Consider the following 57,671-nt stretch of genomic DNA (forward strand, 5'->3'; position numbering starts at 1 on the left):
GAATATTGAAAAAGAGTCGCCACTGCTTTCGGCCTATTTTATAAAAAAATTGAATGACGAATTAGGAACCGACTTAAAGATTCCTAATGAGGATCAGCAAATAAAATTATTGTAAATATTATGTTTTGTCAGTTTGAGTGATTTTCTGATTAGAAAATTGTATCAAGAAATCGATTTTTTAAAAGAGTTCGTGATACCTCATACTTTGGAGTTATACTCGAATTGACATTTTCATAATAACAAATCATTAAAATGAGATTCCATACACGTAAATGGGTAAAACCCGAAGATTTAAATCCTAATGGTACATTATTTGGTGGTGAGCTATTGGCCTGGATTGACGAGGAGGTGGCGCTTTATACCATTATTCAGCTCGAAAACTCAAAAATCGTAACCAAGTTTATATCCGAAATCAATTTTATGGCATCAGCCAAACAAGGCGATATCGTTGAAATTGGGATAGAAGTTATCAAATTTGGAAAAACCTCCATTACCATGAAGTGCGAGGCCAGAAATAAGATGACCAGAGAAACTATTCTTACTGTTGATAATATCACTATGGTAAATTTGGGATCAGACGGTAAACCCAAACCCCATGGCAAAACCAAGGTAGAATTTGTAAGAAATAGATTAAATGAAAAATAAATTTGTAAATTTAAATAACTAAAAATCATCAATATGAAAAAAATTACGTTTTTATTTACAAATTTACTATTTGTTTACAGCATTAATGCTCAGGTCGTTTTTCAAGACGACTTCAGTAGTTTAACAATCAATCAGCCCTTAAATGGGCAAAACGGTTGGTCAAATGATACTTCAATGGGAGGAACAGGATCATCGATTGGTGGAGGCCCTTTATCGCCAATTGTAGATGTTGCACTCTCATATACTGATTACGGGAGCTCACCTAATAGCCTTTTTGCAGATAACACCCAAGAAACGGATGGGGTAGGGCATATATTTAATTCTACTATAACATCTGGAACATTTTATGTGAGTTTTGTAATTAATGTTTCTAGTGCACCATCATCTTCAGGAACTGTCCGAGATGTTATGCGCGTAATGAGTGGATCGAGCTTTAGTACAACATTAAGACTATGGGTAGAAGAATCTGGCGGTACTGGTTTTAATTTTGGGATCAAAACGGGTGATCCTTCAAATGCAGGTGCTATAACACCTACTGAATATGATTATAATACCGATCACCTCGTGGTATTGAAATATACAATTAACCCAAGTTCAAATGATGATCAATTGGATTTATTTATTGATCCGGATTATAGTAACGGTGAACCAGGAACAGCAACATTATCAGCACCTTTACCAATGTTTGAGGCTTCAGGAAGTGTAGATCGAATGGCTTTCCCTTGGAATATAACACCTTCGGCTAGATTTGGCGGACATATCGGTTTACCAAGTGTAGCGCTCAATTGGGCAGATTTGAGCTTATCAATTAATGATTTCACAGAATCGTCAATTGTAATGGATTATTTAATTTCCTCAAAGAATTTATCATTCAGTAAAACTATAAGCGGAGACCTTGATGTGTATTCTATTGATGGAAAACGTATATTGAATACAAGTATAGCTGATGCAAACAGTTTTGATTTATCAGATCTTAATACCGGTTTATACTTTGCTAAGGTTGTATTGCAATCTGGCGAGACGGAAACATTAAAGTTTATTGTGAAATAACAAACATTAATATATTACAGAAGAAAGGGCTAATTAATTTTAATTAGCCCTTTCTTATTGGCATTAAGGTCATCAAACTTGAAAAAATTTCTATGATCATGGTTAACTTAGGACCAGATGGTAAGCGTAAATCCTATCAAAACCAAGATAGCATTTATAAACACCGCCTAAAAAATGGAACTAATCCGTAGTTGCTACCGCTAACTCATAGATTTCTAAATCGAAAAACTTCACTGAGGCCAGCACATGGTCAAAAATATCACCCATGATGTATTCATAATTTTGCCAACGGATGTCGCTGCTAAAAGCATAGATTTCCATAGGAATACCTTGTGGTGTAGGTTCTAACTGCCTTACCATCAATGTCATACTTTTATTAATCGCTGAGTGGTTATCCATATAAGTCTGAAGATACTTTCTAAACACACCAAAGTTGGTGAGATTACGGCCATTGATCAATACGGACTTATCAATGCCTCTTTCCATATTGTGTTTTTTTATCGTTTCTGAAGCTTGATTAATGTAGTTGGATACCAATTCAATTTTCTTAAAACGTTCTATATCATCATCTGTCAGAAACTTAATGGTTGACGTTTTTATAATAACAGAGCGTTTTATACGTCGCCCACCAGAATTCATCATGCCGCGCCAATTCTTAAAGGAGTCCGAGATCAGTGCATAAGTGGGAATTGTGGTTATGGTTTTATCCCAATTCTGAACTTTTACGGTTGCGAGCGTTATTTCCGTCACATCACCATCTGCACCATATTTTTCAAAAGTGATCCAATCACCAATACGAACCATATCGTTTACGGTCACTTGGATACTAGCCACAAAGCCTAATATGGTATCCTTGAAAACTAAAATTATAATGGCTGAGGCGGTACCGATACCTGCAAAAAATTGAATGAAGGATATTCCGGTAATGATGGCGAAAATTGCGAATATAGCCAGTACCCAGAGGAATATCATAACCACCTGTATGTAACTGTAAAGTGGCTTATCCTTATATTTTGGTAAGGTTTTGAGATAGTCTCTTACAGAATAAAAGAAACTCCTTATAATTCTTAAGGTCAATAAAATGGCGATGACCTTAAGTGACTTTTCAATTATGTTTTCCACGTAAGGAAAATCAGAAAAAACATCTGGCACAAATTCAATGAGGATGATAAGAGGGATAATATGTGCAATATTCCTCGGGAGTTTATTTTGTATTAAGATATCATCAAAATTTGTTTTAGTGCGCTTAGCCAAGCTCGAAGAAAATTTCCAAAGCAAACGCTTGGTTACAAAATCAACTAGTAAAGCAATTAGTAACACGCCTATGAGGAGAATAAACATATTTAGGTATTTAGCTATATGCTCAGCTATACCTTTTTCAACCAACCAATCGTAGATATAATGTCTTAAATTATGCATGTACGTTCTTTAAATATTTTTTGTCGATATAAAATGTTCCAAAAGGGATTACCGCTGCAATAAGTACAACCCATAAGGTTCTTGTTGACCATTTCATTTCTTTACTTATCAGTACCGCAATGACTACATAAGCCATAAATAAAAGACCATGAGGCATACCAAGTATCTTTACATATTGTGGGTCGTCCCCAAAGTACTTTACAGGTGTTGCGATAAATAACAATAAAATATAAGAAACTCCTTCCAAAAAAGCGACTATTCTAAATGTTGATAACATGTTTAGCATATCAAATTTTTTGCAAAAATACTCTAGAATTAAAGAATAACCATGGTTTTTTTACAGGTTTTAAGAAATAGCTAAAACTTTAATTCATTATTGTTTTGAAAGAATAAACACTATATTAGATCCAAAATAAATAATAGTGAAACGATTAATTCTATTAACTATATTTCTAGGCTTTTCGAGCGTGGTGACGAGTTACGCGCAATCTAAGGTTTCTCAAAAGGAAAAATTCGAAGCGACCTATAATAAAATAAAAGCTATAGTGCAGTCTAAGGATTACCAGTTTGTTGGTGAAATGGTTTACCATAATAAGAAACGAGAACGACTAGAAGTGAATTCTAATACGGTAACTGTTGATCGAAATAATGTTTCAGGAAAAGTATCGTCTTTGAGCTCTAAAAGAACGACAATTGAAGTAGATGGAAGAATGAAGAACTACAATGTTAACTTTGATGACGATTCACAGCAAATTTCGATTGAATTTACCTCGGATAATGTAGGATTTTATATTGATGTTAAACCTAATGGCAATGCCTTTTTGACTGCAAAGCGTGCCAATTCTGAAATTACTCAAGTCGGTAAGATTAAAGATATATAATCGTATATTTGTACTAAGTTTATTGAAGATACTACCAAATTAGTAACATTAATTCTACGTTATCTTTTCTGGTTTTTAATACGATTCATTGTTAAGTTAATTAACTTGTTTGCATTATAAATTTTCATAAGCAAACACTGATAATTAATTATAATAAAAAATGAATGGGTCGATCACAGCAGACATTTAGTAAAAGTGAAAAAGAAAAAAAACGATTAAAAAAGCGAGAGGAAAAGCGTAAAAAGATGGAGGCGCGTAAACTCTCTAAGGAAGAAAACGGATCAACAGGTATACCTATGGCTTATGTGGATTATAATGGTAACCTTACTGATATACCTCCAGACCCTTCCATGAAAGTGAAGGTAAAAGCAGAAAACATCGATATTGGTATTCCAAAAAAGGAATATGTTAAGGAAGAGTTTGACCCTATTAGAAAAGGGAAGGTGTCATTCTTTAATGGTTCTAAAGGCTATGGATTTATTTTAGATACAGAAACCAATGAAAAGTATTTTACTCATGTTAGCGGCCTTATAGATGAGATTACTGAAAATGATAAAGTAACTTTTGAGCTTGAAAAAGGACAACGAGGTATGAATGCTGTAAAAGTGAAGAAAGTCTAATTCCCAAATATTAAATAATTTGAAACTATTATCATATGATAGTGGTTTTATTTATACCAATGATAGCTCCAAAAATTATTACGATATCAGAAAAAATGCTTATTGGTATGAAAAGCCTAATGTTGCGTTACGAGTATGAGAATATCATCGCACTTTGGAAACAATTTATGCCAAGGACACGTGAAATCACAAGTCCTATTAACCATGAATATATAGCGTTACAAGATTATGCAAATTTTAATGATTTTGAAACGCCATTCGATATTTGGGCTGCTGTAGAGGTTTCGGGTTCCGAAATGATTCCTGAGCAGATGCAACCTTACACAATTCCAGGTGGCATATACGCTGTATTCCTTCATAAAGGCATGGACGCTGGCGCTACCTATCAACGGATTATAACGGAATGGTTACCGACATCAGGTTATATTATAGATGATAGGCCGCATTTTCAAGTCATGGGAGAAAACTATAAAAACGGCAGTCCAGACTCGGAAGAAGACTTTTATGTTCCTATTAGAAAATTATAATTCCAGAATCAATTTCTGACCAATTCTAAGGGTAGAATTACGTTGTATTTTATTGGTCCTGCAAATGGCCGTAATCGTTGTATTGTTTCGTCTCGAAATCCGTGATAAGGTATCTCCTTTCCGCACAACATAGACTTTACGTTGCTTTTCTAAACTCGATAGGGCTTCTTCTTTGGTTTCATACAAAGCTAATTTAGACAATCGTCTAGAATTATGATAGCTAGCCCTGGTCCATTTTCGGGTGACCCACATATCTTGAGATCGCATTGAATTTGTCTCATCTAAATTAAAAAGATACTCTGGATGAATATGTTCACCTTTGTACCTTGTCTCCAAATGCAAATGACTACCTCTAGAATTTCCTGTATTGCCACCTTTTCCTAGATATTGGCCTTTAGCCACAGTATCATTTGCTTTTACGGCAATTCGAGATAAGTGGGCATAGGTTGTTTCCAAACCATTATAATGACGAACTACGACCGTTCTCCCATGACCACGACTATATCTGGCAAAGCGTACAATACCATCAAGCATAGCCACTACAGAATCGCCCGTAACCAAATCTATATCTATACCTTTGTGCGGTCGTCCTCTTCGCCAACCATAGCGCGATGTAATCACTTTTTTGTGGGGCACAGGAGAAGCATAAGTACTATCTTCAAATTTAATATTCAAAGGAAATTCTGAAACCGTATTTTTATAAGGATTATAGACTGTTGTATCCCAATAGTCACTTTTAATATCAATACTTCTTTCTATAATATTATCCGAATTTGATTGTAGGGGAATTTCCACTTCATTAATTAATTCAGCTTTCTTAAACGTGGTAGGAAGCTTAATCTTTATGGTCTTGGAAAGGCTATCATTTTGCGCAAAGGCAAAACAACAAAACAACAGAAATGTGAGACTGAGGGTTAGGGTTCTCATTAACTCGATTAACTTTTGATTGAATGAACGCGAAATTAAAACAAATATTGTTAATTGCAAATGGCTTTAACATCGCCTTAAATAGCTTATTTTTGCAGCTTTGAATCTTTAAGCAACAGTTATGTCTCAAGACCATCAGGCCATTCAAGAAAAGAAAACCGATAAGGAATTATACGAATACCAACAAGGTGCCATAAGTCAAATCTTTGATAAATTCGATAACGCTCCCGAAGATTATCATTTGTTATACCAATTGCCAACAGGTGGTGGAAAGACAGTAATTTTTTCTGAGATGGTGCGCCAATACCTTAAAAATCACGATAAGAAAGTTTTGGTAATGACGCATCGTATTGAGCTTTGCAGACAGACCTCAGAGATGTTAACGAGTTTTGGAGTGACCAATAAAGTGGTCGATAGCAAGGCTAACCTGGATGATCAATCAAACTATTCGTGTTTTGTAGCTATGGTAGAGACACTAAATAATCGTTTGAATGACGATATGCTGGATATTTCAGATGTAGGATTGGTAATTATTGACGAGGCTCATTATAACTCATTTACCAAACTCTTTAAATTCTTCGAAAAGTCCTTTATTCTGGGAGTAACGGCAACTCCCTTGAGTTCTAACAAGGAACTTCCTATGAAAGGCAATTATAATGAACTTATTGCAGGTGAAACTATAGAAAATTTGATAGAAAACGAATTTTTGGCGCGCTGTGAAACCTATGCCTACGATATGGGATTAACGTCTTTAGAAGTAGGCTCCAATGGAGATTATACTGTAAAATCTTCTGAAGATTTATATACCAGTCCTGCAATGCTTCAAAAAACAGTAGATGCATACAAAAAGCATGCACTAGGGAAGAAGACCTTGATTTTTAATAATGGGATTAATACATCGATTAGTGTGTACTATGCGTTTCGACAAGCAGGATTGCCCATTATGCATTTAGACAATACAGCTACTAAAAAACAACGTAGACAAATTTTGGATTGGTTTCATGAAACACCGAATGCGATATTGACTTCCGTTAGTATTTTAACCACTGGTTTTGATGAACCAACCATAGATACAATTATCTTAAACCGGGCGACTAAATCCTTGACCTTGTATTATCAAATGATAGGCCGTGGCTCTCGTATTTTGAATAATAAATCCAAGTTTACAGTCATTGACCTTGGAAACAATCTATACCGATTTGGTCCTTGGGGAGCGGATTTAGATTGGCAACTCATCTTTAAATCACCAAACTGGTTTGCAGACCGTATTAAGAGTGATGAGGCTATTGAGGCCAATTTTAGGCATGAACTCGCTGATGAGATTAAAGACGAATTCTCAAAGTCTGAAGACACTTATTTCGATATTAAACAAGCTTATAAAGATGCTGTCGATGCTGGTGAATCCTCAAAAGTAGTATTAGAGCGTTCTATAGAACATCATGCTAAGATTTGTATCGAAAATAGTGAAGATGTCTATGATGCACTGGCTTTGGCCAAACTCCTTAAGGATGACATTAACCAACGTATCGAAATTTATGCAAAGTGTATCAGTAAGAGTACAGGCAATTTTTTAAAATGGTTAAAGGACGATTACCAAAAGAAATTGAATTCTTATCTGCGTACGAACTTTGATGAGAAGTTTGAAGAGATTCATGGTTATCCTCCAGAAGATTAGTAAAAGAAAGGATTGCTACATTACTTTAACAAGTACGAGAATCCTTTCTTAAAGAGATCTTTGTTATTATTCACAAGTAAAGGTCGGTATATCTATTACACCTTGAATGTTAACTAAATCTGTGCCTTCTCCATTCAAAAGGAAATTAATGTTTAGATTCCCACGCCATATTGCGCAGTTTTCATGGAATTCAAAATCATCTATGACTACCTGACCATCTACAGAGTCGTAATCCTCATCCATGAATGAAAACCTGGCATCATAAAATTCGGTAATATCGTTATAGTTGCCAATATCATAAGTCCCCAAAGGTTCGGGCATAAAGGCTGGAATTTCAAAACGCAAACGATTAGTGGAAGCGCCATTTGCAAAGTCTGAAGCACCAAATATAACACCTGCTCCAGTATTAATGGTATCCCTGTAAAGTTCAGCACGATGATTATTAAAACCACCGCCATTCACTGTTAATGAAATATGTGCATTTCCGTTTGGTTCTTGTTGTCCGGAATCATCATCGTTAGAGGAACAAGAAATAAGACATAATACAAATAAAATGCGTAGAATTTTTTTCTTCATGATTAGATATATTTAGCTTATGTTATATATATCGTATGACATTAAAAATGTCATCATAAAGCTTCTATATATATGCCGAAAGTATCAGCAAAAGCACACACAATTTTTTAAAGTAGTTGATAGATGTTTACCAAAAGAAATTAAACTCATATCTATAGACTAATCTTGATAAAAAGTTTGAGAAGATTCATGCTTTTCCGCAAGAAGATTAGCCCATTTCTGATGTATTGACATTTAATTACACAATAAGTGGATTATTTCAATAACAAATGTTTAAACAGCTATACGGTTTTCGTTAGTTATTGAGCGTTTAATATGTAATAGATGATGGGCAATAGAAGAGAGCTCAAAATGTAAATATTTATCATCTTTTTTACTAAAATCCTCAATATGATGTTTGTAGATGGACTCTATTCCATTCTTTACAGAAATGAAAAAACTATCATCTGTAGCATCCAGTGTAATTGAACTTTTGTAATTACTTTCTTTTAATAACCAGTAGGATAGACTATTAATCTGGTTAAATAAGGCTAAATTCTTATACATAATACATAAACTTTTAAATGGTAGATTGAGGGGAAATCTTTATGTAAATTTAATTATGAAAGTAAGACACCAATAAATTTATTTGATAAGTGGATACCTAAGTCCGACAAACTGTAGAATTTAAAAACGGCTTTCGATGAATGACATATTTTATATAAAAGCCATCTATTACCAAGTTCTAAGGTTGTAAAAAATTTACTAAATTTTATGAAAGAAGATTAGAAGGCGTTTAGTCTATTGCATAGGCTTCTAAAAGCTCAAGGCGAGCAAATTCTAAAGCTTTAATATGTGTAGCCTTTAAATCAATTTTTGGTGCAAAACCAGCCTTTTCCGCCTCTAACCAACGCGACATACATAAACACCATTTATCACCAGCTTTAAGTCCCGGAAATTGCCATTGTGGTATAGGTGTACTTAAATCGTTCCCTTTTAATTTGGTGTAATTCAAAAATTCATCGGTTACCTTGGCACAAACCACATGTGTCCCTGTATCTTGTGGCATGGTACGGCAAAATCCATCTCTAAAATAACCAGTCATTGGATCAGTGCAGCAGGCTATTAAAGGTTGGCCGTAGACATTAAGTGCATTCATTTTAGGTATTCTTTAAGATAGTTCACGCTACAAAAATACGTATTTTTGCATCCAAAGTCCTATGAAAAAGAATCCAAAAAATACGAAGAAACGACCTGACTTAGTGGTTTTTGATGAAGACCAACAACGCTACGATGCAGCTTTTAGACCCTATGCGACCAATGTAGGTGCTCCACAAATAAAGTTGCCTAATAATGGTAGTTGGAAAAGCTCACAAATCTATAAAGCCAATAAGCATTTAAAAACTAAATACGAAGCTATTAAGGCAGAATACGAAGAGTTGTTAAAAGTCATGGAATATAATGAATTGGTGACCAATGCCAAGTTTACTTTTGAGCCTTTAATTGGAGAAACTTACCATTTGTACAACAATGCTAAAGAAACCCCTTTCTTATCCATTATTGATCCCAATAGTTGTGATTTTAGTTATTTAGGTAGTTTTAGATTGACCTCGGACTATTTATGGGAAAGGGTAGAGAATGAAGCAGAAACGCAATTACCACTAAAATAGAAGAAGTCCCAGCATTAAAGAACTTACACTAGGACTATATAACTAACTAATTGTTAAACTATTTTTATTTAATTGTCCGAATTGCAACCTTCGGAAAATACTTCAAAGGTACCAGTAACATTGAGCGTTTCACCACCTGAACCATTTAATGTAAAGTTAATATTGAGATTACCGGTCCAAACTGCACACATATCACCGTTAAACTCAAAGGCTTCCAGTTCGAATGTGCCATTTTCCGAGCGATATACGTCTTCACCCATAAAGAAAGAAGCTGTATTGGCTTCAAAACCAGAAGGATGCATGGGGTTTTCAGGATAAGCTTCAATAGTATTTATAGCTTCTTCAGAAGACGAAGGCACAATAACGCTTAGCGCATTATTAAAATCATCACTAGCCGCAAATAAGGACCCAGGACCTACAAAATTGATAGTATCATTAAATAGCTCTACACGTTGCTCTGTAAAACCAGCACCATTAAGCACTAATGAATATTCGCCTATTTCTATTGGGTTTTGCATTTGATTGTTGTCAGTGTCATTGTCTGATGAACAGGCCATTAGAAACCCAACAGCGAGTAGAATGAAGGCTATTTTTTTCATTTTTTGATATTTTATAGGATTTATTAAATTATCGTAATTAATCATAAAATGTCATCAATAAAGTTTTAAGACAGTGTTAATCTTATTGCATATATGAACATAAATACTTATATTCAAGTCAGTTATGAGAATAAAAATTATACCACAGAACTTGATTAAAGTGCTCATAGTAGGCTTATTAGCTTTTAATTTTGGTTGTAAATCAACGGACAATATGAGTTTAGCTGAGAAATCGGCACAATTGGCCACATTAGAAACCATATTAAATGATCAGAGCTATCGCGTAGATATTGAAGCTGTTTACCCATTTAATACGGCTGCGACATTACAGGTATTAAATCAAACCTTATTACCTCAAACAAGTAATAATGCCAGTAGAATCGATGTAATTGATGATGGTCATTTTATTGAAATCAGCAATAAAACCAAAGCGAAAGGTGATTTGCCTTTTTTTGGCGAACAGCGCCTTAAAGGTAGCCATTATAGTAGTTCGGGCCATGGTATTCTATTTGATGGCAAACCAGAAAATTATAAAGTCGTTAAGAACGAGAAAAAGTCTGCTTGGCAGATAACGTATCGTATAAATGATGCTCGTGAACCTTCTGAAATTTATGATGTAGAGCTTTTAGTATTTCCTAACAACCATGTTGAAATTAACATATCACCTTCACTAAAGACATTTATCCGGTATCAAGGCAAGTTAAAAGTGGTGGAACCCACTGAGGAGGAAATTTAATCTTAAAAAACTTATAGATTAAGCCAATATACTTTCGTGCCCAGAATCCTTTACAAATAGGCAACTACTGTTGGTTTTTTGTGACATTGTCTTTATAAAGTCATAGGGCAGCGTATCTTGCATACCAAATATGTTAAGGTCAGCAGAAGGAGCCTTAGCAACATAACCTTTAAATTGTCCCACGGAAACTTCAATAAGGATTTGTGGTAAACGTGCCAATTCTTTAAGGGATTCTAAAAAGACTTGTGCATTTGTCTCATCCTCAGGATTTTCAACCACTGTAATTAAGCGGATATTGGCATTCCAATTCATTTTGAGTTTATAGGCCACGAGAATGGATAAATCTAAGTTTCCAATATCCAAGCCACCCAATTCCCAGTTGCCTCTGCGATCACTCACCCAAACATTAATGGTATTGCGCTGTCCTAAAAGGGTAGTGGTATGCAAGTTGAACAATAAGATGCCTATTTCAAGTCGTATAGATTCTTTCATCACTGGTTTGAGCTCATGCTCATAGTCATCATGATCCTGTAAATTCAAAAACATAATATTTGGTCTGAAGAAAGCACCGTTTAAAGCCTGACTGCCATAATTAATACCATTAGCAAATTGGTCTGTATGAATAACGGTAGAGGAGGAGAACACTCCTTTTTCCCTGAAAGATGCTGATATCTCCTCGAGCTGTGTTGTTAGGGTACTGCTCTCTGTAAAAGGTTCGATACCCAAGAGTTTTATGGAACCCCTAGGTTTTGCTATGTTCCTTAAGAATTCAAATGTTCCTCTGAGCCCATTGATATCGCGTACAGGAACCATAAGATTGGCCTTCCAGGCACGTTGTTGTTTTTGTTTCATGCCCCAAGTATGCTTGGCTGCCCATTCGGCAAAGGATACAAATAAGCCTGAACGCACATCTTCAAAAGGGGTTTCTAAGTTTTGTCGGGATAAATACCAATATACCATAAGGACGATGGCAATGGATATTAAACTTACAGTCGGATTGATAATAAACATGGCAAAAACCGAAGAAATCAATCCAAACCATGGCACCAATTTATGAATCTTAAATATTGGACGGTAACTGATTAAGCCCAAACGCTGTTCTATGATAACAACAATATTAATCATGGCATAGGTAATTAAAAAGAACAAGGTTACTAAAGGCGCAACTGCGTTAAGATTTCTAAGTAATAAGGTGAAAAAGATTAAAAGTCCGGTAACCATCATGGCATTTCTTGGTTGGCCATTACGACTTGTACCAGCTAATATCTTGGAATAGGGCAGTACCTTATGAGCTCCCATGGCATACAATATTCTTGATGAGCCTACAATTGAGGCTAAGGCTGAGGAAAAGGTCGCTCCCAAAATACCTGCTATAATGGCTGGTCCAAAATAGGCTTTATCGACCATAACATAGTAGTTGGTTAATAATTCTTGTTCTGAAGCACTACGTGAAATCCAAAAGGCTAAAAGCATATATATCAAGAAACTAACACCAATTGCCCAAAGTGTTCCTGTAGGTATACTTTTTTTAGGATTCTTGAGTTCGCCAGACATATTTGCACCAGCCATAATACCTGTAGCTGCCGGAAAGAAAACAGCAAAAACAATCCAGAAACTACTGCCACTAAAACCGTTTTCAACTGAGCCTTTGAAAGTACCCCAACTTAAGGTATCGCTTATAGGTTTGTACATGGAACCATCATAAGCAGCAACAACAATCGCTAAGAAAGAGATGATAATAATGCCCATAATAAGGTATTGGGTTTTTATGGCAAGATTGGCACTGATATAAGCAATGGTAAAAAGGGAAGCAAAGACAATCATATCGACCAAAAAGGCATTATGTTCTGGAAAAATCCCCATCCAACCTTCACGAAAACCAAAAATATACATGGTAACCGCCAATGCCTGTGATATATAGCGCGGAATACCCAAACTGCCACCAACTTCGAGTCCCAAAGCTTGAGACACAATAGCATAGGCACCACCAGCTCCGATACGAATATTAGTAGTAATGGCCGACATAGAGAGTGCCGTACAAAGCGTAATTACAAATGAAATAAGAATGATAAGCCATGCACCAAGCAAGCCTGCATTTCCGACAACCCAGCCCAAACGTAAATACATGATAACACCGAGAATGGTAAGTAGTGTTGGTGTAAATACACCGCCGAAGGTGCCGAATTTTTTAAGGGTTGAAGATGTCTTGGTCATTAAATGTTTAATAGCTAGATTTCAATTTAATAATAATCCTGAAATAATAATAGAAGTAATCGGAGAAACTGGATTTAATTCTAGCGTATAAATAGAAGCGGGTATAATCCCATAGATATTATTTTACATAATGTAAATTATAGTACAATAACAAATATAGCGTAATAGCACCGAAGGTGATATTCTACATAATCACAGTTCTAGCATTACAACGTGTGCTATAACGGCAGTGATTATGTTGAGCGATTTATCATTAGAGCTAATGGATATCCAGCCGCTTCATCAGGAAGAATTAATTAATTTAGCATAAAATCTAAATATAGGTTGTGATTAACCTAATTAGGCTTTTCTTGTCAAGAAAGGCTTACTATTTAACCAGCTTTACAATATATTTATGTACAATATCCCACACTGTTTTGACTTTGTATTTTACCCTCCAGAGAAAACAACTCGGTCTCTGAATTTATGGCTGGAAGAATCTGGGTCAAATGACGTTTTACTCCAACGCTCATCCGTACTAAGAAAGACTTCATTAGTACCTAATAAATTAATATAATACCTTGCTTTATAATGATCATACATTCTCATAAATTCTGTTGCCAAGATGGCTGCCAGACGTTTATCTCCTTTTATATAAAGAGCATTTTCATCATTATTCACACAAGAATTTTTAGAAAAGTTAGCAGATCCGATCAAAATTTGAGGATTATTACTCCATGGATCGGTTACTATGATTTTCGAATGAATTTTATGTGCGCCAAAAGATTTCGCATCCCAGCTGCGCCCCATATATGTTTGAAGCTTATACGGAGTAAAAAAGCGAGTGTTTTTACGATTTAGTCCCTGAATTTTTTTCTTAGCCGTAGAATTTACTAAGCCATATTCAATAATATCTTCGGAATTACTTGCGAGAGCATCAAGCATTCTCTGGTCTATACCAAAGGGTGCACTTATAAAAACAGCGGAACGCGCCGAACCTATAATATCAGCAGAACATTCCAGAATATCTTCTCTTTTTAAAGGCGAAAAGAATGTTTTTTCTGCATATCTATCCACTTTTACATTGGCATCATCCATCAGCTTTCTGTTGATTACTTTGCTATCGCGTTTGGGTGGGTTGTCAATTAAACCCTGAAAATAGGCTTCATAATACTGACAAAGTTTAGGGTCTCTAATCACCAATGCACTATTAGTTTGAAAATTAAAAGCGTTTTCCGAAAAATTAGCAGATCCGGCCCAAACCTGAGTTGGTATGCCATTTTTTAACCGAATGACCAATTTATTATGACTGATATTAACAGTAGTACGCGGAATCGTTATCGGCGGACCTAACTGGAATATATTAATCACCTTTTCATTCTTCAAGGTGGAATTTTTCCCTTTACGGGCATCGTGTACTATACGAACATTTACCCCAATGTCAATGGCATCTCTAAAGCATTGGGCAATTTCATGATCAAAGAATTCATATATGGCCACATGAAGCGCTTGGCCAGTAGTTGTATTCTTGATGAAACGGATCAATGATTCTTTTAACCCTCTGGAAAGCCAACTATAGGCCGAAGGACCTACCTCCGAAGGCTTTCGATTCTTGAATCTATTGAGATAAGCCATTGCTGAAGTTACACCTCGATTCACATAAACGCCCAAATCATCCTGATCTTCAAGCGAGGGAACAATTTTAAAGCTCAATGGGGATTCTTCTCTAAGTAGTTGACCTGGGTTGCCTCTCATTGGGAACACCTCATACTGATACGTTTTATTTGGTTTTAATGAATAATCGTTCCAACGAAATCGTTGAAATGGGGCTTGCAATGAACTCATTTCTTCTTCACCGCTATTATGAGATTCAAAACGCTTAAAACTGCCTAACCATTTCAAACTTAGAAGCTCCCCAGTTTCTCGATTAAAATCTTGTCTTCTTATTGCAAAACCTTTTAGGCCCGATCTAAGCGATTCATCCATAGTCCAGCCTAATATACATGAATAAGTACCCACTAAGGCTTTACCACTGTAGCCTCCACTGGTCGAAGTTACTACGGGTTTATAAATATTAGTCATTGTCTGTTCTTACTTTTATACTGGTTTTTATTACATAATGGTCAGATAAATATTTGTCATGTGCCAAGTGATCAGAAGCTTTCATAACATATTGCCGACTATATTTGAATGTCTTTGATTGCTCAGTTCTTGGCACAAATATTCTATCAAAAGGGGCACTATTCCCCTTTACGTAGGTAGTTGTGTCATCTTCATTCAGATCATCAAACCCAGCTTCAACAAAAGCTCTAATTGCGTCTTCTGATCTCCCTTTGCAATTGGTATCCCCCAAAAAAATAATATCCTCTTCTTTAACAGTCTTTTTGATGTTTGATAATTCATCCAAAAGCGTCATCACTTCAGCATGCCGTTTCTTTCTATCAATGTACGGGCTCCCTGTATTGGCTTTCATGTGTAGGGAAACCACAGCGAAATCTGTTTTTCCTTCTCCTGCCGAAAATTTAATTGCATGTGGCCTACGGTCCCAAAGCCAAAGCGTCTCTCCTCTGAAATCAATCGTATAATCAACGTTTATTGGATAAGTTTCGCCAACCTTCTTCACACGATCGTCATTCCAAGCTATCCCACACAATTGACTTGTATCTTCCGGATTTCTGTTTTGAAAGATTTCATATTTCCATTTATGTCCTGTATGTTCCTGCACCAATTCAAGTGCTTTTTCCAAATCATTATTGGTGAAGTTCCCTATATCAGTAATATACAACTCTTGCATGGCCAGAACGTCTACTCCGGCAAGCTCAATATGTTCGGCCAAGGCATACTGGTTTTCATCATTAGAATCTTCCTTATTCCCAAAATGCTCGATATTCCATGCCCCTATGTGTATGTATCTTGAATTCATAGTAGTAATTAATTTGTTTTTAAAAAATTATAAATATATGCTCTCTCTTAAGTATTTCTAAGTTGGTATAGCAGTTCATTTTTAATATTAAAACCTAAGATATATCTGGTAACCTAATTGAATTTCACTATAACCGTTTGTTTCCCAAATTGAGGTATTGGTATAACGATATCTGAAAAAGAATTTATTATCACTTTCAGCCGAAGGCGTATAAAAAGCACCTAGTTCATATCTCTGAAGCCACCTCTGATCTTCAATAGCATCTTGTCTATTATTAGGATCCTGCAAAAAATCATCAGCTGAATAGACCGTAAAAAACTCTTCGTTATCTGGCACTATGGTTCTAAATGGTCTGAACCTAAGGTAACCGCCAAATCGTTCTTCCGGACGAATTCTAACAATAACATCAGGATATATTCTTATCATATTAACATCCTTTTCGAATTGTCTTATTGTCGCTTCAGGATTATCATCTGTTGGGTTAGATACATCATCAATGACTTTAACTCTACCGTAATGCACACCAGCATTTAATTCTACACGCGTTTTTACTAATGGAAAATCAAATGATAAAACATTGAGATCTACTCCTACTGAAATATTTTCAAAACGTATTAAATCAAGATACGTTATATAATTGTCGGTCTGTGGTTGATTATTTAAAACACTAGGCGCCTTTAGTACCTGTAATTCGCGATCTTCTTCATTTAATTTTGCCCAGGTTAGATTAAATATGGCATAATTACCTAGTCCCCAATTAGAACTTCTACCAATATTTAAAGGCCATCTTCTCGTAAAAATGGGAACTTCTTTTTCAACCTCAAACTGCACTAATCCATTAGGTTCACTTTCTTTTAAACCGTTAAAGTCAGTGAATACTTTCGTATTTAGAATTTTGGATGATTTTTCTTTTTTTAGTTCAAGTTTCATCTCTCCATTTGGGTCATCTGTAGGTAGACGTACCACTTGATCTTTAGGACTAAAGTTCAAACGGTCATTTTGATGGCGTTGAATATATAATTTAATAATATTATTTAGTGGTAACGAGAACACTTTTCTCTCTCCTTCAAATGCATATAGTTTATAATTTGCTAAATCTGCAAAATCACTCTTACTGCTAAAGCCTATAGGGAATTCATTATCAAACTTGAAGTAATTGCCCATAATATCTGCAAAAATATCCTTCACTAAGGGTTCTTCATAAAACTCTTTAATGGCCTTTTCTAAATCGGTGTCTACGTAATAAACTTTCTGCCAATCCTCTATCGAGTTAAGAATAGCTATTTTGTCCACTTCTGGATGAAGCGCCTTTCCTGTTGCAGTTATATGCTCAATGAATCCGTCATTTATATCAATTTCTATATTATCAATATCAAATCTCCAAAATGGTATGTCAATGATCTGACTTTTTCGTCCAGCGATAAGAAAATTAATATCATTCTGGAAACTCTTCGCCATATCTTCAAAAACCTCTATTTCTTTCTTATGTTTCTTTTTTAAATTTATTTCTTTTGAGGTTAAAGTTTTTAATTTCGCTTTTTCTTTTTTTAGCGAATCAATCTTATTTTTTAGTTTCTCTTCTTTTGGTTCGAGATAGCTTACTCTGGCATTTCTATTATTATTAATATATGTGTTTTTAATTTCTGTATCGATGATCTTAAGTTCATTATTAAGAGTTTCGATAGATTTCAAAAACACAGAATCTTTCGATTTTATTTTTACGATTCTTTCATCTGAATTTTTATTTAACTTATTGTATGCAGAAATAATGTTTTCGCATATATTTTTTCGATACTTGTACTTAAAATATGTATTCGCGAATTCATTCTTCATAAAATTCTTGTAAGCATATTCATTATACCATTTCTCTAGTTGTCTTTTAATATGATTTTTTAGTTTCTTATTCTTACGTTTTACGTTAGAAATAACATTATCCATATTCTGATAGTATTCGAATAAATCCATTAAATATGATGTCTTGTGAACGATTACATTATTCGGAGTTATATATAAATAACCTTCATTTTTATTAATGACATTTTCAATTACACAGGTATTTTTAGTACTAATATTTAACTTTGCTATATAAGTTATAATTTCACTGTCAACGAGTGAACTATCTTTATCTCTATAATTATCATTTAAACATTTAATTTCATTTTTTAATTTTGCCTTATGGTTTCTTTTGGAAATCTCGGTTTCTCCTACTCTAGCGGTATCTCTCTTTTCTGCTAAAAACTCTAAAAACCCAATCATCTTCAAGTTATTATTTCCATCTGCATTAGTAGAGTCAATGTCTGAAATATTATTTAGTTGATTCTTAAATTCGTTCTCGTTTCCTTTACTGTCTTTTATGGCTTTGGTAATATACTTAGTCAAAGCGTTAAAGTATTTATCGGTATCAATACCATTAATATTTTGTGTTACTGCTATTACTGATCTTTGATATTTTAAAATGCCTGCTACAGGCTCATTGTCATACTGGAAAGCAGTAATAGCTAAAGCGTTAAAAAATTGATATATATTCCTTACGTTTTGAACAGCATCTTTTCTTTTACTTAATTGATTCTGAGCAGAGCTGTTTGCATTTGATTTTTGTAAAGGTTCAAGTGTCGATGTAAATATATCATACTTCTTTTTAGATTCGTCTTCCTCATGTATGCTTGATATGGCGTCAACTAAATGTGTTCTAAAGGATACTTCTGTAAATGGAAATACTTTAAAAGTAATATCGACCTTCTCATCACCATCTTCTTTTTTAGTTTGTAATGTTTCGTTTTTATCATTTTTCAGTGTAAATGTGATGCTATTGACAGTTTCAGCCGATGCATAGATCATTATGGTTTCTGTATTTCCATTATCTGAAAGTGAAAATGTGTATGGTTGTAGTTGCTTTTGAGCAAAGGCACCAAACGCAACGAATAGTGATATTATAGTAAGTTTTAGTTTCATGATGTTAGTTTTGTTTGGTTAGGTTGAATTCTAAAAGACGTGCTTCATTGTTATCCATAAAATCGATATATCCTTTTAGGTTGGCTCCTTCCAGATTTAGCGTGTCTTGCGGATTATTAGTTAATGAAGAAAACGTAGCTGATGATCGATTTAGAATATTACCGGTTATTAAGTTTTCCGAATTTAAACCACCTGTTAAGCGAACAATATCGTCTTCATTTTCATTTTCAATAAAAAAATTAAACAGGCCTTGATAATCTATTAATCCTGTACATAACAAACTTCTTTGGAAGGTTGTATCTGTCTCGGTAACCATTAATATGTTGAGTTCACCAGAATATAATCCATTCAAATTATGGTCACTTTCATTATTAAAATTTAATACAGATGTAATCGTATTGTCATCTGTAAATAAAGTGTTGGTTTGTGTGATAAAAACAGAATTTGTTGTACTATCTATCTCTACTTCATCACTAGATTGCATTATAAAATTTAAGTTATCATAATTCAATATGTTATTAGTAAATGAAAATATGACATAATCAAAAGATAGAGATTCATTGCTAATATTTTTGATATTCAGTGTGTTAGAATAAGGAATAATAGATTCTCTGTTTTCAGAGACTTGAGAATAGTTGAAAGTTACCTTATTCGGAAAACTAAAACTATAAGTGTTTGGCTTAATTTCTGGTTCATCGTAGTTGTCTTGCTCACAAGAAATATAGAATGAAAAAATTATAAGTAAGGCAAAAGTGTTCAAGTAACGTTGACTCATAGTATAAAGTGATTTGAATTTATTCTTCTGTTATTGTTTTTTGTTATTACTGCATGCTTATTCATAATCTAGCTTAATTTTGTAATTGTTAAGTTCAAAAAACTGGTGTGTCATTTTTTTTTAAACAATAAATCTCATTTTTAACTAAAAAAAAGACATAGAAAATCATATTAAAATATTATAACTAATTAGTATCGCAACTTCTGTTGATAAAAGTTAAAATTTAGAACACTCAATCAATATTACAACATCCGTTACAACCAGTACATACCAAATATTGAGTATATTTGAACAACAAAAACTATTAGTTAAAACTTAGGTGGGGAATTATTAACTATATATGATAATAGTTAGTTAAATATAGTAAAAATATTTTTAAAATCATTCCACACACATTCCCCTTCCCTCCTATCGTCGTTTCGGGAAAAGAGTGTTCCATTACATTATAAAGAAGCGTTTTAGAATTAATTTTTTTCAGAAACTATATACTGACATGACCTTTAACCAAAGCCCATGTTTACACTTCGGCTTAGCTCAGTGCAGGCGGCACGCTAGTACATTATAGGACACTTTTAATATTTGATTATCCATACTTCGACAAGCTCAGCAATCACTGGATAATCAAATATTAAAACCAATCATTTATACCCATTTATAAGTGTAACTATAATTTGTTTCTAAATAGAAATATTCTCAGGGTCTTCCTATTTAAAAAGTATGTAAAACACCCCAGAATAATCCGTTTTCATAAGCTATTCCAATTCTTAAATTTTACGGATTGCCTGCTAGAAACTTCTACTTTTTTTCCAGTAGTTAATATAATTTGCAATTTATTATTGAAGTATGGATGAATCTCTTTTATATAGTGTAGGTTAATGATTTGACTTCGATTAACACGGAAAAAGATTTTTGGGTCTAATTTCTCTGCCAACAAATTTAAAGAACGCTTAATCATCGCTTTTTCTTGCCCAAAATGTAGGCGTGCATAGTTCTCTAATGATTCAATAAAATGAATATTTGTTAGTGGAATGAAATGACATTTTTCACCTTCCCTTATAAATATTTTTTGATTCATTGGTAATACCATTGATGCTACTTCAGTATGCTCTATTATGTCTTGCTTAACTTTTTCTATGGTTTTTGCAAAACGTTCTTCACGTAAAGGTTTTACCAAATAATCTAATGCATTTAATTCAAATGCTTTTACAGCATATTGATTGTAGGCTGTGGTAAAAACAACTTGTGGCACTTTTGTTAGTTCTTCTAACAAATCGAAACCAGATTTTTCTGGCATATGAATATCTAAAAAAATCAAGTCTGGTTTTAGCGCTTCAATCAGTCTAACAGCTTCATCTACATAACTTGCTTCTCCAATAACTTCAAACTCTTTGAAATTACTTAAAGCACGTTTTACTTCTTCTCTCGCCAAACGCTCATCATCAATTATAATCGTTTTATATAGTTTCATTTTCTATAGTTTTTGGAATTGTAATTTCAGCTAAAACACGTTCTTTACCGCTTTCTTTTAAGCTAAAATTAGCTTTTCCTTTGTATTGAATTTCTAAACGTTTTTTTAAATTTTTTAATCCTAATCCTGAGCTTTTGTTTGCTTTAAGGGTTCCAGGGTTCTCTACTTTAATAATAATAGTATTTCCAAGCTCTTTAATTGTTAGTATCACTACGCCTCCACTAATTCTTAAATCAATACCATGTTTAATAGCGTTTTCAACTAGTAATTGAATACTTAAAGCGGGTATTTCTATGCTTCTTAAAGCATCTTTCACAGCTACATTTAATTGTAAGCGCTCTTCAAAACGTAATTTTTCTAATTCTATGTAATCTCTTACTAAAGCAAGTTCTTGTTCTATGGTGTTTAAATCGTTGTCTTTTTTATAAAGTGATAAACGTAATAAGTCTGATAACAAATCAATAGCTCTTCTTGCGATACTTGGATTTTCTATAACTAAGGATTTGATTGAATTTAAAGAATTGAATAAGAAATGTGGATTTAATTGAGCGGATAAATTATCTAACTGTGCTTGTTTAGCGATGATGGAAAGTTGCGCATTTACTTTAGTAATTGCTATTTGACTAATATAATAATGATATAAATGATACGCTAATACCCAAATAGACATCGATCTTAACCCTGTAATTAGCACTGGATCCCAATAAAAAAGCTGTGTTAGTAAATCAAGATTCTTGTCTTGAAGTACAGCCCAATAGTAATACCACTTCAAATTTGCAAAAAACATAAAAAAAATGGCCAAAATAATAATAGAAGGAATAATTCTTAATAATAGCTTTTTCAGTTCTATGTTGCTTTTATTAGACCTAGCAATAAATGTACGGTACATATGCGTTAAAAATATGCCTATAAAAACATCTATCACATAACTTAACAGTGTGTAAAAAACACTATAATTATCTCGTGTATATACCACATAAGCCCAATAAATAGAACCTAAACTCCAAACGGTTAATTGCACTTTCCAATAGAGAGAGATTGTAATATGACGTTTATTTATTTTTGCATTACTAGCCATTCTCTAACAAAGCAACAAAATACTTTTCAACAGGAAAAGAAAAAGTACAAGAACGTGGTATTTGAGGTATAAATGCTATTACAATACTTTATATATACTCTTCTTTGCTCAAACACTACAACAACAAAATATTGTTAAGATATACTAATTCATAACGTTTATCAACGATTTATTGCGTCTATGGAAATTTATTTTGGGCATCTATTTATAATGGGTTCATTTGTATGAAACATCGTTTTATCAATTAAAAAATATTTAAAAATGTTCTATCATCAGAAAACAAGATTAAGGCACTTGGTATGTGCTTCATTATTAACATTATTCATTTCTATGCCATCTTATGCGACTTGGTCTATTATAGCTGTAGATAGAAAGACAGGAGAAATTGGTATTGTAGGAGCCTCTTGTACTTTTGATGTTTCAGGAATTGCTTCAATAGTACCGGGAAAAGGGGCTATTGTTGTTCAGGCCGCAAGTAATTATTATGCACGTATGAAAGGAGTAGATTTAATGGAATCTGATGCTTCTTTGAAAGAAATTCTTGATACCATGAGCAGCAAAGCGTTTAACCCTGAACAACAGCAATATGGCTTAGTTTTACTGAATGATGGTAATGTCCCGCTTGTTTATTCAGGACAAAAAATAAGTGATTGGAGCGGATCAAAAATAGGAGATGATTTTGCCGTTATGGGTAATATACTCCTAAACGAACAAGTTGTTGCAAATGCTTACAAAGCCTTTAATTTAAATAGAGATAAATCATTAGCCGATCGACTAATGATAGCTCTTAAAGCTGGTGAAGAAGCTGGTGGCGATAAACGATGTGAAACCCAATATGCAAGATCCGCTTTTATAATGGTTTACGAACCTCAAGACGGAGCTATTTTAAAACTTGCCATTCAAGGAATAGAAAAAGGAGGGAAACCCGCTGTAAGCTTATTAAATAAGCAGTTTAAAAGTTGGAAAGCAGGTACACTAAACAGCGACAAAGCATTAAATCAAAGTCCTATTCGGTCTTTTAATGGACATCTTATTTCAAAATCTAAATTGGATGCTTTTATCAAACGTCAAATGGATTCATTACATATGCCAGGACTTTCTATGGCATTCATCAATGATGAAAAAATAGTCTATCACGATTGGTTTGGAGTAAAAAATATTGAAACCCAAGAAAAACTAGACATTACTACTATGTTTGATGCAGGTTCTATGTCTAAAACCGTTTTCAGTTTTTTTGTAATGAAAATGGTTGATGACGGGCTCATAGATTTAGATACACCATTATACAAGTATATGGAGTATCCTGATATAGCTTATGATGAGCGTTATAAGTTAATTACTGCTAGAATGGTATTATCGCATACTAGTGGATTCCCAAACTGGAGATTTATTAATGATGATGGCTATTTCGACCCAAAAAATAAACTTAAACTATACTTTGAACCAGGAACTAAGTTTCAATATTCAGGTGAAGGTTTCAAGTATCTGGCACTAGTTATAGCACATCTAAAAGGCATAACAAAGAATGAATTACAAGCTTTGATAAAAAAAGAAATTTTTGAACCTTTAAATATGGAACATAGCAGTTTTATTTGGAATGATTATATACAAAAACACAGGACTAACGGGCATTTTAAGGGTAAATTGAATAGTGGGTATGCTATTAATGCAAAAAATCCAGATTTCATAGCTGCAGGTAGCTTACAAACAGATCCTGTAGCCTATGCTAATTTTTTAATTGCAATTATGACTCATAAAATTTTATCGGAAAAAAGTTATGAAGAGCTACTAAAGATACAATCGATTGCTCCTGCTGATAAAGAATGCAATGAACCCAGTTACAATTATGGATTAGGGATTGTGGTTGAGCCCTCTGCTTATGGAACTAATTATTCTCATGGTGGTGATAATTTAAGCCATACCTGTCGCTATATGTTTAATATAGAACAGAAGGTTGGCTACGTGTTTTTTACCAATTCTGAACACAAAGAGACGTTTGATAAAAACTTAATGGCCTTTCTATTAAGTCAATAACTGAATTCAGTATTTATGATTTAAAGGCCTCGGTTATATTGAGGTTTTTAAATTTCAAATTCGTTCCACACACATATTTTGCTTCTCTAACCTTTTTTCCCTACTGGAATTGGATGCAAAAGTATAATAGCCTATCTTATCGTTAGGATATTATGATCAACAGTCTATAAAAATACTTAAAAACATGATTTTAAGTATGTTGTTGCAAGTATTTTGAAGGTCGTATGCCATAAGTTTTTAAAAAACTATCGGAGAAATGCGTAGCACTTTTAAAACCAATACGATGAGATACTTCTGATATGCCCACGCGCTGTCTATGAAGTAAGAGCATGCCTTTATGTAGTCTAAAGTTTTTAATGAATTTTCTTGGTGTTACACCAGTTAATCGTGTTAATCGCCAAAATAATTGTCCATAAGTGATGTGCAATGCCTTAGTAAAATGATGAACACCTAATTCCACGTTTTGCCAATTCATTTCGAGATAATCCATAAAGGCATTTATAAATGCTTCTTCCTTAGGTTTTAGTATTCTAATTAAGCTTTTATCAATTTCAGCATGTGAATTTATTTTTTGGTACGCTATTTTAACTCCGGATGTAATGACCAATTGATCTTTTATGACTTCGCAATAGCGTCTGCACTTTATGAGCTCTTTTTCGCTATGGGTCTCTGATTTAACCAATGCTATGTTCAGTTTTCGGCTAAAAGACTTATGTTTTGGTGTAACATATTTGAATTTGTAACGCACATCCAAAGCACATTGCACAGCATTTGTAATATCCTTAAAAAACACAACATAGTTATTATTGTCTCTTTTCTCAATTTCACCTTCATATTTTTGAACCGTTTTTGCAACACTTGAGTGAAATTTTTGTGTAAAGATGGTGTACTGAGATGCCTCTACTCTAGACATAAAATCGCTAATCTCAATTACCATTATAACCATAGGAATCTATTTTTCAACAAGTTAATGAATTTAAGTTACAATGCCAACAGAAAACCACCAATAGATATCTCACGAATAAAGCTGAAGCTATCCGTCTTACAAGACTTTGGAAGGCGAAGCGCATAGGGTAAACTTCACGCTAGTACTTTATAAGATAATTAGACGTCATAGTACGTCTATTCTTAAGTGTACGAGCTGTCTATTTTCAGTAGAGTATTGATACACGCCAAGATCAAGGAACTTTGTGGACTTTGATAAAGGCGTGTATAACTCTCTACCTTAGCACTAAGATTTGGTCTTTTTAATAGCCAAAGGGCCATTTTCCGTGGACAGAAAAAGTAACGCTCCGCCTCCATTTATTCTCGCAGTGTTTATTATAGGTTGCTTAGCATATACTTTGATGTTGAGATTAATTATTTTCTTGTCCGTCTCTAAACTAAAATCAGATTCCACATAACCATTTTTCCGTGAAATTAGTCGTAGGTCGCGAGCTGTATCTTTAGGTAAAGTGGCTGTAACTCCACCATTCATGGTTACCAAAGAAATGGGATAATCTTTATGGATATGACTAAACCTTGCATTTATCTCGCCATTGGCTGCATTGACTAGTGCATATTTTCCAATCTGATCTAGCTTTACAGAACCGTTTAAACTATTAATTTCAATACCATGTTGCATATTATTGACATAAATATTACCGCCTTTTAAAAGTTCTATTTCGAGAAATAGATGGCTTGGTATATTGAGTTTAATGTCTATAGATTCAAAGCCTTTGGGTGTTCTAGCCGTTATGAATAATTTCTTTTTTAGAACTTCAAACTTCAGGTATTTAGAAAGATTATCAATAGGCTTAGGTTGTTTTGAAGTGTCCGTAAATATCGCGGAGATATTAAACACTTCTTCTTGGCCATCTGTTCCATTGACATCAATATCTCCCCAATGCGTAGTTATATAAATGCCTTCTATGTCCTTATATTCAGAAAGTTCTTGTTGGCTAAAGCCTATAGCGTTAGCCGTTAGTAAAATAGTTAATAGGATACATTTCATTGTTTTCATAATTGTTCGTTTTTTGTTTTATTCGCCATAGCTTTAGCAAAAGCGAATTGTTATTGATTTGATAAAATATAGTTTGCCTTTTGTCTTACTGAGGCATCTAAATCCTCTTTTTGTGAAAATATCAACAGTGCATCAGAAATAGCAACATGTGTTGAGGATTCAAATATGTCGAGAAGCGCCATTTGCACTGATGGAATGGATTCATTTTGAAGATTGTCATAAAACTCTTGGTTTAGTTTAGATTTATGATGGGTTAACAAATCCACAATGGTCACTTTAATATTAGGGTGAACATCGTTTTTAAGTTCAGACTGCAACCAATCAATATCTGTGGACGTTAACTCCGTACCGTTTAAATTATAGATATAACGTATTCTGTCTGGATTGGAGTTTAGTGCTCTATAAGCGTCTTCGTAAGAATTATTGTAATTAAACACGAATAATAGAAGTATAATACTTGCCGCCGCTAGCCCTAATGGTAGCCAACGTTTCAGATAGATAACCGACTTTTGGTTTGTGCTTTTTTCATTAATAAATTGATAGAATCGATTATCTGCTTGAGGATTGATGGTTTCTAAAGGGATTTCTTTTAAATCTGAAACTAGCTGCTTCAAAACTTTTGCTTCCCCACGAGCGCGATCACTATTTAGTTGATCAGAAATACCATCTATATAATCCATAATGTCCTTATCTGTATTGTCGTTTTTCATAATTCTAAATCTTTGAGAATTTCTTTTAGCTTTTTAAGTGATCTACACACCTTAATACGCGCATTGTTGATAGACATATTTTCAGTGGTTGCAATATCTTCGTAGCTCATCTCGAGCAAATAGTACATGCTTATGATATTTCTTTGATAAGGATCTAATTGATCAAGTGCGTTGTATAGTTGCTTGTGCTTGTAACTTTCATCAATAGAGGTATCTTGGGCTTCTATAGTATATGTGACTTTGGTTTTATCTATAGATTCAAACCTATTAGACGTCTTGTAGGTGTCCTTAAGAAGATTTACAGCAATCTGAAATATCCAAGGGCGCACTTTTTTAGAAAGATTGAAGCTATGGCAGTACTTATAAACTCTTTCAAAGGTTTCCATAAGAAGATCATTACTTAAGTCATAATCTCTCGTACATCTTAAAAAATGATTGAAAATCTGTTTCTTATAGCGTTCATATAAAGTTCCTAGGATTTCGATATCACCATTTTTTAATCTATCGAGTAATATTTCGTCTTTGACTTCTATCATCTATACTATATACTTGGTAATTCTAATTTCATTTCATTTTTTAAAAAATTTATGGTTGAAATTCTAATACGGTAATCTATACTATAGAATTTATGAGGATAAAGAGTTATTCATATACTGAAATCAAAAAAAGATAGGGTATGGTTAAGGACAGCTAATCTTTACAACAAAGGGTTTCAATATCCTCAAAGGTCATGAGTCCAAAGTGTTTATTGACGACTTGGTTATTTTTAATAAAGATGGACATGGGCAGAAATTCTTCGGGATTCATCCAATCTTTGTCAATGATAGATCCTATGGTTGATGGTACAATACGGTTTTCAATAAAGCGCTTAATCGTTTCTGGCGATTCATTGCTTAAAGCTATGACTTTGAGTTTATTCGCGTATTTATCTTCTACCTTTTTAAGATCAGGAAGTTCCTTAATACATGGTGGACAAAACGTACCCCAAAAATTTATGATGATTAGCTCAGAATCAATACTCGATAATCGTTTAATCTCGTTGGTTTTCACATCGATAAAAGATACATCACTAATGGGTTTACCTATGGTCTTTTCTACAGAAACTAAAGTTTTTATCATAGGCCTAAAAGGGACATTGATACAGTAAAAAAGACCAACAATTATAAAAACTAATATTGTAAGCATCCAACGGCTTATTTTAGTAAATAATGTTTTGGCTGTCTTTTTGCTGAGTAAGCGATCTGTAATTAGTACCAATACCAATAAAATGCCAAGTACAATATTACCGTAGCTATCTACAAAACTCGCATTATCAGTAATGGGTTGAAGCCAACTTTCCATACTCAATATATTACACTAACTCTAAATACCTTGATGGCATATAGTTGATATATCTAAAAATACGAGTTTCATATCACTTTTAAAATAGTGCTGCCATTCTACACGATTTTTCCACTACTCCACTACCCTTTCTGTATAGGAATACGCTGCTGACTCTGTAAAGAAACTTTTGGAAATTTTTTTAAGAAATTTGTAGTACAAATTTTCGCTTTTATCCAAATCGTAGATTCATGAGCACGATAACTTAGAATAGACATCTTGCGAATAAAGCCCATGTTTACATAACACGAGAAGGTTATAGGACAGAATTGTCAATCATAATTTGATGCTATGTAAAATGACTTTGCTGTTTATCTAATTGCTATATTGTAGTTGCAATATAGAATTTATAATTAATGGTAGAATATATTCTTTTTTTAGGATTATTTTTTACAATACTTCGACCTTTCACTACTTTAATACATGAATTAGGGCATGGTATTCCTGCTTTAATTTTTACTGATAAAAAGGTGACTTTATATTTAGGATCCTATGGGAATCCGGATAAAAGTTTTAAAGTTGTTTTTGGTCGATTAGAACTTTTTTTTAACAAACAACTTTTCAATTGGAATGTAGGTCTTTGTGTTATGGAAGAAAAAACACTTGCAATTAATAAACAGATTGTATTTGTTTTAATGGGACCTTTGGCATCTCTTATACTATCCATAGTTCTGACTTATGCAATTGTTATTGCTGATTTTAGTGATTATACTTTAGCCGTTCTGTTTTTGGTTAATATTTCTACATATTATGATTTCTTTGTAAATATTGTCCCTAGTTCTAGACCTATTAAACTTTATAATGGCTCAATTGTTTATAATGACGGTAGTCGAATATTAGAACTATTAAAATTCAAAAAAGCCCCTGAAGAATATAGTATTGGCACAGAGTATTATAATAATAAAGAATATGCTTTGGCAGCTAAAGAATTCGAAAAAGTACTTGCTAAAGGTTATCAAGAACCCATAATATATCAATTACTAATAAGTGCATATTTACAAATTAAAGACAATGACAGTGCTTTAAGAATAAATAAGTCTTATGATGCACGATTTAGAGAATCATTTAACTCAAATGATTATACAAATATGGGGCTGATAAAATCATTTTCAGGAGCTTACGAAGAGGCTGTTCAAGACTATGATAAAGCTATAGAACTTAATCCCAATAATCATATAGCTTATAATAATCGTGGTTATACATTCAATATTATGGCAGACTATAAAAGTGCTATACCTGACTTTGAGAAAGCAATAGAGTTGGAAGAAAATTTTGCATATGCATTAAACAATATAGGTTTCGCAAAGATTAAACTTGGATTTAAGGGTGAAGGACTATCAGATTTAAAAAAATCGATGACCCTTGATGGTACAAATTCTTATTGTTATATGAATTTCGGTATTTATCATTATGATAATAAAGAGTATGAAAAAGCCTTAGATTACTTTGAAAAGGCAAAAGAGTTAGATACTACCACCTATTTACTAGATGGGTTTTTAGAAAAGACTAAAGAAAAATTAGGGCTTAGTTTATAAGCCATTTCACACACATTTCTCCACTACCTTTTCTGCATAGAGGTGCGCCACAAAAAGTGTTTTTATGCTTGTTTCCATGAGTCCTTTAATACTCGTATTAATTGATTAATACCAGAAGTACCTCCAGAAAGAACTGCCGCTGTAAAAATGATATCTATGTATGACAACATCTTGTGATTGAGTGCATCGCTTGACATGTCGAAAAAATCCCTTAGAATGGTAACTCCCGTCATGGCTATAATTAATCCAATGACAAAGGCCACTCTTCTAACATACGCTGATCTATCGGAATCCGTTGTTGCAATTTTGTCTTTTGCGACCTGCTTTGTATTCCTAAACGATGCTAGCTGTGAATCTAATTTCTGAATTGAAGCTGCCGAACCCTGTAATTGCACGTTTAGCATCTCTTTGCGAATAAGTTTTTCCTCATCCTTTGCAATAGACAAGGTGTTTAGAGCTTGCACTCTTTCTTCTTTATCTGTTTCATCTTGCGGGAAAAACACAGCTATAAATTGATCTAAAAGCGCGCCAACTAGGATTAATTTTACAGCTACCTTAGTGAGAATATCTAAGGGTTCTTCTTTATTTGGTTCTAAAGTTGGTATTTTTCCTTCATAGTATGGTGCAATGAAAAAAATTAGTGTAATTCCTACGAGCGTCAAGAACACCCACCAATGGTCTTTTAAAATTTTCATATGTCGTTTTTTTGGATGGTTTATAAATATTGGTACAATATGCTTATCAAACGTATGGGAATAAGCAAAAAATAACCATACCCAATATTGAGTAAATTTGATATTAAAATGCGCTATTAATAAAATAAGGGTGGGATTAATCACTAATAATCAAGCGATTGTGGAATACATATAATAAAAAAATTCAATTTCTTTCTTGACACATTTTCCTACTTAATTTATCCAATGAATAAATAGTTTTTTGTGAAGCTTAGTGCAATTTATATTGTAGCCCATTTAATTAGTATCTTTAATCTTTGTTATATTAATTCTTAATCCAAGCCATGAACCATAGACTATTCCGCACATCGCCTATCCTTTTGTTACTCTTTACCTTTGCCCTTATCTATTCCTGTAAACAAAAGGAAAATACCGAGAAGGTTGCACCCGTAGACACCACCAAGTCAGAATTAAAAACCGCCTTAACGTTCTATGCCTCTTTTGATAACTCCGTAGATGCGGATTTTGCTCTTGGCGACAAACGTATGTATACAGTTCCCAATAGGCAAGCCAGGGATTCAGCACAGATTGGCTTGCACAAACCTGATATTCGCAGAGAAGACGGTAAAGGTAAATACGGCTCTGGGTTAGTATTTACGGAGCGCAGCCCTGGCTACATTTACTATCCTAGTGAAAACAATATCGTATATAGTACCGAGAATTGGAGTGCCGCTATTTCATTTTGGCTGCGATTGGACCCAGCAACAGATTTAAAACCAGGCTACTGTGACCCCATACAAATAACGGATGTCGGTTACAACGATGCTGGTATTTGGGTGGATTTCACCAAGGAAAACCCACGCGATTTTAGATTGGGCGTTATTGGTGATCGAGATGTTTGGAATCCCAACCCTGAAGGTCCTGATAATGAAAATCCCATTTTCAACAATAGGTTAACCGCTGTTAAAAACCCGCCTTTTAGGCGCGATCAATGGACACATGTACTGGTCAATTTTTCAAATTTGAATACCGAGATTGGTGAGGCGTCTTTATATCTAAATGGAAAACTGATGGGTACACGCGAACCTATTGATACACCTTTTACCTGGGAGATTTCAAAGTCTAATATTTATTTGGGCTTGGGTTATATTGGTCTTATGGACGAGCTGTCGATTTTCAATCGCCATTTAACAGATGACGAAATCAGCACTATTTATACCTTAGAGAATGGCATACTTAGTGTTTTAGAGTGAATTGAGCTTAAAGACTTCGGTTTAGCCCACTAAAAACAGATTTTTGATTGAACGTAAATATGTAATTGTTTAGCTTGTAATTAGTGGTTTTTATAGAAACTCATGTAAACGACTATCTTATTAAGAAAATACTTCTTAACGCTTTAAGGTAAAATGTCCACTTTTGGTAATCCCTGATTGAAAGGTTAATTGAAACCAGTAGTCGTTTGTAGGCATTGGTTTGCCATTATAGGTACCATCCCAACGACAATTTAAATTATTGAGAGACGTCAATAACTTACCATAACGATCGAAAATATTAATACTGTAGACCTCGTCATCGACACCTCTTAAAAACCAATCATCATTAGTGCCATCACCGTTTGGTGTAAAAAACAAAGGATAATCCAAAAGAAATACTGAATCAACGAGACGACCACAACCGTTTATTTCCCTAACATTAATGGTATATGTACCACCTTGTAAATTGTTAAATGTATTGCTTAGTTGATAGTTAATTCCATTAATAGAATACTCATAGGTTATATCATTGTTAATTATAATTTCAATACTATTGTTATCGGATAGTTCGGTTACAACAATCTGATAATCTGTAATGGGAAACGTATCAATAGTGGTTACGGTTATGCTACTTGAAAAAGAACCACAGGTATCATTTTCTACAGAATAGGTGTAGACTCCAGCACCATCGACTTGAGGGTCAAAAAAATTACCTCCACTTGTTAATGCTGGTATCCATGTGCCATTTTCATCTGGTTGCCCCTCTAATTCTTCAAATATATTAAACGGGAGTTCATTTACACAGAGTTCTATTTCCGTATCTAAACCGGGATTTGGTTCAGCAATAACATTTACCAATACTTCAGCACTTGTATTTCCACAGATAGTATTGGAAATGGTATACGTGTAAGAACCGGCAAAATCTAATTGCGGATTAAAAACACCTGTGTTACTTGCTAAAGTGGGCGACCAACTTCCCCCAAAATCTGGGTTACCACCTAGAAAATCAAATAAGTTTATAGCTGCTGCACTCTCACAGATAAATATTTCGTTGTTTTCACCTGCATTTGATGGTCTATTGATAGCGATATTTATTTCCGATGTATCTGATCCACAGGAATTCGAAACCGTATACGTATAGGTACCTGCACTATCTACACTAGGATCAAATGTATTATCATTGGAAACAAATGATGGACTCCATACACCACCAGAATCGGGATTACCTTGGAGTAATGCAAAGACATCCTCTACTTCACCTATTTCACAAAGTTCCAAATCTAAATTGTCGCCAGCATTAGGCAAATCATTAACTATAACTTCAATCGTTGAAATATCATCACCACAATTAGGGCTAGATACTGTATATGTGTAGAATCCGGATGAATCAACTAAAGGATTAAACACCGTTGTATTACTTACTAACGCAGGGCTAACTTCGCCATCCATATCAGGATTACCAGATAATATATCTCTAATATCAAAATCACCACCATTTACACAAATGTTAATAATAGTATCTTCTCCTGCATTTGGGATGTCATTATCTATGGTAACAGTGACGTCAGTAGTGCTGGCACCACAACTATTTGTTACTGTATACTGATAAAGACCAGAACTATCTGTGGCAGGATTAAATATATTTGAACCACTTGCTAATTGGGGATTCCAAGTTCCACTGGCATCTGGAGTTCCGTTTAATAGTTGAAAGATATCTATCGCGGGTGATGAAGCGCAGAAACTCAAGTCTGTTTGATCTCCAGAATCTGGTGCATCAACAATAGAAATAGTAATCGTTGCTGTATCCCTAAAACATGCGCCATCCGAGACTAAATAAGTATAAAAACCTGGTAAATCTATAGTAGGGTCAAATAGGTTTGTACCACTCGATAATTCAGGTTGCCAAATACCACCTGTAGTAGCATTTGTTCCAAGCAAATCAAATAAATTGACTGGTGGGGCATTTTGACAAATTTCTAAGGCATTATCTGTACCAGCGTTAGGTAAATCAATAAATACATTTAACGACGTAAAATTGGTGTAAGCAAAAGTGTTGCATGTAGATAATGAATTTAACACTCCTAAGCGGTATAGATTACCACTAAAGCTTAAATCTAAATTTTGAATAGATAAATTCTGTGTTGTTGCCCCTACATAGGTTCCGTTATCTATAATATCAATCCAATTCTGACCATCATCTGTGCTCACTTGCCATTGAAAAGTATCTGCATTAGTAATAACAGAACTTATAGTAATTGTTTCAGAAACGTTTCCATTTTGTCCTAAAGGTGGTTGTGTTTGAATTACTGGCGATAATCCAAAATCTTGAAAATCGCTAATGAGGTTTAAATCTGTGTCTAATGGCGTTGAATAACCGTCAATCTCACCAGAGATTGAACCATCAGCTTCTACAGTATCCGGTATATTACCCAAAGTTCCGTTTCCATCAGGATCGGTAAATCCTGCTTCAATAACATCCAAACAACCGTCATTATCACTATTGATGTCTAAATGATCTGGGAGTAAATCGAAATCAGTATCAAGGTTAGGATTTCCGTTTTGTTCAACAACATCTAAGATACCATCGTTATCATCATCAACGTCAACAGAATCCAAAACACCATCATTATCATTATCACCATTGGTAATAATAGTACTTATAGCACTACAATTTATACCATTTAACTCAATTTGGATATCTGCTGGAATTGTTCCATAGTTTAGAAGATTACTTATCCCAGAACAATCATTTAAATTAGTATTGACATCAATTGTAATTTCATTGAAGAAATCGCCATTACCTACAACCATTAATTGACTTAAAAAGTCTAAATTTTCAAGTAATGGATTTGCACCAATAAAAAGCCTCGTGCCAATTGTACGTAGTCTATTAAACCCAGTTATTGTCTCTAAGCTATTGTTATTAAAAAACCGTAAATCTCCTGTATTAGTTTCTATTTGATTAAATCCTGAAATGGATTCAAGTAAAAAGTTTTCCGAAATATCAATATCCCTAGCTGTTCTTAGCTTTTGAAAACCTGTAATAGAGGTTGCACCAATATTATTTATATCTAAATCAAAACGAAGCGTTTCCAAATTTTCAAATCCTGAAAACTGGTTTATACCCATGCTAGAGATTGTAATAAAATCTGCGCGTTTAAGCGTATTAAAACTTGGGATTTCGCCCGAGGAAGACGTTACATTTCCTCCATTTCCTTGAATAATAAAAAACCCAACGGTTTCAAGATTTTGAAAACCAGTAAAACCAGTTAATTGAGAATTAAAGCTAATTCGGAAGATATCAACATTAGTTAAATTATTGAATTCAGGTATACTTTGTAACGTATCATTTCCGTTGAAGACCATGTCTTCGACGCAGGTTAATGCCTCAAAACCTGAAAAACTTACTAAAGATTCGTCTTCAGTAATACTAAATTGACCTTCAATAACCCTAAGGTTACTAAACTGTGGTATGGATGTAAGATTAGGTTGTGATGAAAGCCCTAAGGATTTTACCTCAGTAATATTGTCGAAGCCCTCAATTTGTTGGATATTGGAATTTAACCAAATATTTAAAAATCCATTAAAATTAGACAAATTATTAACTGTTACACGTTGTAAATTATCATTTTGCCAGATTTCAAAGCGCTCTCCTGTAACCGTTATGAGATTGTTTAAACTTATAGTCGTTATAGATGTATTTCTTATTGATAAGTCACCTTGTATAGATTCAATATTGTTTAATGCTGAAATATCTGTGACTTGATCTTGTATACTTAAACTTCCTAATAGATTTGTACAATTAGGAAAATTAATAGCAAATTGATTTATTTCGTTCTGGGTAGTAAAAACAAGGTTTCCAGTCGGACATTGCGTATTACCAATAAAACAGAAGGAAGTAAAAATTAGGAGTATTAGTATTTTGGATTTGATCATTTAGAAATTCAAATTTTAGCTATTATTATGTCTAAATACAACAAATTTATGTGTTTATTATTAAAATACCTCTTTTAGCATGTCTTGAAGACTATTCCATGATTTTTCATCGGCATCGGCATCATAGGCTAAAGGCAGACCAAACTTTTCTGCATTGGCATCCGCAGCTTTAGAAGTAAAGCTATGCACTACACCAGGATAAGAAATGTATTCATACTTCGCACCTATGGAATCCATGGCCTTTTTAAAGTTCGTCACAGTTTCTGGTTTAATAAATGGGTCATCATCACCATTACAAACCAACACACGCGCTTTTAATTGGTCATTTGGCATTACTGGTAATATGACTCCACTATGAAATGCGGCAACAGCATCTAAATCCGCTCCACTATTAGCCATAGTGAGTACCACGCTACCACCAAAACAATAGCCAATGGCCGCCAATTTATCTGCATCAACGGATTCATGTGCTTTTAATAATTCAACAGCTGCATTAAAACGCGCTTTGGCTTCAGGTAAATTGACAAAAACTTCAGTAGCAAATTTGCCAGCGTCCTCTGGATGTTCAGCTATTTTCCCTTCACCATACATATCCACTGCCATTGCCGTATAGCCTAAATTAGCGAGCATGTCTGCACGTTCTCTCACATAATCATTATGTCCCCACCATTCATGAACGATTAATACTGCTGGGCGCTTGGTTTTTATGTTCTCATTATAAGCGATATAACCTTTTAAACTAGTTGAATCTGTGGCATAGCTTACCTCTTCTCCTTTAACTTTAATCGGAAGAGTTTCAGCTTCAGTTTGTGCATCATTATCTTGTTTGGCATTGTCTTTACATGAGCTATTAAAAATTAATGTGAAGATGGCAATAATTAGGGTAAATCGTTTCATTTAATGGTGGTGTTTTAATTTACATAAAGGTACTAATTGTAAGTCTATAAAAAAAGTGACTGTCAGACGACAGTCACTTTGTATTTACTCTTGAAAAATTTGATTAATTATCAATAAGACCTTGACCTTCAATCCATGGTGAGCCTGCGGCTTTGAGACGTTTTTCAATCGCTGGTAATGTGGTTTCAGACATGGCTTTCAATTCCGCTTTTACATTTTTTAATTGACTCTTAACGCGTTGTAAAAGAGCTTTATGGGTTCCGGTTGGTCCATAGGTGTTGCCAAAAGCACGCCAAGATAAGCCACCACCATCATTTGCTGTAGGATTAGACTTTTCACCGATTTCTCCTTTTACGGGATCGCCACGCAATTCTTTTTGAATAGCCAATAATTGTAATCTAGCTGCATTGATATCCTTAAGTAGGACATCATTTGGTGCAGTCGTTTTGTTAGCGGCACGTTTCATAGCAACAACTTTTTGTAGTTGCTGAGTCATTAACAAATTAGTTGCCGTAAGATCTTGTTGAAAGGCAGTTACGGCTTCCCTAAACTGATTCATTTCATCATACGATTTTCTAGGTAAAGCACCATCGTACATTGGTACAACATTAAATTCCTGAGGCCCTTGGAGTGTTGTTGTTACTCCATCTACACGTTTAACAAGAGTCGCGGTGTAGGTACCTGGCGTCACCATAATATTTCCTGTTCCGATACCATCACCTCTTTGCGAAAGACGTTCTCCACGCTTATTGGGATAGTTCAATCTCCAATTCACACGGTTGAATCCTTTTTTATTGGTTCCCTTTATCGTATTCACAATATTGCCTTGGGCATCTTTAATAATAAATAGAATCAAAGGCCCATCCTGATTGGTCTCTTTTTCTAAGGCTTCCCATCCTGGAAAATCGGTATTGGTCTTTTCACGTTCCTTACGCTCATCCTTTAAGGACTTTACCTTATCCTCCATATAGTAAGTAAATCGTGCTCCAAAAGGTGCATTGGGTGCCTTGTATTCCGCATCTCCTTGACTACCTACGCGACTCGCTTGTCGATACCAATAAGCATCTTTTGTCGGGAATAAAGTTGCCTCGTCAGATAAAATGGACTTATCGAAATTGCGTAGAGGTGATATATCATCTAAAATGAAGAACCCTCTACCAAAAGACGCTGCCACCAAATCGTTTTCACGCCTTTGAATCGTAATATCTCTAAAAGAAATGGTTGGCACTCCTCCACTCAATTCAATCCAATTTGCACCACCATTGTAAGTAAAATAAATCCCATATTCTGTAGCTGCAAACATTAGGTTTTTATCTACATGATCTTGAACCAATCTCCAAATCAACAAACGTTCGGGTAAATCTCCATTAATGATACTCCAGCTTCTTCCCTTATCGCTACTTCTTAAAATATAAGGTTTATAGTCTCCATATTTATGGTTATCAACCGCAGCATATACTACATTAGCATCAAACAAATCAGCACGTACATCATTAACAAATGGTACATAATCCAAACCTTTAATAGAACTCAATGTAAATTTCCTCCAAGTATTTCCACCATCTTCGGTAATTTGAATAATCCCATCATCAGTACCAGCATAAATCAAGCCTTCTTGTTTTGGGGATTCCGCTAATGAGGTAATCGTATTATAGTTGGACATGGCATAAACATCCCAAGCATTATCCCAACTCTGCTGTTTGCCATAGTAAGGAATGGTAATACGGTCTTGATTCAATGTTAAATCATCGGAAATCGGTGTCCAATCATCACCTCTATTCTCCGAACGCCAAACACGCTGCGAGGCAAAATACAGGCGTTTTGGGTTATGCGGACTTACTAAGATTGGTGCATCCCAATTAAAACGTTCAAAAGGTTCGCCTTCTCTAGCTTGTGGTTGAATAAATACCGTTTCCTTAGTCGTTTGATCGATACGCCACAGTGCCCCTTGTTGAAATTCACCATAAGTAATGTTTGGATTTCCGGGTTCTATAGCAGATTGATGCCCATCTGCCCCTAAAGTTTTCCACCAATCTGCATTGGCAATTCCATCGGACCACATTGTATTTGAAGGTCCTCCATGGGAACCATTATCTTGTGTACCGCCATAAATTTTATAAAAGGGTTCTGAATCATCTACAGCTAATTTGAAATATTGTGTAATTGGAAGATTTCTAATGTATTTCCAGCTTTTAGTTAAATCAAAAGTTTCATATAAGCCGCCATCGGTTCCGAATAAAATATAATTAGGATCTGAGGCCTTAAACGCCATAGCATGACTATCCACATGCTTATTTCTTTCATTCATGGTATAAAAGGTCTTTCCATGATCGTCGGAAATCTGAACGTAATTGTTCATCAAAAATAATTTTCCTTCATGATGTGGCGATGCATATAATTCTTGATAATAATGAGGTCCTGTTCCACCAGAAACCGCATCAGACTGCTTTTTCCATGACGCTCCTCTATTGGTAGACATAAACACTCCTCCTTTTCTACGATCTAATTCAATTGCAGCATAAATGACATCTGGATTAAAAGGTGATAACGCTAAACCTATTTTACCCAAATTAGAACTTGGGATACCTTTCTTTAGCTTTGTCCAAGTTTCACCACCATCGGTACTTTTATGAATTCCAGAACCTGGGCCACCACCTAAATAGCCTGCTACAGTACGATGACGTTGCCAAGTAGCCGCGTATAATACATTTGGATCTCTTGGGTCAATCAACAAATCTGTAGCACCAACCCATTCATCATCACCTAAAGTTCTATTCCAAGTTGTTCCACCATCCATGGATTTATACACACCACGTTCACCACCAGAAGTCCATAAAGGACCTTGAGACACTACCCAAATGATATTAGAATTTTCTGGATGAACTATAATCTTGGATATATGTTCTGAGTCTTTTAGACCCATATTTTTCCATGAGGCGCCATCATCGTGACTTACATAAACTCCATCGCCAAAACCGACATGGCGACCGCCAACATTTTCGCCACTACCTAACCAAATGGTGTGCGGATTATTAGAATCAATAGTTATTGCACCTATAGAATAGGATGTCTGACCATCAAAAATAGGTTTCCAGGTCGTTCCTGAATTTGTTGTTTTCCAGACACCACCTGAGCCTACGGCCACATACCAGACATTCTCATTGTCTGGATGTATAGCGATATCGGCAATTCTTCCAGAAGTAAAGGCTGGACCAATATTACGAAGTTTAAGTCCACCAAAGGTTTTATTGTCAATATCCTGAGCACTCAATGCTGGGATACTGAAAACAATTAAAATAATAGATAAAATACCAAGTTTAAAAAATGACTTCATAGCGATGTAGTTGTTAGTTGTATTAATGTGATTTTGATGTTATAAAGATAATTCATAAATAAGTTTTTGAAGCATAGTGACCCCTTCCTTTAATTGTGCTTTCTCGATATATTCATTTGGACGATGTGCCTGCACAATAGATCCTGGTCCACAAATCACAGATTGAAACCCTTCATTGGCATATTGACCAACTTCTGAGGCAAAAGCGACTGTGTTTAATTTTGAATTTCCTGAAACTCTTTTAACAAAATCCACTATATCAGCATCTTCCTTAGTGTCTAAATGTGGCACTGGTGGATGATTTTCTATGGTGCTAATTGAAAAATCAGGAAAAATTTGACGTAATTCAGATTCACGTGCTCTACAATAGGCATTAAACTCTGAGACTATACTATCTACACTATCCATTGGTATGGTTCGTAAATCCCAATAAAATTTTGCTTTGTCGGCAATAACGTTAGGCGCAATACCTCCATGGACCTGTCCAATATGAATGGTAGAGTGTGGTGGTTGAAAACGATAATCAAAGCGTTCCTCAACGATGAGCTGGTCCATTTTCTGTTCAAGCCATAAGATTAATCGCATCGCTTCATGGATGGCACTCACTTCTTGTTTGATTCTACTGCTATGCCCTGCTGAACCATTAACATAAGTCTCTAGTATATAAATACCCTTCTGTCCTACAATAGGTTCCATTAAAGACGGCTCTCCAATAATGGCATACTTTGGGGTTTCCTTGTAATAGTTATTAAAAGTTCTTGCCAATTCCGGACCTACCAAACAACCAATTTCTTCATCATAAGTAAATCCAAAATAAATAGGTCGCTTTAAGTTGGACTTTACCATTTCAGGAAGGGCTGCTAAACAGCAAGCAATGAATCCTTTCATATCGCTAGCCCCTCGACCATATAATTTGCCATCTCCTTTATCAGTAAGTACAAATGGATCCGTATGCCACTCTTGGCCTTCTGCAGGAACGACATCAGTATGTCCGGAAAGAATGACCCCATCATCTACTTCAGGGCCAATCCTACAATGCAAAGAGGCTTTATTTTTTTCATTGTTGTATAGCAAATTGACCGAGACACCATGGGATTCTATATACGTCTTTATCCAATTGATGATGCTCAAATTACTCTCACCACCAAGTACAGGAAACGCTACTAATGTTTTAAGAATATTCTCCGCTGTCATATTAATTATAGTTTGTTGCTACGGCAATTACGAGTGCCAAGAAAGATAAACAAAGTAAGCTTATAAATACTGGAAAGATAAAACGAATCCATCGATCTAAAGGCACACGGCACATGCTTAGCATAGCGATGAGCCCACCTAATGTAGGGTTAATGAGGTTAGACAAGCCATCACCAATCTGAAAAGCCAGTATAGTAATTTGTTGTGTGAGGCCTAAAGACTGACCTAAGGGCAGCATAACTGGTAATGTAGCCAGTGCTTGTCCACTACCTGATGGGATGAAAAAATTGATTACTGTTTGAGATATGGACATACCTATGGCTGACAAATAAAGCGGAAGGCCGTGTAACATATTTGAAAGCTGGTGAGAAATGGTATCTCCAATAGTACCCATTTCCATTAATACTTTAATAGTGGTGGCAAAACCTACCATAAAAGCACCTGGTGCGGCAATACTAACAGCCTTTAGCAGTGTATTACTCATTTTAGTAGCACTCATTTTCGTCACCAAACCACAAAGTAGTGCAATCATTAAAAATACTGCTGAAAGCTCATTAATGAACCAATTGAGATTAAAAACACCATAAACAATAACGATAAGTCCAATGATGAAAATGAGAATCACCAACCAATTACTTGGACTAAGGCGATAATCCTCAATAGGTTTTGATAGTTTTAAATCATTTGTATCTAATCCTTTACCCAAACTTCTATCCGGATTGGCAGTAATCCTTTTAAAGTATCTTACATTATAGTAAGCCATAAGGCTAAGCGCAGCAAAACAAAGAAAACTTCGCAAGATAGCACCAGAAAAAATAGGCAACTCGGCAATTTTATGACCAATGCCAATAGTGTAAGGATTAATGGGAGATAACCCAAACCCAATGGTCATAGCACCAACTGAAATACCTGCTGCGAGAATTAAATCACCACCTAAGGCCATACTTAAAACAGCTGCTATTGGCACCAAGGCAATATTATTTTCATAGCCTACAGCAACTCCTAACATGCCATATACAAAAGTCATGATAACGATAATACTATACTTATGCTTTAAACCTAATGTCTTTACTAAAGTACCTACTGAGTTTTCTATAGACCTAGAGCTTTCCATAAACTCAAACATAATGGCACCCGCAAAAACCACAAAAATGATTTCTGATGCTGTTTTGAATCCTATGGGAATGGCTTTAAACATATCCAGAAGTCCTACTGGTGTTGAAGGCACAACTTTGTAAGAGTCTGGTACAACAACATTACGACCCTCCATAATCACTCTTTCATAAGTTCCAGCAGGAATGATATAGGTTAAAATGGTCATAACAATGATTATGAAAAATAATATTGTTATGGCATGCGGTATGCGATCTAGAAGACGTTTACTCATTGATTTTTGATACATTAAGGTATCACCAAAGGATTAGTATCCTGCTGCTTGACCATCCTTACGACTTTCGGATGCACCATGATATACCTTATTGTCATCATCCCACATAATAGCTTGATAACCGCCATAAATACCTCTAGCCGTTCCCATACGATGTCCTTTATCCATTAAACCTCTAATAGTCTCATAAGAAATACCTGATTCTGTTCGGATGGTACCTGTATTAGTGGTCGTTTGTCCCATTGGACTAGCACCACCTGTGTGATCCCACCGTGGAGCATCACCAGCTTCTTGAAGATTCATGCCAAAATCAATCAAATTCATAACGATTTGTGTATGACCCATCGGTTGAAAATCGCCACCCATAACACCAAAACTGACATAAGGCTTGCCATCTTTTGTAATAAATGCTGGTATGATAGTATGGAAAGGACGTTTCCCTGGCTCGTAAGTGTTCGCCTGACCACGTTTTAAACTGAATAGCTCGCCTCTATCCTGAAGCATAAATCCTAGTCTTGGCGGTACCATAGCAGAACCCATGCCGCGATAATTACTTTGAATTAAAGAAATCATATTGCCATCTTTATCTGCTGCAGTCATGTAAATGGTCTCACCTGCTGAAATTTCACCTGCTGAATAGCGTCCAGCACGATTACCGATTTGCTCGCGTCTTTTCTCAGCATAGCCATCAGACAATAATTCGTCAACAGGAACATCAAAGAAATCCATATCGGCATAATATTTTGCGCGATCTTCAAAGGCTAGTTTCTTGGCTTCGGTGAACAAGTGTAAATGTTCTACACTTCCAAAGGCAATATCAGAAAAGTCATAGCCTTTCAATATTTGTAACATCTGAAGAGCAGCAATGCCTTGGCCATTAGGTGGTAATTCCCAAACATCATAACCACGATAGTTAACGGAAACAGGTTCTACCCATTCCGATTTATGATTCGCTAAATCTTTAGTTGACAAAAAACCACCTTGTTCTTTTATGAAATCTGCAATTACTTTAGCTATATCACCTTTATAAAATGCATCTCGACCTTTTTCGGCAATTTTTCGATAAGTTTCGGCCAAATATGGATTTTTATAGATTTCACCTTCCTTAGGCAATGTACCGCCATTTTGAGTAATGTAAGTGTCTTCAATATTCGGATAACCTTGTCTTTGATAGTATGGCACACTGCGTTGCATATACCAAGCGATGAGTTCTGTTAACGGAAAACCCTTTTCAGCATAGTCTATAGCTGGAGCTAAAATTTCTGTCATAGGTTTCGAGCCAAATTTTTTATGTAATTCAAACCAACCATCAACTGCGCCTGGTACACTTACAGGTAATGGTCCTAAAGACGGGATTTTTGTCATTTCTTTTTCCTCAAAATACTCCAAGGTTAGATCTTGAGGTGAGCGACCACTAGCATTAAGCCCATATAATTTCTGGGTCTTTGCATCCCAAACTATAGCAAATAAATCGCCACCAATACCACAGCCAGTGGGTTCCATAAGTCCTAAAGCTGCATTAGCTGCAATAGCGGCATCTATGGCATTACCACCATTTTTAAGGACATCCAATCCTATTTGCGTAGCTAAGGGATGACTTGTGGCTACCATACCATTTTGACCCAAAACTTCTGATCGCGTGGCGAATGCTTCTCCTGTAATGCGGTCTTGTGCAGTAGCACCAAGCGTAAAAAATAACATCATTAAAAATAAATGAGATGCTTCTTTCATTTTTATAAATTTCATTGCAGTTTTTATTTTAAAAAGTTTGATTATTGAGAAATAACTCGAACTGACAGTTTTTTGAATATAATAAATCAAGATGTTCAAAAGGATAGAGATTAATCTTTATCACTGTTTATATAATCATAACCTTGATTAATGCCTTTTTCTAGTGCAGGCACACCACGCTCCATCCAAACGGGTTTGGGTTCTCCTTTCAGATAATAATCAAAGAACTGCGCCATTCTGATATTAAAATCAATGCGATTTTGCCATTTTAAAGGCCAATGCGGTTCATCATTATAATTTAAAAACCATGAAGGTTTACCTAGGCGTCTCAGACTCACAAAGAATTCTATGCCTTGATACCAAGGCACGTGACCATCAGCATCATTGTGCATAATCAACAGTGGAGTATTAATCTTATCAATATTAAAAATTGGTGAATTTTCAATATAGCGTTGTGGATATTCCCAAGGTGTTCCGCCTATACGACTTTGCGTATGCTCGTATTGAAACTGACGACTTAAACCTGTCCACCAACGTATACCGCCATAAGCACTTATCATATTTGGCACTGGTGCGCCTGACTCAGCGGCTTTAAAAATATCGGTTTTCGTCACAAGATATGCAATCTGATAACCTCCCCAACTATGACCCTGTACACCAATATTGTCTTTATCTATGAAGCCTTTATCGATGAGCATCGTAATACCAGGAATGACACAATTAAAAGCGCTTTCCCCAGGATAACCATCACGATAATGCACATCTGGATTAAAAATCACGTACCCACGACTTGCATAAAACGGATAGTTGATGGTGCTTCGACCATAAGAAGGCGCACGATGGCGGTATAAGCCATTGGAGCTCTTCTCATAGAAATTAACAATCATTGGATATTTCTTATTCGGATCGAAATTTTCAGGCTTAATGAGCATACCTTTTAATGGTTTGCCATCTAACGACACCCACTCTACCATTTCGGCTGTTCCCCAATTGTAATCGCTTTGTTGTGGATTCTCATCCGTGATTTGTTTTGGGGATTTAAAATCTAAATTAGAACTCCATAAATTTGGAAACTCAGTAAAAGATTGTCTGGTAAACAATAAGCGTTCCCTTTTGTCTTGTTGTGCTAACCATGGTCGTTCATATACATAAGGCCCTTCAATAAGTGTTTTTAATGTTTCTTTTTTTGGATCATAACTTGCAAAGCCATCATATTTATTATCCTCGTTAAAGGTGCTTAATAACCAAGTTTTACTATTCGATATGGAGCGTTCTTCATTATTTAACCTCAAATAACGATACTGCATTTGGGATGCTCTCCCATTGGTGAGATTTTCAGAAGTTCCAGTTTCAGGATCAAAGGCCCAAATATCAAAACGATCGTAAATCAAGAATTTTTCATCATTTTCGGTCCAACCCGCTGAACCATAGCTATAAGGATCATCCGGATAATCGTGCAATTCATTGTAAAACTGTCGGCCTTTTGTTAACGCTTTGTATTTAAGGGTTTTAAGGTTGTATGTAAACCAAGTGCTATCTTTTCTACTGTAGCCATACAGGTATTTTCCTTTTGGACTTATAGAAGATCCACCATAAACTTTCATAGCGATAGCTTGACGTTCGCCAGTATTTAAATCCACACGCTCCATATCCATAGGGCGTTGTGCGGTCCATTGGCTTTCCAATAAATAAGGGGTTTGGTTTCCAATAACAGCATAATCACTATTGCCTTCATCGCCATAACGCGCTAAATCAAATTCAGTATTGGCAATTTGAACCATTTGGTTTTTGTTGAAGTCATACATGGACAAGTAGGCTTTCTTCTTGTCATTTTTAGCGTCTAATTCCTGTACGGTATATAATCTAGGTTCATCATAGGTCCAAACTTCTACATTCACAATTTCCTCATCGAGTAAAGTGGTATCTTGTACAATTGGTGTTGTTCGCAGTCCAAAAAATAATCGGCTTTCATTTTTTGAAAATCGCAAGTTTTGATCACTAGACACCAATAAATCTGAAGGATTGTCTTCGGAATTGACAATCATCTTAGCTTCACTATCACCTAGATTCCAAGCATAGAGTTTGGGTTTTTTTATAAGACTTTTGGTAGAATCTGCATTTACAACAAAACCAACACATTTGCCAGATTCCGAGATACCTAATTGTGGATATTTGGTCTTATGATGACTTGAAAGTAATAGGTTTTTTGAACCTTTATCGACGTCGTAGTGGTACACACCACCACCAAGACTATCTACGATTCCTGAAGTTGCATAAACCAGATGACGGCCTTCCTTGGCCATAGCATAGCGATGCACATACTTTAATGTATCTTCAACACCACTTTCTAGATTACGAATAACAAGGTGGTACCCATTGTCTTTCGATACTTTTTTAACCTTCTTTTTTGGTTTCTTTTTGACCTTGGTGGTATCTGTTTCTTTTGATTTTAAAGTGTCCTTTTCTTTTAATTTAGATTTATCCTTTTTAGCTGGCTTAGGAGCTTCAAGCATATAAGCCACAATACCCGACCACTTTTCGGGTAATCGATAGGACTTTACATTTGGTATTTTCTTCCAAGACTTTTCGTTAATATCATAAATCATCAAAGTATCCTTGGGAAGGTCCTTTTTTTTAACCTTTTTGCGTTTCATTTCTCGAATACTGTCCTTCCAAGCATTAACTGCAAATACCGCATACTTAGAATCATAGGAAAGCTGCCCACCTTTACTTCTTGGATAGGACATGACTTGATCGCCTTTAATGTCCAATAATTTAATCGTTTGCTCTTTTTCGCCTTTGTCGGACGTATAAAGGACATAGTCGCCAGAATTTGATATGTTGACGTTTCTAATGCGATTCCATAGGTCCTTATCCTCATGTTGCATTACTTTTTTCTGGGCATTTAGTGTTACTGTTAAGCCTAAACAAGCTAATACCAATACAATTCTCATAACGTTTATTCTTTTAATTTCTATGTTCATAACCACGTCCTGGTGTGTAAGGCGCACCTGAATCGATCAATTGTTGCTCTAAGCGCTTTAGGTCCTGATTAAAAATACGCTCCATATTAGACTTAATTACGCTAATTTGTTCCTTGGCAATAGCATAGCTGTCGCGATGTGTTTGCGTTGGTGTTGCCGTAGAATACTTTTGTTCCCAACCGATGGATCCTAATCGGCTTGCAGGTGATGGTGGTTGATCAATATCCAATCGGCGTTTTACTGAATCTCCATACATGGCTAATTGTACGTCGTCTAATTGATCTTCAATCGCCTTTACACTCGCTGATAAACTACCCAATGGTTGTTCAGCACGTTTAATTGCCGCTTTGATGTACTTAAGTTTATTTCGAGACTCGGACATGAGTCTTTGAGCCACACCAAAATCTGCTTGTAATTTGGCAACTTCCTTTTGAAAAGCTACTTTTTCAGTCCTATTTTCAGCAGGCATTTCTACATTATTTAAGGCTTTGACTTCAAAACTTACAGGACTGGTCAATGATGTTAAATTACCGTCGTTTAATAAGGCCATTTCAACCGTATAGTTACCTAGTGCTACTAGAGTCCCTTCATCACTTCCACTAAACGGGTTATAAAAGGACGGTTTATTGAGGTTGATTGGGTTTTGAAGCGTATATCGTAGATTCCAGTGGAAACGCTGCACTCCTTTTTTAGCTGGCTTAAATTGTTTGTTGACCACCTTTCCATTGGCATCCTTAATAGTAAATACCAATTCTGGTTTGCTTTCCTCAGTCTCAGCTTTTAGATCATCATAGCTTGGATAAGGGGTGTCCTTGCTTTCCTTTATGAGTTCTTTTTCTTTCTTTTTACGCTTATCTTTTAAGGACTTAAAATCCGAATTATAGTAATACGTAATGATAGCTTCTGGTCCAAGATTATCAGCCGTGTAGAAGTTATCCCCTTGGAAGGACTTGCCTGATAAGCCTAGAGGACTGCTCTGCTCCCACATTAAAGCTGTACGAACAGGATAAATTTTGGCATCTTCTTTTGGAGCTTCATTCTCTACGTTTCGTAACACCGAATAATCATCCATCACATAGAAGCCGCGTCCAAACGTTCCTAATATCAAATCATTTTCACGCTCTTGGATAGCAATATCCCTAACTGCGATAGTCGGCAACCCACTTTTTAGCTGTTTCCAGTCTTTCCCTTGATTCGGTGAAAAGAAAGCTCCAAACTCAGTACCCACAAAAATTAAATCCTTATCCACATGGTCTTCTTCAATTGCGTAGACGCTACCACGTTCTGGAAGATTGGACTGTATGGCTGTCCAGCTTTGGCCTTTATTAGAGGACATAAATACATAAGGCTTAAAATCTCCGTACTTATGATGATTAAACGCCGCATAAACGACATTTTCATCATGCTTAGACAAATGCACACTATTGACATAAGACTGATTTGGTGCTCCCGGAATATTATCGATTTTGCTCCAGTTTTGTCCTCCATCCGCTGAGATATATACTAAGCCGTCATCAGTTCCAGCGGCTAATAAATCTTTATTTAATGGGGACTCTGAAAATGCGACAATACTACCGTAAAGCGATGTTGATCCATTTTTCATAACGGCATCAATACTAACTACACGGTCATAGACCTTCAAGGTATTTCTATCGATTTGTCTAGAAAGATCATCACTAATCACCTCCCAACTATTGCCATAATCGTCTGATCGAAATACTTTTTCCGCACTGAAATATAAGCGTCCCGGTACATGTCGACTCACTACCAAAGGCGCATCCCAATTAAAACGATAATTGTTTTCCCCTTTTCGTGCTATGGGTTTGATGCCTACAGATTCACCACTCTTTTTGTCAAAACGCACCAAACCACCATACTGTGATTGTGCATAGACAATATTTGGATTGTTAGGATCTATTTGTGATTCAAAGCCATCACCTCCATTGGTAATGAACCACTCTGAATTTCGGATACCATGATTAGTCAGTACTCGCGAAGGGCCTCCCATACTAAAGTTATCTTGGGTTCCGCCATAGATATTGTAGAAAGGATAGTCGTTATCCACTGCCACTTTATAAAACTGTGTGACTGGTAAATTCTTTTTAAAGTCCCAAGTTTTAGCCGCATCAAAGGTTTCGTAGATGCCACCATCGCAACCGACAATCCAATGTTTGTTATTATGCGGATTGATCCACATACAATGGTTATCCACATGCTTGGTATCTTCACCAACATTTTTAAAGGTTTTTCCACCATCATGGGTTACCGACATCCAAGTATCCATGGAGTATACGGTGTGTTCATCTACAGGATCGGCAATAATTTCTTGATAGTAGTTGCCACTGGTAACGTGAGAACTTCGCTTGTTCCAACTGGCACCTCTATTGGTTGAGGCAAAAAAACCACCTTTGCCATTAGCGGCTTCAACGATAGCATAAATGATTTCTGGATTGGCAGGTGAAATCGCCAAACCGATACGTCCTAATTCTACGCTAGGTAACCCTTTTTGGATTTTTATCCAGGTCTTCCCACCATCAAAGCTTTTGTGCATGCCAGAGCCTGGTCCACCACCAACATAGGTGTAGACATGGCGACGTCGTTGTAAGGTTGAGGCATAAAGTACGTTGGGATCTCTTGGATCCATCACCACATCATTGACTCCTGTATGCTCATCGACTTCAATAATCGAGGTCCAAGTCTCTCCACCATCTTCGGTTTTGTAAAGTCCACGATCACCACCTTTACTCCATAAAGGACCGATAGCAGCCACATACACCACATCCGAATTGTCTGGATGGACAATTATTTTTCCGATGTGCTCAGAATTTTTAAGTCCCATATGCTTCCAGGTCTTTCCCCCATCTAGAGACTTGTAGATACCATCTCCATAGGCGACAGAACGTTGATTATTATTCTCACCTGTACCTACCCAAATCACATTGTGATTATTGGGATCCATAGTAACGCAACCAATGGAATACGAGCCTTGCGTATCGAAAATAGGCTCGTAGGTAACCCCAGAATTTACGGTTTTCCATACACCACCCGATGATGTGGCGACGTAGTATTCAAAAGGGTTGTTAGGGTTAAAGGCAAAATCGGAGATACGACCAGAGGTTAAGGCTGGCCCAACGTTACGCCATTTTAAACCTGAAATACTTAGGGTTTCTAGAGGTGTTTTTTCGTCTTTGTCTTTTTTGGATTTTTTTTGGGCATCACAAAGTGTGCTGATACTGAGGCATAAACTCAGTACAACTAACGAGAATCTTTTCATAATAATTTAGAGATCTGATGGTTGGGTTATTGTTATTCGTTTAATTAGTTAGTCCCATAACCATAAGATTACCCTTACGCTGTTTGTCATAAAGGCTTGTGGATGGTTAGGGTAAAATTTAAAGCATTTAAAGATAGCCCTTTTTAAACTAATGGAATCCTAACAGTATTATAAATTTTTGAAGTAGGTTGGATTGTGGATTATTGGATGATTTTTTTCATTAACTTATGACTATGAAAATGCTTTCTGAATTAACCAGCAACGATTACAAAAGTATCTTGCCAATTGCTTTAGTCATTTTATTTATTGGATTAAGATACTGGTACAAGAAATACGCTTGGAAAAAACAAAGAGAAGCACGACGTGATTATTATCGAAATGTGTACTTAAAATCTGACGCTTGGAGACGCAAGCGTTATTTGGTTATGAAGCGCGATAATTGGACATGTGTGTATTGCGGAAAGCGAGCTACACAAGTACATCACACTAGATACGCCAAATACAACATCGGTAGAGAACCTATTGAATGGTTAGAATCGGTTTGTAAATCGTGTCATGATAGTTTACATTACTAAAATATGGTCATTCCACTTACCTTTCCTATGTGCTGAAACACTATGAGTAAAATTTTGTGAATCTGTATTAAATATAATATTCAAGATTAGCCTAAAAATCCCAGCGATAGTTTACTTTCAACGCCACACCCCAATTGGTACGCTCTAGTTGCTCGTTAAAATTATCCGTAATTACAATGTAAACATAAGAAAGTGGCCTGTATTCCCATTGTAATCTGCTATTGATGTTTAGATTATTATTTTGCGTACTGTACTGAACATATGTCGTCCAATTAAATCGATTGGTAAAAAATACTTCACCTGTAAATTGTGCCAAATGAAAGGTTTCCCGGCCTAAATTGTTTAAATCTATATCATCTAACTGATAACTCATTAAAAGATTGGTGTAAGGCAGTAAACGATAGTTTAATGTGGCTCCAATTGTTGTATTTAAGCCATTATAAAACTGACCATACTGCGCATATCCTCTATAAACAAAACTTCTATTCCGAGAAGAGTTATAACCTGCTCTTGCCCTAAAATAACGATACTGATCAGGTACTATAGGATTGCCATTACCTAAGGCATCAAAAGCATATTTTAAGTTGACATAATCGTGATACAAGTTCACATATATCGCAGAGAGCTCTTTGAAGAACAATGCCGTATTAAAAAATGAGATAGATTGCTGTACCCTTCCATTCTCATCCCAATAAGTATTATTAGATCCATTGAAATAGCGATACTGATTGATGCGCTTAGAATGTTCGGGAAATTTGGTCAAAACTCCATATACACTACTTTGTGTATAGCCTTCCCTTATAATCGTATTTTGCTCGGCATCAAAGTTTAGTAAACGCGGCGTGAAACCTACGTCGGCGATATAATTACGTTGTACTTGCCTTAACGTAGCACCAAATTCAACGCCACGGATATTATAAAATAGTCCGGCGTTATAGAAGTTATCCTTCCCTGAACTATCTGAAGTGAAGCTCTTAGCGACATTGGCTATACCAATCCATTTTCGATCTTTGGATTTGTAATTGAGGTTGATTCCGGCAATGCGGTTATAGTCGTTTGTAAGTTCAAAGCCATCAGTTGCTTGTCGGTTTACAAAAAAGCCCGTTGAGGCAAAGCGATTACTTATTTGTTGTTCACCCACCAGTACAGTGAAGTTTTGTGAGAGTTTGGTGTCTGCGTTCTCAGTCTGTGCATTTAGTATACCTAAGCGTGTTTTTTGGGCAACATTACCAGATAGTTTTAAGCCAAATTGCATTGGGGTTTCTTGCCCGATACGTCGCGAATAAAAAGGATTGACATCATCTGGGCCAAGATTGGAGAATAAATCAGCATTTTCAAGAAAAAAGTTACGCTGTTCCGGAAAAAAAACATCAAACCGTGTTAAGTTGGTCACTTGCTGGTCGACGTCTATTTGTGAGAAATCAGGATTGATTGTGGCGTCTAATTTTAATGACGAATTGATGTTGTACTGAATATCGAGACTTGGGATAATACTGGTGTCTTTTACATCTGTAACCAGATCGTTATTGTTATTAGCGGTAATAGATGGTACCAAGGCAAAACGCGCTGCAGTGGTTTTGGGTAAATTGTCGATGGTAAAAGATTGAAAAAACCGCAAATCGAATAACCTGTAATTTCGACTCAAATCAGTAAAAATAGTCCACGAGTTGTTTTTAATGTCTCGCATATAAGTCTGTACCGCAATAGCACCATTGTTTTGATTAAAACTTAGGTTTTTAAATGGAATCGCCAATTCAAATTGTTTATTTGTGCCGTTGACCTGTGTAGCTGCGCTCCAAACCGTATTCCAATTTGAACTCAGACTAAATCCTTCGTTGATACGCTCTATGAGTCCATCTACTTGGGCACCTCCCATGTTTACTGCGAAGTAATAGGCGCTTTGTTGTTGCAACTGCGTATCCATAATAAAGACAAAAGTTTCACTTTCGGCAACGGTGTTCGCTATATCATCGCGCTTAAGCGAACTTAATTGCACCTTGTTTGTGGTGTCTCTGTAAACGGCTGATATAAATAAGTATTCGCCATTATGAAATAGTTTAACTTCGGTCTGATTTTTTGCAAGACCTATATCTACTGGTAAATAATTATGAAAATTCGTATATGTGGGAAGTTGATTCCAAACGTCTTCGTTGAGCTCTCCATCAACGTTTATAGACTGCTCTATAAATTTGATCTCTAAAGATTCTTGTGTCCAGCTATTAGCTGTGTAAGACAATAACAGCACAACAACGAAATACTTCATAAATGGAATGTGCTACTGTTAATTTCCGTTTGGTTTTAGCGAAAAAATCTTGTTGACGATTTTCCATTCACCATCAATTTTCAGCAGATTTACATAGTCTACTACTACCCGTTTAGGATATGTAATCTCTAGTTTGGCGTGTGCCGCTTTTCCAGTGATGCTGATGTAGGCAATACTATTGGTTCTGTTCTTTTCAGGTTCACGGCCTTTTTCGGCGGCAAACACTTTGAGAGCATTGTATTCCTGGTAACCAGACTTTGAGGAAACGTACTTCATCGTAGCATTGGGATGAAAGGCTAGTTTTAAGGTTTCAAAATCTTTATTAGTGTCGCCTTCCAGATAAGCATTAATGGTATGTTCAACCATGGCATAATCTGAAGTCTGAGCAAAAAATAACTGACTTGAACTGCCTATGATTAACAAAATCAAGAATTGAAAAGTGGGTGATTTCATTGTGATGTGTTTAATGGTTCAGAACAAACCTACAGCAAGAAAACACTCCTGTTCTAAAAAATAGACAAATACAGATTGGGCGCATACATAACCCGAAAAACGGGTTCATAGACCTAAAACTAGTATTGGTATACGGTTATAATGTGTTTTGGCGGAAATTGGCACAAGTAGCATTAAGAAATCTTATTTTTATATCGTAATAGTGAAAGCAATCCACAGATGGAGTAATTGATATAATAATGTTTTTTTGATTCAGCTTATTGATTATCAGCAATTTTCTTTTCAAAGCTGGCGACCAACTTTCTAATTTCTCCAAAAGCATAAATTCTACTGTTGCACATTCCAATTCCACCAATTCCAGTTTCAGGATTAAAATAAGCAAATGAAAATACACCTATTTCTCCACCGTTATGAATTATATACCCCTTGCTAGAAATACTCCAAAAAATTCCAACATTATACCCATCACTGAATTCCGAATTATCTCGTTCCACAAAATTTTCAGCCGTTAGTTGTGGTTCAAAAAGCGTTTTGTAGGATGCTTCTTTAAGAATAGTTCCTTGCCCATAATATCCTTTCAGCATTTCCATCATATACTTACTTAAATCTGAAACGCTGGAGATTAAATGTCCTTCTGGGTAACCTTGGTATGTGTTTCTAGGAAATACATAATTCTTCGTAGGTGACTCAGGGTTATCGGGGCAAAATGGTTTTGACAATAGAGACTCATCTACATCCTCATAAAACCAACCTGAATTTGACATTCCTAACGGTTGTAAAATAAATTCTTTAGTATAATCTGAAAAACTGAGTCCTGATCGTATTTCGATAATACGAGCAGCTACTGAAGTACCTACATTTGAGTAATTATAATATGCCCCTGGCTTAGATTTTGTAAAACTATTCTCATTATACCACTTGCCTTTTTTAGTACATACATTCTGTATATATTCATCAAGTGACAGTGGTTTGTTGTTTTCAATGGAAATCAAAAAATTGTAGTTTTCATTAGGAATTTCTCCTTTCTTTATGGTGTTTGGTTCTAAGAGCCAATAGGATTTTTCAAAATCATCGAAATAGTGCGGAATTGTTGAAGTATGTGTGGCCAGATGCTTGACTAAAATTTCATCTCCCGGAAAAAATGGATTTATAATGTTATACGGAAGGATATCATTTATTTTTTCATTTAAATCCAATTTACCTTGCTCAATAAGCTTCATTAAAGCTACTCCAACAAATGTCTTAGAAATAGATGCTATCGGATGGATTGTATGTTCCGTATATTCTTTTTTTCTATCTATGTCGGCATAGCCTATACCTTTTATAAAAATGATTGAGTCTTTATTTACTAAAGAAATTGCAGTACCAGGGAACCCACTTTTTTGGTATAGTTCTTCAAAGCTATTGTTAAGGCTATCCAATATTGGTAAAATATTGCTTATTTCATTTGCTATAGGACTTTTTCTGTTTTTATCTGCACAACTAACAATTAATATCAGTAAGATTGAACATTTTAAAATAGTCTTCATTCTCAATTGGATTGGTTTTCTTGCTAATGACTTTGATTTTCACTAGATGCTACATGAATTTTATCAAAAAATTTTGCAACAAATCTATAACAAGTAAACATCCCTATTTTGAAAAATAGACCGAAATTTATAATACGCATACGAAACCCAAAAAGCAGTTTCATAGACCTAGGCCTAGTATTGATATGTATTTTTAACGTGTTTCAACGAAAATTGGCATCAGTAGCAACCAGAAACCTTATTTTTGAAAATTGGGATAGTCAAAGCATTCAACGATGAAGCTATTGTTTAATTCTGGTATCATACGACACACGCTATTTTGGTTAAGCATTTTTGTTTATTTCCTTATCACCTCCAATATGGTGTTTTTTAAAGATTACAAACACCTTGTTGAGAGCACGCTTACTTTAATGGTTCCACAAATTATTCTTGCTTATGTTTTATTGGATTTGCTTATTCCCAGATTGCTCAACAAGAAAAAGTATATCCTTTTTACCTTAGGTACACTCATAGTATTCACTGCTATTTTTATAGGCTATGTGGCATTGCGAAAATATTATTTTGACGTTGTTTATATAGAAACCTATAATGAAATTGCTATAAGTCATGCAAAGCTATCCTTAGGAAGGCAATTGCTCGATCCAAGTTATTTTTTTAGTAAAACGGTAAAATTCCTAACGCCTGCTGCACTGCTCTTTACATATCGCTTGTATAAAAATCAACAGGATATATTACAGCTGCGCGAACAAAAGCGCTTAGCGGAATTAAGTGCCCTAAAGAACCAATTGAATCCACATTTTTTATTCAATACACTCAATAATTTGTATGCATTAGCCTTGGAGCGTTCAGATAAAACGCCCGAAGTTATCGAACGCTTATCTGAAATTTTGGATTATATGTTGTATCGCTGCAAGGACAACTATGTATCGCTAGAAAAAGAAATTGCCTTAATTGAAAACTATTTGGCCTTAGAAAAAATTAGATATGGGAAACGTGTGCTAATAACATTTGAAAGCAGTAACCATACCAATGAAAAAATTGCACCTCTTATTTTACTTACTTTTATTGAGAATGCCTTTAAGCATGGTGTTAGCCAGGAATTGGATGTGGCCAAAATACATATATCGTTAGAGACTAACGATAATACTATTACATTTTTGATAACCAACACAAAACCAAGCTCTACAGTAAGACATACAATGGGAAGAAATGAAACCATGGGCTTGGAAAATGTCACTAAGCAACTAAATCTGCTCTATGATAAAGCGTATAGTCTAGATATAAGCGATTTACCTGATATGTACAAAGTACAATTAAATATTCCTGCCTATGACCTATAAGTGCTTGATTGTAGATGATGAAGAATTGGCAAGACGATTGCTTACCAACCACCTTGCACAACTCAAGGATTTTGAACTCGTAGCGACTTGCGAAAGCGCCATTGAAGCCAGTGCGTTATTAAAAGAGCATTCTATAGATTTATTGTTTTTAGATATTGAAATGCCAGTATTGAAAGGGGTCGATTTTTTTAAAAACCTAGTGGAAAAACCAAAAGTCATCTTCACCACAGCCTATCGTGATTATGCCGTTGATGGTTTTGAACTTGATGCAGTGGATTATTTGCTGAAGCCAATCACATTTGCTCGTTTTTTCAAAGCAATAGAAAAGTATAGATATCAGCAACTGCCTTTTGAAAAGGTAGAAAAGATTCCATTAATAAAAGATGATTTCATCTTTATCCGAAAAGACCGTAAACAGGTTAAAGTATACTATGAAGACATTTTATACATTGAAAGCTTGAAAGACTACATTAAAATTCATACTAGAGATACC

The 57,671-nt window shown here is 35.3% G+C and carries 45 protein-coding genes and 1 pseudogene (1 of these 46 running past the window's edge); 15 read left to right on the forward strand and 31 right to left on the reverse strand.

The genetic code is table 11. The features are described from left to right. The 3 genes and pseudogenes from Q0992_RS00275 to Q0992_RS00285 form a co-directional block, all read left to right on the forward strand. Window positions 1–115 (forward strand): annotated as a pseudogene (locus Q0992_RS00275) (DUF72 domain-containing protein); the annotation flags it as partial. 137 nt (window positions 116–252) lie between these two features. After that, window positions 253–645, forward strand: a complete 393-nt coding sequence (locus Q0992_RS00280) for a hotdog domain-containing protein (RefSeq protein ID WP_299519059.1) — start codon at window positions 253–255, stop codon at window positions 643–645. 33 nt (window positions 646–678) lie between these two features. Beyond that, entirely contained in the window at window positions 679–1,695 is a 1,017-nt protein-coding gene (locus tag Q0992_RS00285; protein WP_299519062.1) for a T9SS type A sorting domain-containing protein, read from the forward strand. A 180-nt stretch (window positions 1,696–1,875) separates the two neighbouring features. On the opposite strand, the gene Q0992_RS00290 is transcribed toward Q0992_RS00285, so the two are convergent. Next, a complete protein-coding gene (locus Q0992_RS00290) occupies window positions 1,876–3,114 on the reverse strand; it encodes a mechanosensitive ion channel domain-containing protein (protein ID WP_299519064.1) in 1,239 nt (412 codons plus the stop codon). Next, entirely contained in the window at window positions 3,107–3,391 is a 285-nt protein-coding gene (locus Q0992_RS00295; RefSeq protein ID WP_299519066.1) for a DUF3817 domain-containing protein, read from the reverse strand. The genes Q0992_RS00290 and Q0992_RS00295 overlap by 8 nt, the downstream gene beginning before the upstream one ends. Window positions 3,392–3,536: 145 nt before the next feature. Here Q0992_RS00295 and Q0992_RS00300 point away from each other — a divergent pair, with 145 nt between their 5' ends. The 3 genes from Q0992_RS00300 to Q0992_RS00310 all read left to right on the forward strand — a co-directional run bounded on the left by Q0992_RS00300 (window position 3,537) and on the right by Q0992_RS00310 (window position 5,142). Continuing rightward, on the forward strand, window positions 3,537–3,995 hold the full coding sequence (locus tag Q0992_RS00300; RefSeq protein WP_299519068.1) for a DUF4251 domain-containing protein: 459 nt from the start codon (window positions 3,537–3,539) through the stop codon (window positions 3,993–3,995). 164 nt (window positions 3,996–4,159) lie between these two features. After that, a complete protein-coding gene (locus Q0992_RS00305; protein WP_299519071.1) occupies window positions 4,160–4,615 on the forward strand; it encodes a cold shock domain-containing protein in 456 nt (151 codons plus the stop codon). A 35-nt stretch (window positions 4,616–4,650) separates the two neighbouring features. After that, entirely contained in the window at window positions 4,651–5,142 is a 492-nt protein-coding gene (locus Q0992_RS00310) for a GyrI-like domain-containing protein (RefSeq protein WP_299519072.1), read from the forward strand. Here the strand turns inward: Q0992_RS00310 and Q0992_RS00315 are convergent. Then, window positions 5,137–6,069 carry a peptidoglycan DD-metalloendopeptidase family protein gene (locus tag Q0992_RS00315; RefSeq protein ID WP_299519074.1) on the reverse strand — a complete coding sequence of 311 codons (933 nt, stop codon included), beginning with the start codon at window positions 6,067–6,069 and terminating at the stop codon, window positions 5,137–5,139. The genes Q0992_RS00310 and Q0992_RS00315 overlap by 6 nt on opposite strands. 121 nt (window positions 6,070–6,190) lie before the next feature. On the opposite strand from Q0992_RS00315, the gene Q0992_RS00320 reads away from it, so the two are divergent. Next, window positions 6,191–7,744 (forward strand): DEAD/DEAH box helicase family protein, encoded by a 1,554-nt coding sequence (locus tag Q0992_RS00320; protein WP_299519075.1) that lies wholly within the window; start codon window positions 6,191–6,193, stop codon window positions 7,742–7,744. Between the two features lie 66 nt (window positions 7,745–7,810). Here Q0992_RS00320 and Q0992_RS00325 read toward each other — a convergent pair whose 3' ends face one another. From Q0992_RS00325 to Q0992_RS00335, 3 genes are all read right to left on the reverse strand, one after another. Continuing rightward, window positions 7,811–8,320 (reverse strand): hypothetical protein, encoded by a 510-nt coding sequence (locus tag Q0992_RS00325; protein ID WP_299519077.1) that lies wholly within the window; start codon window positions 8,318–8,320, stop codon window positions 7,811–7,813. 273 nt (window positions 8,321–8,593) lie between these two features. Next, window positions 8,594–8,866 (reverse strand): hypothetical protein, encoded by a 273-nt coding sequence (locus tag Q0992_RS00330; RefSeq protein WP_299519079.1) that lies wholly within the window; start codon window positions 8,864–8,866, stop codon window positions 8,594–8,596. A gap of 229 nt (window positions 8,867–9,095) precedes the next feature. Further along, a complete protein-coding gene (locus tag Q0992_RS00335) occupies window positions 9,096–9,458 on the reverse strand; it encodes a DUF2237 domain-containing protein (protein ID WP_299519082.1) in 363 nt (120 codons plus the stop codon). A 61-nt stretch (window positions 9,459–9,519) separates the two neighbouring features. Here Q0992_RS00335 and Q0992_RS00340 point away from each other — a divergent pair, with 61 nt between their 5' ends. Next, on the forward strand, window positions 9,520–9,969 hold the full coding sequence (locus Q0992_RS00340; RefSeq protein ID WP_299519084.1) for a DUF2452 domain-containing protein: 450 nt from the start codon (window positions 9,520–9,522) through the stop codon (window positions 9,967–9,969). A gap of 68 nt (window positions 9,970–10,037) precedes the next feature. Here the strand turns inward: Q0992_RS00340 and Q0992_RS00345 are convergent, their stop codons facing one another. Next, the gene (locus Q0992_RS00345; protein WP_299519086.1) at window positions 10,038–10,568 is read right to left on the reverse strand and encodes a hypothetical protein; all 531 of its coding nucleotides are present in this window, start codon (window positions 10,566–10,568) and stop codon (window positions 10,038–10,040) included. Between the two features lie 124 nt (window positions 10,569–10,692). On the opposite strand from Q0992_RS00345, the gene Q0992_RS00350 reads away from it, so the two are divergent. After that, complete coding sequence (locus Q0992_RS00350) at window positions 10,693–11,304, forward strand: DUF4251 domain-containing protein (RefSeq protein ID WP_299519088.1); 612 nt, start codon at window positions 10,693–10,695, stop codon at window positions 11,302–11,304. A gap of 18 nt (window positions 11,305–11,322) precedes the next feature. Here the strand turns inward: Q0992_RS00350 and Q0992_RS00355 are convergent, their stop codons facing one another. The 7 genes from Q0992_RS00355 to Q0992_RS00385 form a co-directional block, all read right to left on the reverse strand. Beyond that, complete coding sequence (locus tag Q0992_RS00355) at window positions 11,323–13,518, reverse strand: amino acid permease (RefSeq protein ID WP_299519091.1); 2,196 nt, start codon at window positions 13,516–13,518, stop codon at window positions 11,323–11,325. A 429-nt stretch (window positions 13,519–13,947) separates the two neighbouring features. Next, on the reverse strand, window positions 13,948–15,579 hold the full coding sequence (locus Q0992_RS00360) for a phospholipase D-like domain-containing protein (RefSeq protein ID WP_299519093.1): 1,632 nt from the start codon (window positions 15,577–15,579) through the stop codon (window positions 13,948–13,950). Then, window positions 15,572–16,420: an endonuclease/exonuclease/phosphatase family protein gene (locus Q0992_RS00365; RefSeq protein ID WP_299519096.1), complete on the reverse strand. Its 849-nt coding sequence runs from the start codon at window positions 16,418–16,420 to the stop codon at window positions 15,572–15,574. The genes Q0992_RS00360 and Q0992_RS00365 overlap by 8 nt, the downstream gene beginning before the upstream one ends. A gap of 87 nt (window positions 16,421–16,507) precedes the next feature. Continuing rightward, the gene (locus tag Q0992_RS00370) at window positions 16,508–19,372 is read right to left on the reverse strand and encodes a hypothetical protein (RefSeq protein ID WP_299519099.1); all 2,865 of its coding nucleotides are present in this window, start codon (window positions 19,370–19,372) and stop codon (window positions 16,508–16,510) included. 4 nt (window positions 19,373–19,376) lie between these two features. After that, complete coding sequence (locus Q0992_RS00375; protein ID WP_299519104.1) at window positions 19,377–20,147, reverse strand: hypothetical protein; 771 nt, start codon at window positions 20,145–20,147, stop codon at window positions 19,377–19,379. 745 nt (window positions 20,148–20,892) lie between these two features. Next, on the reverse strand, window positions 20,893–21,615 hold the full coding sequence (locus tag Q0992_RS00380) for a LytTR family DNA-binding domain-containing protein (RefSeq protein WP_299519105.1): 723 nt from the start codon (window positions 21,613–21,615) through the stop codon (window positions 20,893–20,895). Continuing rightward, a complete protein-coding gene (locus Q0992_RS00385; protein WP_299519107.1) occupies window positions 21,602–22,693 on the reverse strand; it encodes a sensor histidine kinase in 1,092 nt (363 codons plus the stop codon). Before Q0992_RS00385 ends, Q0992_RS00380 begins: the two co-directional genes overlap by 14 nt. Before the next feature lie 261 nt (window positions 22,694–22,954). Here Q0992_RS00385 and Q0992_RS00390 point away from each other — a divergent pair, with 261 nt between their 5' ends. Beyond that, window positions 22,955–24,727, forward strand: a complete 1,773-nt coding sequence (locus tag Q0992_RS00390) for a serine hydrolase (protein WP_299519110.1) — start codon at window positions 22,955–22,957, stop codon at window positions 24,725–24,727. Between the two features lie 190 nt (window positions 24,728–24,917). Here the strand turns inward: Q0992_RS00390 and Q0992_RS00395 are convergent, their stop codons facing one another. The 5 genes from Q0992_RS00395 to Q0992_RS00415 form a co-directional block, all read right to left on the reverse strand. Continuing rightward, a complete protein-coding gene (locus tag Q0992_RS00395) occupies window positions 24,918–25,673 on the reverse strand; it encodes a helix-turn-helix domain-containing protein (RefSeq protein ID WP_299519112.1) in 756 nt (251 codons plus the stop codon). A 285-nt stretch (window positions 25,674–25,958) separates the two neighbouring features. After that, window positions 25,959–26,729, reverse strand: coding sequence for a hypothetical protein (locus Q0992_RS00400; protein WP_299519115.1), 771 nt, complete (start codon window positions 26,727–26,729; stop codon window positions 25,959–25,961). A gap of 50 nt (window positions 26,730–26,779) precedes the next feature. Continuing rightward, entirely contained in the window at window positions 26,780–27,439 is a 660-nt protein-coding gene (locus Q0992_RS00405; RefSeq protein WP_299519118.1) for a hypothetical protein, read from the reverse strand. After that, window positions 27,436–27,975: a sigma-70 family RNA polymerase sigma factor gene (locus tag Q0992_RS00410; RefSeq protein ID WP_299519121.1), complete on the reverse strand. Its 540-nt coding sequence runs from the start codon at window positions 27,973–27,975 to the stop codon at window positions 27,436–27,438. Before Q0992_RS00410 ends, Q0992_RS00405 begins: the two co-directional genes overlap by 4 nt. A gap of 154 nt (window positions 27,976–28,129) precedes the next feature. Beyond that, the gene (locus tag Q0992_RS00415) at window positions 28,130–28,780 is read right to left on the reverse strand and encodes a TlpA disulfide reductase family protein (protein ID WP_299519123.1); all 651 of its coding nucleotides are present in this window, start codon (window positions 28,778–28,780) and stop codon (window positions 28,130–28,132) included. Between the two features lie 395 nt (window positions 28,781–29,175). On the opposite strand from Q0992_RS00415, the gene Q0992_RS00420 reads away from it, so the two are divergent. Next, window positions 29,176–30,354: a tetratricopeptide repeat protein gene (locus tag Q0992_RS00420; protein WP_299519125.1), complete on the forward strand. Its 1,179-nt coding sequence runs from the start codon at window positions 29,176–29,178 to the stop codon at window positions 30,352–30,354. 62 nt (window positions 30,355–30,416) lie between these two features. Here Q0992_RS00420 and Q0992_RS00425 read toward each other — a convergent pair whose 3' ends face one another. After that, complete coding sequence (locus Q0992_RS00425; protein ID WP_299519127.1) at window positions 30,417–31,049, reverse strand: hypothetical protein; 633 nt, start codon at window positions 31,047–31,049, stop codon at window positions 30,417–30,419. 323 nt (window positions 31,050–31,372) lie between these two features. On the opposite strand from Q0992_RS00425, the gene Q0992_RS00430 reads away from it, so the two are divergent. After that, the gene (locus tag Q0992_RS00430; protein WP_299519129.1) at window positions 31,373–32,281 is read left to right on the forward strand and encodes a LamG-like jellyroll fold domain-containing protein; all 909 of its coding nucleotides are present in this window, start codon (window positions 31,373–31,375) and stop codon (window positions 32,279–32,281) included. A 135-nt stretch (window positions 32,282–32,416) separates the two neighbouring features. Here Q0992_RS00430 and Q0992_RS00435 read toward each other — a convergent pair whose 3' ends face one another. From Q0992_RS00435 to Q0992_RS00470, 8 genes are all read right to left on the reverse strand, one after another. Continuing rightward, a complete protein-coding gene (locus Q0992_RS00435) occupies window positions 32,417–36,217 on the reverse strand; it encodes a T9SS type B sorting domain-containing protein (RefSeq protein ID WP_299519132.1) in 3,801 nt (1,266 codons plus the stop codon). Window positions 36,218–36,277: 60 nt separating this feature from the next. Continuing rightward, the gene (locus Q0992_RS00440; RefSeq protein WP_299519135.1) at window positions 36,278–37,114 is read right to left on the reverse strand and encodes a dienelactone hydrolase family protein; all 837 of its coding nucleotides are present in this window, start codon (window positions 37,112–37,114) and stop codon (window positions 36,278–36,280) included. 103 nt (window positions 37,115–37,217) lie between these two features. Next, window positions 37,218–40,448, reverse strand: coding sequence for a glycosyl hydrolase (locus Q0992_RS00445; RefSeq protein WP_299519137.1), 3,231 nt, complete (start codon window positions 40,446–40,448; stop codon window positions 37,218–37,220). A gap of 39 nt (window positions 40,449–40,487) precedes the next feature. Further along, window positions 40,488–41,642, reverse strand: coding sequence for an acetylornithine deacetylase (gene argE / locus Q0992_RS00450; protein ID WP_299519140.1), 1,155 nt, complete (start codon window positions 41,640–41,642; stop codon window positions 40,488–40,490). Between the two features lies 1 nt (window position 41,643). Continuing rightward, the gene (locus Q0992_RS00455; protein WP_299519142.1) at window positions 41,644–43,029 is read right to left on the reverse strand and encodes a TIGR00366 family protein; all 1,386 of its coding nucleotides are present in this window, start codon (window positions 43,027–43,029) and stop codon (window positions 41,644–41,646) included. A gap of 33 nt (window positions 43,030–43,062) precedes the next feature. Continuing rightward, window positions 43,063–44,775 carry a gamma-glutamyltransferase gene (ggt, locus tag Q0992_RS00460; RefSeq protein ID WP_299519144.1) on the reverse strand — a complete coding sequence of 571 codons (1,713 nt, stop codon included), beginning with the start codon at window positions 44,773–44,775 and terminating at the stop codon, window positions 43,063–43,065. Window positions 44,776–44,870: 95 nt separating this feature from the next. Then, the gene (locus Q0992_RS00465; RefSeq protein ID WP_299519146.1) at window positions 44,871–47,714 is read right to left on the reverse strand and encodes a prolyl oligopeptidase family serine peptidase; all 2,844 of its coding nucleotides are present in this window, start codon (window positions 47,712–47,714) and stop codon (window positions 44,871–44,873) included. Window positions 47,715–47,727: 13 nt separating this feature from the next. Further along, window positions 47,728–51,018: a glycosyl hydrolase gene (locus Q0992_RS00470; protein ID WP_299519148.1), complete on the reverse strand. Its 3,291-nt coding sequence runs from the start codon at window positions 51,016–51,018 to the stop codon at window positions 47,728–47,730. 233 nt (window positions 51,019–51,251) lie between these two features. On the opposite strand from Q0992_RS00470, the gene Q0992_RS00475 reads away from it, so the two are divergent. Then, window positions 51,252–51,593, forward strand: a complete 342-nt coding sequence (locus tag Q0992_RS00475; RefSeq protein WP_299519150.1) for an HNH endonuclease — start codon at window positions 51,252–51,254, stop codon at window positions 51,591–51,593. 91 nt (window positions 51,594–51,684) lie between these two features. Here the strand turns inward: Q0992_RS00475 and Q0992_RS00480 are convergent, their stop codons facing one another. The 3 genes from Q0992_RS00480 to Q0992_RS00490 form a co-directional block, all read right to left on the reverse strand. After that, entirely contained in the window at window positions 51,685–53,856 is a 2,172-nt protein-coding gene (locus Q0992_RS00480; protein ID WP_299519153.1) for a DUF5916 domain-containing protein, read from the reverse strand. 18 nt (window positions 53,857–53,874) lie between these two features. Next, complete coding sequence (locus tag Q0992_RS00485) at window positions 53,875–54,309, reverse strand: nuclear transport factor 2 family protein (RefSeq protein WP_299519155.1); 435 nt, start codon at window positions 54,307–54,309, stop codon at window positions 53,875–53,877. A 257-nt stretch (window positions 54,310–54,566) separates the two neighbouring features. After that, complete coding sequence (locus tag Q0992_RS00490) at window positions 54,567–55,838, reverse strand: serine hydrolase (protein WP_299519157.1); 1,272 nt, start codon at window positions 55,836–55,838, stop codon at window positions 54,567–54,569. 275 nt (window positions 55,839–56,113) lie between these two features. Between Q0992_RS00490 and Q0992_RS00495 the strand changes: the two genes are divergently transcribed. Both Q0992_RS00495 and Q0992_RS00500 read left to right on the forward strand, forming a co-directional pair. Further along, entirely contained in the window at window positions 56,114–57,178 is a 1,065-nt protein-coding gene (locus Q0992_RS00495) for a sensor histidine kinase (RefSeq protein WP_299519159.1), read from the forward strand. Further along, window positions 57,168–57,671, forward strand: the 5' portion of a protein-coding gene (locus Q0992_RS00500; RefSeq protein WP_299519161.1) for a LytTR family DNA-binding domain-containing protein. Its footprint extends 195 nt past the window's final position; 504 of the gene's 699 nt are visible here — the first part of the coding sequence; its start codon is at window positions 57,168–57,170; its stop codon lies off the right edge, out of view. The genes Q0992_RS00495 and Q0992_RS00500 overlap by 11 nt, the downstream gene beginning before the upstream one ends.

This window comes from Winogradskyella sp. (assembly GCF_028289625.1).
Lineage (GTDB): Bacteria > Bacteroidota > Bacteroidia > Flavobacteriales > Flavobacteriaceae > Winogradskyella.

Coding starts and splice junctions, on each gene's coding strand:
- Q0992_RS00365 (WP_299519096.1), bottom strand. CDS start 16,420: ATGAATTCAAGATACATACACATAGGGGCATGGAATATCGAGCATTTT.
- Q0992_RS00330 (WP_299519079.1), bottom strand. CDS start 8,866: ATGTATAAGAATTTAGCCTTATTTAACCAGATTAATAGTCTATCCTAC.
- Q0992_RS00455 (WP_299519142.1), bottom strand. CDS start 43,029: ATGAGTAAACGTCTTCTAGATCGCATACCGCATGCCATAACAATATTA.
- Q0992_RS00420 (WP_299519125.1), top strand. CDS start 29,176: ATGGTAGAATATATTCTTTTTTTAGGATTATTTTTTACAATACTTCGA.
- Q0992_RS00405 (WP_299519118.1), bottom strand. CDS start 27,439: ATGAAAAACGACAATACAGATAAGGACATTATGGATTATATAGATGGT.
- Q0992_RS00380 (WP_299519105.1), bottom strand. CDS start 21,615: ATGAAACTATATAAAACGATTATAATTGATGATGAGCGTTTGGCGAGA.
- Q0992_RS00465 (WP_299519146.1), bottom strand. CDS start 47,714: ATGAGAATTGTATTGGTATTAGCTTGTTTAGGCTTAACAGTAACACTA.
- Q0992_RS00390 (WP_299519110.1), top strand. CDS start 22,955: ATGTTCTATCATCAGAAAACAAGATTAAGGCACTTGGTATGTGCTTCA.
- Q0992_RS00440 (WP_299519135.1), bottom strand. CDS start 37,114: ATGAAACGATTTACCCTAATTATTGCCATCTTCACATTAATTTTTAAT.
- Q0992_RS00280 (WP_299519059.1), top strand. CDS start 253: ATGAGATTCCATACACGTAAATGGGTAAAACCCGAAGATTTAAATCCT.
- Q0992_RS00355 (WP_299519091.1), bottom strand. CDS start 13,518: ATGACCAAGACATCTTCAACCCTTAAAAAATTCGGCACCTTCGGCGGT.
- Q0992_RS00345 (WP_299519086.1), bottom strand. CDS start 10,568: ATGAAAAAAATAGCCTTCATTCTACTCGCTGTTGGGTTTCTAATGGCC.
- Q0992_RS00340 (WP_299519084.1), top strand. CDS start 9,520: ATGAAAAAGAATCCAAAAAATACGAAGAAACGACCTGACTTAGTGGTT.
- Q0992_RS00490 (WP_299519157.1), bottom strand. CDS start 55,838: ATGAAGACTATTTTAAAATGTTCAATCTTACTGATATTAATTGTTAGT.
- Q0992_RS00410 (WP_299519121.1), bottom strand. CDS start 27,975: ATGATAGAAGTCAAAGACGAAATATTACTCGATAGATTAAAAAATGGT.
- Q0992_RS00305 (WP_299519071.1), top strand. CDS start 4,160: ATGGGTCGATCACAGCAGACATTTAGTAAAAGTGAAAAAGAAAAAAAA.
- Q0992_RS00430 (WP_299519129.1), top strand. CDS start 31,373: ATGAACCATAGACTATTCCGCACATCGCCTATCCTTTTGTTACTCTTT.
- Q0992_RS00360 (WP_299519093.1), bottom strand. CDS start 15,579: ATGACTAATATTTATAAACCCGTAGTAACTTCGACCAGTGGAGGCTAC.
- Q0992_RS00400 (WP_299519115.1), bottom strand. CDS start 26,729: ATGAAAACAATGAAATGTATCCTATTAACTATTTTACTAACGGCTAAC.
- Q0992_RS00415 (WP_299519123.1), bottom strand. CDS start 28,780: ATGGAAAGTTGGCTTCAACCCATTACTGATAATGCGAGTTTTGTAGAT.
- Q0992_RS00385 (WP_299519107.1), bottom strand. CDS start 22,693: ATGGCTAGTAATGCAAAAATAAATAAACGTCATATTACAATCTCTCTC.
- argE (WP_299519140.1), bottom strand. CDS start 41,642: ATGACAGCGGAGAATATTCTTAAAACATTAGTAGCGTTTCCTGTACTT.
- Q0992_RS00470 (WP_299519148.1), bottom strand. CDS start 51,018: ATGAAAAGATTCTCGTTAGTTGTACTGAGTTTATGCCTCAGTATCAGC.
- Q0992_RS00495 (WP_299519159.1), top strand. CDS start 56,114: ATGAAGCTATTGTTTAATTCTGGTATCATACGACACACGCTATTTTGG.
- Q0992_RS00435 (WP_299519132.1), bottom strand. CDS start 36,217: ATGATCAAATCCAAAATACTAATACTCCTAATTTTTACTTCCTTCTGT.
- Q0992_RS00395 (WP_299519112.1), bottom strand. CDS start 25,673: ATGGTTATAATGGTAATTGAGATTAGCGATTTTATGTCTAGAGTAGAG.
- Q0992_RS00425 (WP_299519127.1), bottom strand. CDS start 31,049: ATGAAAATTTTAAAAGACCATTGGTGGGTGTTCTTGACGCTCGTAGGA.
- Q0992_RS00350 (WP_299519088.1), top strand. CDS start 10,693: ATGAGAATAAAAATTATACCACAGAACTTGATTAAAGTGCTCATAGTA.
- Q0992_RS00295 (WP_299519066.1), bottom strand. CDS start 3,391: ATGTTATCAACATTTAGAATAGTCGCTTTTTTGGAAGGAGTTTCTTAT.
- Q0992_RS00320 (WP_299519075.1), top strand. CDS start 6,191: ATGTCTCAAGACCATCAGGCCATTCAAGAAAAGAAAACCGATAAGGAA.
- Q0992_RS00285 (WP_299519062.1), top strand. CDS start 679: ATGAAAAAAATTACGTTTTTATTTACAAATTTACTATTTGTTTACAGC.
- Q0992_RS00290 (WP_299519064.1), bottom strand. CDS start 3,114: ATGCATAATTTAAGACATTATATCTACGATTGGTTGGTTGAAAAAGGT.
- Q0992_RS00445 (WP_299519137.1), bottom strand. CDS start 40,448: ATGAAGTCATTTTTTAAACTTGGTATTTTATCTATTATTTTAATTGTT.
- Q0992_RS00310 (WP_299519072.1), top strand. CDS start 4,651: ATGATAGTGGTTTTATTTATACCAATGATAGCTCCAAAAATTATTACG.
- Q0992_RS00485 (WP_299519155.1), bottom strand. CDS start 54,309: ATGAAATCACCCACTTTTCAATTCTTGATTTTGTTAATCATAGGCAGT.
- Q0992_RS00375 (WP_299519104.1), bottom strand. CDS start 20,147: ATGAGTCAACGTTACTTGAACACTTTTGCCTTACTTATAATTTTTTCA.
- Q0992_RS00315 (WP_299519074.1), bottom strand. CDS start 6,069: ATGAGAACCCTAACCCTCAGTCTCACATTTCTGTTGTTTTGTTGTTTT.
- Q0992_RS00335 (WP_299519082.1), bottom strand. CDS start 9,458: ATGAATGCACTTAATGTCTACGGCCAACCTTTAATAGCCTGCTGCACT.
- Q0992_RS00325 (WP_299519077.1), bottom strand. CDS start 8,320: ATGAAGAAAAAAATTCTACGCATTTTATTTGTATTATGTCTTATTTCT.
- Q0992_RS00475 (WP_299519150.1), top strand. CDS start 51,252: ATGAAAATGCTTTCTGAATTAACCAGCAACGATTACAAAAGTATCTTG.
- Q0992_RS00370 (WP_299519099.1), bottom strand. CDS start 19,372: ATGAAACTAAAACTTACTATAATATCACTATTCGTTGCGTTTGGTGCC.
- ggt (WP_299519144.1), bottom strand. CDS start 44,775: ATGAAATTTATAAAAATGAAAGAAGCATCTCATTTATTTTTAATGATG.
- Q0992_RS00480 (WP_299519153.1), bottom strand. CDS start 53,856: ATGAAGTATTTCGTTGTTGTGCTGTTATTGTCTTACACAGCTAATAGC.